The organism is Nocardiopsis ansamitocini (genome assembly GCF_030268225.1).
Classification (GTDB): domain Bacteria; phylum Actinomycetota; class Actinomycetes; order Streptosporangiales; family Streptosporangiaceae; genus Nocardiopsis_D; species Nocardiopsis_D ansamitocini.
In genome coordinates this window covers 57,672-114,287 of sequence record NZ_BSQG01000010.1, presented here as the reverse complement: position 1 = coordinate 114,287, position 56,616 = coordinate 57,672, and the positions used below count along the sequence as shown (strand labels likewise).

Genomic DNA, 56,616 nt, shown 5'->3' with positions numbered 1-56,616 from the left:
GCGTTCCGGGCCCGACCGCGCCTGCTCATCCTCGACGAGCCCACCAGCGCCCTGGCCGCCGGCGAGGCCGACATCGTCCTGGCGGCGGTCACCCGCATCGCGGGGCGCGGCGTCGGCGTCATCTACGTCAGCCACCGCCTCGACGAGATCCGCCGCGTGGCCGACACCGTCACCGTCATGCGCGACGGCGCGGTCGTGGAGACCACCGACGTCGCCGGGGCCACCACCGCCCGCATCGTCTCCCTGATGCTGGGCGAGGCCGCCGACGAGGTGCCCGAGCGCACCGAGGCCGACGTGGACCGTTCGGCCACGCCGCTGCTGTCGGTGCGCGGGCTGTCGGTCCCGCCCAAACTGGAGGACGTCTCCTTCGACCTCTACCGGGGCGAGGTCCTGGGGCTGGGCGGCCTCATGGGGTCGGGACGCACCGAACTCCTGCGCGCCATCAGCGGGTTCCTGCCCGCCGGCGCCGGCAGCATCACCGTCGACGGCCAACGCGTCACCCGTCCCACCCCCGCCGTGATGAAGCGCCTCGGCGTGGGCATCACCCCCGAGGACCGCAAGGGGGAAGGGGTCGTCCCGCTCCTGGGCGTCTCGGAGAACATGGTGCTCACCTGGTTCAAGGGCGCGTCCACCGCCGGGACCGTCAGCCCCGCCCGGGTCGACGGCATCGGCCGCGGCCTGATCGAACGGCTGTCCATCAAGACCGCCCGCCCCGACACCCCCATCGTCAACCTCAGCGGCGGCAACCAGCAGAAGGCCGTCATCGGCCGCTGGCTGCACGCGCAGAGCCGCATCCTGCTCCTCGACGAGCCCACCCGCGGCGTCGACGTCGAGGCCAAGGCGCAGATCTACCGCATCGTGCGCGAACTCGCCGCCGAAGGCGCGGCCGTGCTGTTCGTCTCCAGCGAGCTGGAGGAACTGCCCCTGGTCTGCGACCGGGTCCTCACCATGCGAGCCGGTCGGCTCGCGGGCGAGTTCACCGGCGCCGACATCACCCTGGACACCATCATGGCCGCCGCGATGGCGGCGTGACCGGCGAGGAACCAATGACAACCACCACCGCACCCACGCCACCGGCGAACACCGCCTCCTCGGGCTTCCTCGCCCGGTACGGCCACCGCCTCAACGAGATCGGGCTGCTCGCCGCGATCGTCCTGCTCTACATCGTCCTGGGCTCCACCGCCGGTGGCTTCCTCAGCGTCGACAACCAACTCGGCCTGCTGCGCAACGCCGCGATGATCGGCATCGCCGCCTGGGGCGTCACCCTGGTCATCATCTCCGGCGAGATCGACATCAGCATCGGCCCGGCCGTGGCCTTCGCCTCGGTCATCGTGGCCAAGGGATCGGCCGAATGGGGCCTGGGGGTGGGCGGCGCCATCGTCCTCACCCTGGCCCTCGGCTTCGCGTGGGGCGCCCTGGCGGGCTGGCTGCGCGCCCGCTTCAACGTCCCCTCCTTCATCGCCACCCTGGGGCTGTGGAGCGTGCTGGGCGGTCTGGCCCTGTACATGACCGACGCCCTGCCGGTGCCGCTGCCCGAGAGCGCCGTCTTCGACGTCCTGGGCGGCTCGATCCTGGGCATCCCCACCGCGGCGATCGTGATGCTGGTGCTGTTCGGCGTCTTCGCCTACCTCGCCAAGTACACCGCCTACGGCCGCACCGTCTTCGCCATCGGCGGCAACGCCGCGGCCGCCCGCCTGGCCGGGCTCAACGTCAACCGCGTCCGCGTGCTGCTGTTCGCCACCACCGGCCTGCTGGCCGCCATCACCGGCGTGCTCCTGGCCGCCCGCCTGGGCTCGGGCAACGGCGGCGCGGCAGCCGGCCTGGAGTTCGACGTGATCGCCGCCGTCGTCATCGGCGGCACCGCCCTGGCCGGCGGACGGGGCTCGCTGCTGGGCACCCTCCTCGGCGTCGTCTTCATCACCGTGATCAGCAACGGCCTGGTCCTGCTGGGCGTCAACTCGTTCTTCCAGGACGTCGTGCGCGGCCTCATCATCGTCGCCGCCGTCCTGGTCAACGTCATCATCAGCCGCCGCAACGCGGCCACCAGGCTCGTCTAGGGGAAGGGGACGGCGACAATGACCACGACCAGCGGGGACCGACCCCACACCATGCGCGGCGTCTACCTGCCGGGCGACTCCACGGCGGTGGTGCGCGACCTCGACGTACCCGAGCCCGGCCCCGGCCAGCTCCTGCTCAAGGTGGGCGCGTCGGGCATCTGCGGCAGCGACATCGGGTTCATCTACCACGAGCACAAGACCCACCGCGGCATCGACGGCCCCGCCTACCGCGGCGTCGTCGCCGGGCACGAACCCTCGGGCACCGTCGTCCGGTCCGGGCCCGGCTGCCGCAAGTTCGGCACCGGCGACCGCGTCATCGTCTACCACATCGCCGGATGCGGGGTGTGCGACAACTGCCGCCGCGGCTTCATGATCAGCTGCACCGGCGCCCAGCGCGCCGCCTACGGCTGGCAGCGCGACGGCGGCCACGCCCAGTACCTCCTCGCCGACGAGGCCACCTGCGTGCCGCTGCCCGACGCGCTCACCCACGTCGACGGCGCGCTGATCGCCTGCGGCTTCGGCACCGCCTACGAGGGGCTGCGCCGCATCGGCGTCAACGGCGACGGCGACCTGCTCGTCGTGGGCCTGGGCCCCGTGGGGCTGGCGGCCGGGATGATCGGGCGCGGCATGGGCGCGGCCCGCGTCATCGGCGTGGAGCCCTCCGCCCAGCGCCGCGAGTGGGCCGCCGGACTCGACGTCTTCGACACCCTCGCCGGCCCCGACGAGGCCGCCGACGCCATCGCCGCGGCCACCGGCGGGCGCGGCGCGGCCACCGCCATCGACTGCTCGGGCTCGCGCCCCGGCCGCACCACCGTCCTGGACAACGCCGCCGAGTGGGGACGCGTCTCACTGGTCGGCGAGGGCGGCACCCTGGAGACGGAGGTGTCGGACACCCTGCTGCACAAGCAGCTCACCCTCTACGCCTCCTGGGTGACGTCGCTGCCCACCATGGCCGAGCTCGCCACCAACCTGGTGCGCTGGGGCCTCAGCCCGCAGAAGGTCGTCTCCGACCGCTTCGGCCTCGCCGACGCCGACGCCGCCTACCGGCTGGCCGCCGGCGTCAGCCGCGGCAAGGTCGTCCTGGTCGACGAGGACGACCGGTGAGCGGCGCCGTCCGCGTCGAGCACGACACCACCGGACCCTACGAGGTGGTGTACCTGGACAACGGGGTGCTGCGCCTGGGTGTGGTGCCCGCGCTGGGCGGGCGGCTGCTCTCCGCGCTCCACCGGGGAACGGAGTTCCTGTACCGCAACCCCCGTCTGCTGGGCGCCGACCTGCACCCGGTGGACGGGGAGCGGCCCGCGCCGACCAGCGGCCCCATGAGCGCCTGGCGCAACTTCGGGGGCGACAAGACCTGGCCCGCGCCCCAAGGGTGGGACGGCCCCCACGAGTGGGCCGGCCCACCCGACCCGGTGCTGGACTCCGGGGAGTACGACCGCGCCGTCGCGACAGGGGCCGACGGCGCGGTCACCCTCACCCTCACCAGCGGCGACGACCCCAGGACCGGGCTGCGGCTGCGCCGTCGCCTGACCCTGGCCCCCGGCCGCAGCGGCTACCGGCTGGAGCTCACCGCCCACAACACCTCCGACACCCCGCGCCGCTGGGCGCTGTGGAACGTCACCCAGCTCGGCGCCGAACCCGTCGGCCACGCGAGTGCCCAGGGCGTCTACGTGGGCACCGCCGACTCCGCGGACCCCTCGGCGGTCGTCCCGCTCGTGGCGGGCGACGCCAACCCGCGGGTCGAGCAGTCCCACCCCGGCGTCCTGCGCGTGCCCGCCCAGGACGTCATCGGCAAGGCCGGGTTCCCCGCCGCGACCGGCTGGCTGGCCTGCGTGGGAGCCGCGGGGACCATGACCCAGCGCTTCGACGTCGTAGAGGGCGCCCCCTACCCCGACCAGGGGTCGCGGGCCGAGGTGTGGTTGGAGTACCCGCCCGAACACCCCCTGGAGCACCTGGGCGGACTGTTCCCCGCCGACCGGATCGTGGAGTGCGAGGCCCTGGGCCCGCTCACCGACCTCGCCCCCGGAGACTCCACCACCCTGACCATCGACGCCGGATTCGGTTCCGGGACCGCCGCCGTCACCGACGTGACCCCCGACGGCTTCTGGAGCGAGCCGCCGCGCCTGTCCTCCACGCCCGACGGGACCCGCCTGTCGGGAGCCTTCACCGCCTTCACCCGCGGGACGCTGCACTGCCGCCCGGCAGACGGCCGTCCCCGAGTGCGGCTCGGCACCGCCCTGCCCGGACTGCCGCTGCGCTTCGACACCCCGGTCCCACGCGGCACGCCCGACGCCGCCGTGGAATTCACCCCCGCGCCCCAAGGACCCACCGACCAGCGATGACGAGGAAGCCCACCATGCAGGACCAGCAGGACAACGGCGCGGTCGCCGTGGTCACCGGCGCCGCCCAGGGGATCGGCGCGGCCGTCGCGCACCGCTTCGCCGCCGACGGCGCCCCCGTGGTGCTGGCCGACGTCTCCCCGCACGTCGCCGCGACCGCCGAGCGGATCCGCTCGGCGGGGGGCCGCGCGGTCGCGGTGCACGCCGACGTCTCCGACGAGTCCGGGTGGGCGCGCGTCACCGAAGCCGCGCACGCCTTCGGCCCCGTGGGCACCCTGGTCTCCAACGCCTACACCGTCGAGATCGCCCCCGCCCACGAAACGGCCCTGGAGTCCTGGCAGCGCCAGCTCTCCGTCAACCTCACCGGAACGTTCCTGGGCGTGCGCGCCTGCCTGGACGACCTGCTCGACCAGCGCGGCAGCATCGTCATCACCTCCTCCGTGCACGCCTGGTTCGGCCTGCCCGGGCGCCCCGCCTACGCCACCACCAAGGGCGGGCTGACCGCACTGACCCGCCAACTGGCCGTGGAGTACGGGCCCGGCCTGCGGGTCAACTGCGTCCTGCCCGGACCCATCCGCACCGCGGCTTGGGACGGGGTCAGCGAGGAGGACCGGCGCCAAAGCGCGGCCCAGACCGCCGCCGGACGACTGGGCGACCCCGAGGAGGTGGCCGCCGTCGTCGCCTTCCTCGCCTCGGCCGAGGCGTCCTACGTCACCGGGGCGAGCATTCCGGTCGACGGAGGGTGGAGCATCTACAAGGCGTCGTCCTGACGGGGACGGCCGCGACGGGGAGAACGGAGAACACGATGGCGGCCTATGTGGGTCGGGGAGTACACGGCCAGACGGTGCGGCTGCTGGGCACACGTGTCCTGGCGGGCGAGCTTCGGGAAGGCGACACCATCGACCTCGGTGCCCTCAGCACCGAGCTCGACCTGAGCCTGACCGCCATCCGCGAGGCCATCAAGGTCCTGGCGGCCAAGGGACTCGTGGACTCCCGGCAGAAGAAGGGCACGTTCGTGCGGCCCCGCGCGCAGTGGAACCTCCTCGACCCCGACGTGGTCAGCTGGCAGGTCGCGGCGGGCGCCGCCGACACCTTCTTCCGCGACCTGGCCGAACTGCGCGCCGCCATCGAACCCGCCGCCGCCCGCCTGGCCGCCCAGCGCCGCACCGACGAGGACGTGGTGGTGCTGCGCGCCGCCATCGACCGCATCGCCGCGTCGGTGCGGGGCACCGCCGAGGAGGAGACCGCGGCCGACCTCGCCTGGCACCGCGCCATGCTCGCCGCCACCCACAACGAGATGTTCACCCGCACCGACGTCTTCTTCGCCGCGGGGCTGTCCGAACGCGACCGCCTCGTCCACGGAGCCGTCCACGACGACCCGGTGCCCAGCCACAGCGCCGTCACCGAGGCGGTGGCCGCCGGCGACCCCGGCGCCGCCGAAGCGGCGATGCGCGCCCTGCTGGACAAGGCCGAGACCGACCTGCGCCGCGCGACCGCCATGAACCGGCGCGCCCACGACGACCACGAACGAGGGTCCACCGCATGAAGATCACCCGCATCGAGACGTTCCTGGTCGCCCCGCGGTGGCTGTTCTGCCGCGTGGAGACCGACGACGGGATCGTGGGCTGGGGCGAGCCGGTCGTCGAGGGACGCGCCGAGACGGTGCGCACCGCCGTGCACGAACTCGCCGAACTGCTGCTGGGCGAGGACCCCACCCCCATCGAGCACCACTGGCAGCGCCTCACCAAGGGCGGGTTCTACCGGGGCGGGCCCGTGCTCTCCAGCGCGGTCGCCGGCCTGGACCAGGCGCTGTGGGACATCGCGGGCAAGCGCCTGGGCGTGCCCACCCACGAACTGCTCGGCGGCCCCGTCCGCGACAGGGTGCGCGTCTACGGCTGGGTCGGCGGCGACGACCCGTCCCAACTCGCCGACGCCGTCGCCCAACGCGTGGCCTCCGGGCTGACCGCCGTCAAGATGAACGCCTCGGGGATCATGGGCCGCTCGGCGACCCCGCGCGAACTCGACGGCGTCGTGGAGCGCGTGGCCCGGGTCCGCGAGGCCCTGGGCGACGACCGTGACGTCGCCGTGGACTTCCACGGCCGCTTCACCGCGGCCACGGCGCGCCGCGTACTGCCCCTGCTGGAGCCGCTGCACCCGATGTTCGTGGAGGAGCCGCTGCTGCCCGAGCACACCCACCTGCTCGGCAGGCTCGCCGACTCCACGACGGTGCCCGTCGCCACCGGCGAGCGGCTGTTCTCCCGCGCCGACTTCCTCCCCGCGCTCCAGGCCGGGATCGCCGTGGCCCAGCCCGACCTCTCCCACGCCGGCGGCATCTCCGAGGTGCGCCGCATCGCGTCCCTGGCCGAGGTCTACGACGTCCAACTCGCCCCGCACTGCCCCCTGGGACCCATCGCGCTCGCCGCCAGCCTCCAGGTCGCCTTCGCTACCCCCAACTTCCTCATCCAGGAACAGAGCATCGGCATCCACTACAACCGCGACGCCGAACTCCTCGACTACGTCGTGGACGCCCGCCCCTTCGACTTCCCCGACGGCCACATCCACCGCACCACCGCCCCCGGACTGGGCGTGGACGTCGACGAGGCCGCCGTGCGCCGCGCCGACGAACACGGCCACCGCTGGCGCTCCCCAATGTGGAGCCACGCCGACGGTTCATTCGCCGAATGGTAGGAGACCCCCCGATGAACAGCCCCGACGGCTTCGACACCCTCACCGGCCGCGCCCCGGCCCCATGGCACGACGAGCGCCACGAACTGGGGGAGGGGCTGCGCTGGACCGGCCGCGACCTGCTCATGGTCGACATCCTCGCCGGCCGGCTCCTCGCACTGGACCCGGCGCTGCCCGGGCCGCCGCGCACCCTCGTCCGGCTCGACGTCCCCCTGGGCGCAGTCGCCCCCGTCGCGGGCCGGCCCGGCTCCTACATCGCGGCGGCCGGGACCGGCATCGCCCTCGTCGAGGAGGGAGGCGGCCCACCGCGCTGGCTGGCCCGGCCCGAGGAGGGCGCGGCCGTGCCCGCCCGGATGAACGACGGCTGCTGCGACCCCAGGGGCCGCTTCTGGGCCGGCTCCATGGCCTACGACGCCACCCCCGACGCGGGCTCGCTGTACCGCACCGACCCCGACGGCACCGTCACCCGGGTCCTGGACGGCTACACCGTCCCCAACGGCCCGGCCTTCGACGCCGCGGGCACCCGCATGTACCTCGCCGACAGCGCGCACGGGCGCATCGACGCCTACACGCTCGACGACCACGGCGACATCACCGCGCGCGCGGTCTTCGCCCGCGTCGACCACGGCAGCCCCGACGGTATGCAGGTGGACGCCGACGGCTACCTGTGGGTGGCGGTGTGGGGCGCCTCCCGTGTGCACCGCTACGCCCCCGACGGCACCCTCGACCGGGTGGTCGGGGTCCCGGCCGCCCAGCCCGCCAGCGTGTGCGTGGCGGGGGAGCGCGACCCCGTGCTCTTCATCGCCTCCGCCCGCACCGGCCTCACCGACCCCGCACCCCACGACGGCGCGGTCCTCGCCCTCCCGGTGACCACTCCCGCCGCTCCCGTCCGCGCGTTCGAGTCCGCGCTGTGAGCCCCGCACCCTGAGCTGCCCGCGGACTCAGTCGAGGGCGCCGCTGACGTCGCGCCGGGCCGCGGCTTCGGCGGCGTCCGCGCGCGCCGCCACCACCCGGAAGCAACGCAGGGCCAGCAGGGTGGCGACGGTGAAGACCAGCACCCCCAGCAGCGGCGGAAGGCGGAGGTCGACGCGGCCCAACAGGCCGCCCACCAGCGCCCCCACGGGCACGAAACTCAGGCCCAGCATCTGCTTGGCGCTCACGACGCGCCCCATGAGGTGTTCGGGGACGATCTGCTGCACGATCCCCATCGACACGATGGCCGCGACGGTGCCGGCCCCGGCGATCAGGGCCCAGGCGAGAGCCGCGACGAGCGCGTTCGGGGCGAACGCGAAGACCAGGCACATCGCCGCCTGGGCCAGGAAGCCGCCCACGAGCGTCCCGAAGCGCCCGATTCGCACCGTGAGCCTTTCGGCCAGGGCGGCGCCGCCGATCGCCCCGACGGCGGCCACCGCGAGGAACACCCCGAACAGGTTCTCCGGCACCCCGAAATGGTTCTGCACGATCAGCACGAACACCGCGGACAGCGCGCCCGCGGAAAGGTTCACCACCGAGGTGAAGACCACCAGTCCGCGCAGCGGCGGGTCGCCGTACACGTAGCGCAGGCCCGCGCCGATGTCGCAGAAGACCGAGCGGATCGCCCCGGGGGCCGACCCCGCCCGGTCCCGGGCAGGGACCTCCGACGGCGGGGAGGGGCGCCGCGCCGACAGCGGCAGACCGAGAAGGATGAACGCCCCCAGCACGTAGGCGCCGGCGTTGACCGCGAGGGGCAGCGCCGCCGCGACCACGAAGAGGAACCCCGCCAAGGGCGCGCCGAGGAACTCCTGCACGACCTCCCGGCCGCCCACCAGCCGTGCGTTGGCGCGGTCCACGGCGCCCCTGGCCAGCGACGGCAGCACGGCCCTTGCCGCGATGTCGTAGACGATCTCGCAGCTCATCGCGGTGAACATCACGACGTAGAGCAGGACGATGGTGCCGTTTCCGGTGGCGGTGATCACCGCCAGCGCGATGATGGCCGCGCTGCGCAGGAGGTTGGCGACGATCATCGCCCGGACCCGGTCGACCCGGTCCACGAGCACTCCGGCGAGCAATCCGAACAGCAGCCAGGGGAGGTACCGCGCGGCGGTGAGCCCGGCCACCGCCAGCGGATCGCCGGTGAGCGCCGCCGCGAGCATCGGCAGCGCCGTCATCATCACGCCGTCCGCCAGGTTGCTCGACAGGCTGCCGGCCAGAAACCGGTGGAACGCCCCGCTCAGCCTCGGCGGTCCGGTTCCCGGTCGGTGCTGCGGGGACGAGGCGGAGCCGGTCGGCATCGGATTCCTTCTGCGGTTCTGGTATGAGGACATCGGTGGTGCCGGACGCACGAAGCGGTGCCTTCTCGCCCGGCACCGCTTCCCGGTGCCGCCGGGCCTCCCGGCGCGAACGGCCCGACCGTGGAAGGCTCAACCGTGAAAGGCCCACGGCCAGGCGGTTTCTCCGCCGCGAACAGGTCCAAGGCTACGTGTTTCGGGCCGGCGACCGCTGAGGGGCCGGTGGCGTTCGGCGCCGATGACGCCCTTTTCCCGCGCTTTTCTCGGCGTGGTTCCTTTTCTCGCCGGAATTCCTCCGCATTTCCTTAATTATTGTGCTTTTCGGCCCGTGGTAACCGAGTCGTCGTGCAGGGGGCGGGCCTCACCGGGCCACGGCATACGCCTGTTGCCCGCGGGGACTGGCCGCTGCGAGCACCCCGCCGTCGGCGTCGGGCCCCGTCGCGCAGACCTTGCTCAGCGAACCGCTGGCGGCCACCACGATCTCGTGGCCGCGCCGTTGCAGTTCGGCGATGGTCTCCGGGGGGAAATCGTCCTCGACCACGAGCACGCGGGGCTGCGTCCTGCGGGGGGTGAACGACGTCGGGGGATGCTCGGTGTGGAACGTGGGCCGCTCCACGGCCGCCTGCGGCCCCAGGCCGAAGTCGACGTGGTTGACGAAGAAGTTCAGCGTCCACTGGTCCTGCTGGTCGCCCCCCGGAGTGCCAAAGGCCAGGTGGGGGCGTCCGTCCCGCAGGACCAGGGTGGGGCTCAGCGTGGTGCGGGGGCGCTTGCCCGGGGCCAGGGAGTTGTTGTGGTTCTCCACCAGCCAGGCCATCTGCCCCCGCGTGCCCAGGGGAAAGCCCAGTCCCGGAACCACCGGGGAGCTTTTCAGCCAGCCGCCGCTGGGCGTGGCGACCACCATGTTGCCGTCGCTGTCGGTGGCGCTCACGCAGCAGGTGTCGCCCTTCGCCGCGGTGCGCTGCAACACCGTGGGGATGCCGTTGCCCAGCTGCGCCTGCCAGTCCGGGCCCTCGTGGCCGGGGCGCGTCTGGAGCACCGGCGGGATCCACGCGCTGCGGCCGTCGGGGGACCCCGGGCGCAGCACCCCCGACGCCCGGTCGCCGATGAGCGCGCGCCGTTGTTTCGCGTACGCCCGGTCCAGCAGCCCCGCCAAGGGGACGTCGGCCTTGAGCGGGTCGCCGTACCAGGCCTCCCGGTCGGCGAAGGCCAGTTTCGCCGCCTCGGCGACCGTGTGCAGGTGGTCCGCGCTGCCGAAACCCATACCGGCCAGGTCGAAGCCCTCCAGCAGGGCGAGCTGCTGGAGGAAGACCGGCCCCTGCGACCAGGGCCCCGGTTTGTGCACCAGGTACCCCCGGTAGTCCACCGTCGCCGGTGCCTCCACCGACGCCCGCCACCCGGCCATGTCGTCGCCGGTGAGCAGGCCGCCGTTGCGTCGTCCGGTCGAGTCCGCGAACGCGCCGGTGCGCATGAACGTGTCGATCGCCTCCGCGACGAAGCCGTCGTAGAAGGCGGAGATCGCGGCGTCGATCTGGCCCTCGCGGTTGCCGGTCGCGGAGCGGGCCTCGTTGAGCAGCAGCCCGAACGTGCGGGCGAGAGCGGGGTTGCGCATCCGGGCGCCGGCCTTGGGCGCACTGCCGTTGTTCAGGTAGGTGCGTCCGGACTCCGACCACTCGTCGCGAAACAGCGGCGCCATCACCGCGATCATCTCCGCGGCCTTGGGCAGCAGCGGATAACCGTCCTCGGCGTACCCGATGGCCGGCGCCAGGACGTCGTGCAGGCGCAGTTGGCCGTAATCGCGCAGCACCCTCAGCCACGCCCCGAAGGCCCCCGGCACACAGGCCGCCAGCAGCCCCGAACCGGGGACGGCGTCCAGGCCGCGTTCGCGGAAGGCGTCCGGGGTCGCGGCCGCGGGCATGGGGCCCTGGCCGCAGACCACCGACACCTGCTCGGCGGCCGCGTCGTACACCATGATCGGCACGTCCCCACCCGGACCGTTCAGGTGCGGCTCCACCACCTGGATGACGAAAGCGGCCGCGACCGCGGCGTCGAACGCGTTGCCGCCACGGTCGAGCATCGCCATCCCGGTCGCCGAGGCCAGCCAGTGCGTGGAGGAGACGGCGCCTTGAGTACCGCGGAGTTCGGGGCGAGACAGCACGAAAAACCCTTTCAGGGTCGGGGAAGGAGAGGGGGCCGGGCGCAGATGCGGCCCTCCGCGACGGGGAGGACGTTCCCGGTCACGCTGCCCTGCCTGATGTGGTCGGGGCCGGGGGTCACGGAGCAGTCGAGCCGCGCCGGGCGTCCCACCTCGGCCCCTTGCACGACGGTGTACTCGTGGGTGTCCGCCGACGAGGGCAGCCACCCGGCCCCGACCAGCCACGCGCCGAGCGCCATGGCGACCGGCGCGCAGGCCGGATCCTCCGGAATGCCGAAACCCGGGGCGAACAGCCGGGCATGGGCGGTCCGCCGGAGCGGGTCCCAAGCGAACACGCACAGGGCGGGGAGCCCTTCGGCGTCCAGGCGCGAATAGTCCGGCCGGGCCCGCGCGACCGCTGATTCCTGTACCGGCAGGAACGCGAATCCCGTCCCGTATCCCACGGACCGCGGTGCAGCGCCGGCGGCGTCCGCGCCGGTCAGTCCCACGGCGGCGAGCAGCGGTTCCGGTTCGAGGTCGGTCCCCGCGGTCGGGCCGTGCCCGATGAGCGTCGCCCTGCCGCCGCCCACGGTCAGACCGACCAGCCCGCCCGCGCTCTCCTGCACCGTCCCGCCGGGGCCGATCGCGCCGATCCGCTCCAGGGTCGCCGCCGTCCCCACGCTCGAATGCCCGCCGCCGGGGGACTCGCGCTCCGGGGTGAAGACACGGACCCGGTAGGTGGCCTCCGGTGTGGTCGGGGGGAGCACGAAGGCCGTCTCGGTCGCGTTGACCTTCGCGGCGATCGCCTGCATCTCCTCGCCCGACAACCCCTCCGCGCAGGGGACCACGCACAGGGGGCTGCCGGCGAAGAGGCGTTCGGCGAACATGTCGACGAGCTGGTACTCGATCTGGTCGCTCATCGGCGGCCTCCCGTTTTCTCGTTCAGGACGGAGACGGCGATGTCCTCCAGGACATCGGTGCGGCCCTGGTAGGGAAAGCCGCTGCGCGGCCAGTGGACGACCGTGTCGGTGAAGCCGATGCCGCCGAACAGTCCGCACGCGTCCTGGTAGGACGCGACGGAGTCGAGCACGCCGCGGATCATCGCGCCGGTCACCACGAGGCGGCGCAGCGTCGAGGGGTCCCGGCCGGCTTCGGCGCACGCCTCGTCCAGCGCGCGCAGGTGGTCGGCGAGCAGGGGGACCGCCGTGGAGTAGGGGAGCGGTTCGCTCCACCCGGGAGGCCCCGCCGTCACCCAGATGTCGGCGTAGCGCGCCGCCAGGCGCATCCCCCGCGGACCGGTCGCCGCGATCGCGAAGGGGACGCGCGGGGACTGTAGGCACCCCGGGCGCGTGGACGCCCCGCGCGCGGTGAAGTACTTCCCCTCGAAGTCGGTCTCGGGTTGCCGGAGCAGGGCGTCGGTGCAGGCGACGAACTCGGCGAACCGGTCGGCGCGTTCCCCCGGCGACAGCGGCTGCCCGCCCAGGACCTCGTCGTCGTAGCCCCCGGCCCCGGCTCCGAGCCCGCAGATGAGCCGACCGTCCGATATGTCGTCCACCGTCATGAGTTCCTTGGCGAACGGGACCGGGTGACGGAAGCTCGGGCTGGCCACCATGGTCCCCAGCGAGATCCGCGAGGTCGCCGCGGCAGCGGCGGTGAGGGTGGGGATCGTGCCGAACCACGGTTCGTCGCGCAGCCACCGCCACATCAGGTGGTCGTAGGTCCAGGCGTGGTCGAATCCGAGTTCTTCGGCGCGGGTCCACAACAGCCGCGCTCGTGACCAGCGGTGCTCGGGAAGGATGACGACCCCGTGCCGCATCGGACTCATCGGCCCTCCCCGGGCAGGGCGGCGGCGCGTTCGGCGACGTCGAAAAGGATGCCGGTCAGCTCCCGGCCGCACTCCACGACCGCCGGCCGGGTCAGTTCCTCGGGCAGCCGGCCGAGATCGCCCCCGGCCTCGGGGTAGAGGCCGTTGGTGGCCAGGTCGATGGCGGTCGCCTTCAGCCGGCGCATCAGCTGGGTCAGGACCTGTTCGGGAGGGACCGGGGCCCGCACGGTCAGGAAGTAGCAGTCGAAGACGGTGCCCCACCTGCGGGGCTGGTGGGTGTCGGGGGCGTCGATGGACTGCTGGAGCAGGGAACGTCCGCGCTCGACCAGCTTGGAGGACACCCCGAGGTGGATCTGGTTGCTCATCCCGACCTCGCGCATCACCTCCCCGGTCTGCGCACCCAGGACCGCGGGTGCCTTCCGCCCGCGAAAGAGGCTGCGCACCGCCGGGTAGTCGAGGGCCCAGGTACCGCTGAAGGTCGAGTGCAGACGGTACATGCTGGGTCTGATCGTGGCGTTGTAGATGGAAGGGGTGCAGGACCCGGTGTAGAGGAGCATGCCGCAGTAGGCGCGCACGTAGGTCGCGACGGTGCCGGCCAGGGCCTTCCTGCCCTCCTCGTCCTCCGGCGCCTGGGACAGGGCGTCGGCGAGCAGCCGCCAGATGACGAACGAGATGTGGTGTCCGATGATCCACCGGAACCAGAACAGCCGTTCCAGGTCGTCGGCCGAGGCCGGCTTGGTGGCCGGGAACCCCGACCTGCCCTGGGCGATGAGCCGGCGGACGTCCCCTGCGCTGCCGTACACCGAGCCGGGCGCAATGCTCACCGCCACGCCGGGATTGGGCAGGGTCAACGGTTCCAGGCCGTAGGGGTAGTCGCTGAAGTCCCAGTCGCCGGGGCCGGGGGCCGCCATCGCCGATTCGATTGAGACAAGGCTCATCGCGGACCTGCCGGCACGTAGGTGAACTCGAATTCGAGCCCGTTGACGTCGAGGCAGTAGAAACTCTCCACCCCGTCCTTGTCGACGACCGTCTCCGACGGCGGGTCGGCGCGCAGAAAGGCGTAGCGTCCCGACCGGTGAAGCTCCGTCCACTTACGGCGCCATGCGTCGAGTGCGGCCGGGGACTCCACGGCCATGCACAGGTGCTGAAATTCGGTTGCGTTCGCACCGGCCCCATGGGGGGCGGGGGAAATGCGCTCGAAAAGGTGGAACCGGGTGGCCCCGACCACCACCTCCGCCATCCGGGTGATGCCCGGAAGGCGTTCCCGGGTCAACTCGGAGAACTCGTCGGTCGACCAGGTGGCTCGGCATCCGAAGAAATCCTGGTACCACGACGTGCAGTTGGCGAGATCGGTCGTCTGTATTGCGATGTGGTGCAACCTGGGTAGGTTGACAGTCTCGGGCATCGTCGGTCGTCCCCCTCACCGGCATGAGTGCGAGAATTGCTTGCTTTCCCCGTCAGGCGGGTTCGAGCTCGAAAATCACTTCTCCGACGGCAATGTCGATGGAGTGTTTTCTGTGCAGCTTCCACCCGCCCTCGGCAAACACCGATTCCCAGTCGGCGACCGACGGGATAAAGGTCCCCATCATGTCGTGACCGTATTCGAACGCCAAGGTGAAAGGGGGAAGGTCCTGGTCGGCGATCCCGGTTGTCCGGGTGGCGTCGCCGAGCAGGAATCTGCGGGCGTTGGGGAAGAGGGATCGCAGCCGTCGCAGCGTTTCGACGCACTGCGCCCGTGGCCAGAAGTCGTGCCCCATCATGAAGCAGGTGAGGAGGTCGACGTCGTCCAGCTCCGGGCGCGGTTCCATGGCGATCACGTCCGCTTCCACGAACGTCACCCGGTCCGCGAGGCCGGTCGCGGCGGCTTCGGTGCGGGCCACCTCCAGTGCGGGGAGGGCGCGGTCGAATCCGAGCGCACGGGCCCCGGGGCTCCGGTGCAGCAGTTGCATGAGCCGTTCGCCGCTGCCGCAGCCCAGGTCGGCGGCGACGGTGAAGTCGAAGTCGAGGTCGTCCACCGCCGCCCAGAACCACGGGTCGTAGCAGAATGTGCTGATCTCCCGGCAGGCGAAGGCGATCGCCGCGCTGTCCCGTCGGTAGAAATCGCCGGTGCGGTTCTTTGCCCGGGTGATCTCCGGTGTCCGCTGGAAGAGTTCGGCACTGCCGCGCGAGAGCCAGTGGAAGAAGGAACGGGTGCGAAACGACTCGGCGAAGTTGGTCGAGGGGACCACTTTGGTGTCGTCGCGGCGGACGATGTCCACCGCCGCAAGTGCACGGAAGAGCCCCAGGGTCGATGCCGGGTCCAGGTTCTGGCGTTCGGCGAACTCGTGCGCGTCCAGCCACCCGTTCTCGTTCAGCTCGTCGAGTGCGCCCAGTTCCCAGGCCGCACTGAGCGCGGATGCCGCCACCGCCGAGTTGTAGATGAACGCAACCGTCTTCTCGGCGTCGCTGATGGCCATTTGTTCACAACTTTCGTCTGTTGCTTTCCGTGTGGCTTGACAATTGGCCGGCCGGGAATTTGAGAAGAGGCGGCTGGTTATTCCTCCCTCAATGGTTTTCGCTCCGTCCGATTGGCGGACCTCTCTCAAGTGTGCGCCGGAAGGTCGGCGGGGCACGATTTATCGGTAAAATCGCAGGTCGAAGACGTTTCCCATTGCCGGGTTTCAATCCAAGGCGATCTCGGTTTCGGTTGACACTATACAAATGGCAATCGAATAAGTAATGTGATCTCGGTCACACTCATTTTTTGTTGACATGTTTTGCGGCAGAATGGATCGTCTTGGATTGATTGTCGGCGCCTCAAAAGCGATGGGCTGATCCAATGGGGCCGACGTGACCAGGTGCTATATTGAATTTCGCCAGGATGTACCCGTGCTCTCCGGTGGGAGAGAAATTCCCGTCCTTCGGCATGGCCGATTCTGGCCAGTCGATATCTCTGTGTTCCGGTGAAGTGGGAAAGTAATGTGAAGCGGGGTGTCTGAACTGCGGCGAAACGGTCCGAGTCCCGTCCGTTCTTATACGGAATGGGACCCGCTCGAAGAAGTCATCGTGGGAATCGTCGACGGTGCGAGCTTTCCGCAGTGGCACACCGCCTTGGAACCCGTGCTGCCCGAGAACCAGCGCGCCACGTTCCGGCAACAGGCGGGCCGGCCCTTTCCCCCGGAACTGGTCCAGGCGGCGCACGACGAGCTGGAGGGTTTCGTCCAGTTACTGAGATCCGAGGGGGTGACGGTCCGCCGTCCCGAGCCGATCCCCCAACGGCAGCCCTACTCCACCCTGGACTGGACCAGCACCGGCATGTATGCCGCGATGCCCCGTGACGTCCTGCTCGTCGTGGGCGAGGAGATCATCGAGTGCCCGCTGGCCTGGCGCTCACGCTACTTCGAGACCCTCGCCTATCGCCCCCTGCTCAAGGAGTACTTCCACGGGGGAGCCCGATGGAGTTCCGGCCCCAAACCCGAACTAGTGGACGCACAGTACGACCCCGCCTGGACCGACCCCGCCCCGGGGGAGCCGACCCACCTCGTCGTCACGGAGTTCGAGCCCACCTTCGACGCTGCCGACTTCACCCGCTGCGGCCGCGACATCATCGCCCAGAAGAGCCACGTCACCAACGCGTTCGGGATCGAATGGCTGCGCCGCCACCTCGGCGACCGCTACCGCATCCACGTGCTCGAATTCGACGACCCCCACCCGATGCACATCGACGCCACCCTCGTACCGATGGCCCCCGGAAAACTGCTGATCAACCCCGAACGGGTGCGGAAGGTACCGGAGATCTTCCGCGGCTGGGACGTGTTCCACGCCCCCACCCCGATCATCCCCGACTCGCATCCGCTCTACCTGACCAGCAAGTGGATCACCATGAACATCCTCATGCTCGACGAACACCGCGTGGTCGTCGAGCGGCAGGACGCACCCATGATCGACGCACTGAAGAAGTGGGGATTCACCCCCATCCCCTGCGACTTCCGTCATTTCAACAGCTTCGGCGGATCGTTCCACTGCGCCACCCTCGACGTGCGCAGGCGGGGCGCGCTCGATTCCTACCTGGACTAGCCGCTTCCCGCCACGCCCACCGACCCCGGTTCCCCCCACCCCTGCCCCGCGTCCCGCAAAGCGGCGGGGCCACCGGCACAGAAGAGACGAGAGCCCATGAGCAACCCGTTCGACGACGAGGACGGACGTTTCCTCGTCCTGGTCAACGCCGAAGGCCAGCACTCGTTGTGGCCGGTGTTCGCCGAGATCCCCTCCGGATGGGAGCCGGTGTTCGGCGACGACACCCGGGCCGCCTGCCTGGGCTATATCGATGAGAACTGGACCGATATGCGGCCGCGCAGCCTGACCGACGCGATGGAGCCCTGACACCGATCCCGCGACCCCGGTCGGCCCGGTCCCCCGTGGGGGGCGGGACCCGAGGCGCACGGACGGCACACCTGCTCGACGGCACGACCTGGATCGGGAGAAACGAGAAACATGGCGGCCCGCGATTTCGACCCCATCGACCTCACCGCCGGGCAGCGAGGACTGTGGCACGCCCAGCAGGCCGCCCCGGACAGCCCGATACTCAACGTGGGCGAATACCTCGACATCGCGGGACCGGTGGACACCGGGGTGTTCGCCGAGGCACTGCGCTTGGCGGTGCGCGAGACCCAGTCGGTCCACCTCGAACTGTTCGAGGAGGACGGGGACCCCGCGCAGCGGCTCCTCGCCGAAGTCGACGCCCCCCTGCGGTTCCACGACCTCACCGCCGAGGACGCCCCCCACGACCGTGCCCTGGAACTGATGCGCGGCGACCTGCACCGCCTCCGCGACCTCCACCGCGCCCCGCTGGCCACCTACCTCCTGCTCAAGCTCGCCGCCGACCGTTTCTACTGGTACCAGGGCTACCACCACATCATCAACGACGGCGTCAGCCTGCCATTGGTGGCCAACCGCCTCGCCCACCTCTACGGCGCGCTGCACACGGGAGGCGACAAGGGGGAGCCTTTCGGTCCGATCCGCACCCTGCTCGACGCCGACGCCGCCTACCGCGCCTCCGCCGAGCACGACGCGGACCGCCGGTACTGGAGCAGCGTCCTCGACGCCTACCCCGGACCGGTCAGCCTCAGCACCCGGCCCGCGCGCGGAGCAGCCGACGGGGCCCGACGCCTCTCGTGTCGCATCGAACCCGCCGACGCGGACCGGTTGAGAGAAGCCGCCCGCGACCTCGGCACGTCGCTCGCCGGCCTGATGGCCACGGCCGCCGGCCTGGCGGTGGGGTGCGCCACCGGCAGGGCCGACGTCGTGCTCGGCTTCGCCGTCCACGGCCGCGGTCGCGGCGCCCAGCGCGCGGTCCCCGGAATGATGGCCAACATCGTTCCGCTGCGCCTCCGGATGCCACCGGGGACCTCTGTGCGCGACCTCGTGGCCCACGGCGCCGGCCGCGTGCGCGAGGCGGCCCGCCACCAGCGCTACCGCTACGAGGACATCCGCCGCGACCTGGGCCTGCGCCCCGGCGAGACACCGTGGTCGGTCTCGGTGAACGTCATGGCCTTCGACTACCCCGACACCTTCGGCGGCCACCCCGTCACCGCGCACAACCTCTCGGCCGGCCCGTTCGAGGACCTCTCCCTGTACCTGTGGGACATCGACCCCGACCGGAGCCTGCGCCTGGAGGTGGACGCCGACCCCGAGCTCTACGACGCGTCCGCCCACGCCGAGGCCCTGAACCTGATGCGGCGGGCGCTCGACCTGGTGGCCACCGCGCCCGACACCCTCGTCGGGCGCGCCGACCTGCTGCCCGGGTTCCAGCCCGCCGTCGTCGCACCCCCCGAGGAACCCACGGAGTCCGGGACGCACGAACCCGGCGCCGTACCCACCGCGCTGTCCGATCTGCTCGCCCCCCACGTGCAACAGCGCCCCGACGCGCAGGCGGTCGTCTTCGCGGAGACCTCCCTGACCTACGCCGAGCTCGACGCGCGCGCCGACGCCCTCGCCGCGGTGCTCACCGGGCGGGGAGCGGCCCCCGAGACCTGTGTCGCCCTGCTGCTCCCGCGGTCACCGGAATCCGTGGTGGCGATGCTGGCGGTCCTCAAGTCGGGGGCCACCCTGATGGCGCTGGACCTGGACCATCCCGACGAGCGGCTCTCGTTCATGCTCGGCGACGCCCGCCCCGTCCTGCTCGTGAGCTCCGTCGACCTCGCCGACCGGGCCGACCGGGTGGGGCCCGACGTCCGTCCGCTCTTCCTGGAGGAGACGGCCGCCGGAGCCGCCCCGCTGTCCGCGGGTCCCGCACCCGACCGCAAGCCGGGAACCGCGGCGTCCGCCCAGGCGGCGTACGTCATCTACACCTCCGGATCGACCGGGCGGCCCAAAGGAGTGGTGGTCCAACGCGGCGAGCTGGCGCACTTCCTGCGCCACTCCGTCGCCGACTACGGGATACGCCCCGAGGACCGGGTCCTGGCCGCCTCCGCCTTCACCTTCGACGCCTCGGTGCTCGACGTCTTCGCCTCCCTAGCCGCCGGCGCCACGATGGTGCTCGCCAGTGACGACGACCGTCACGACGCGGACGCCCTCCACGGCCTGATGGTCCGGCAGCGGGTGACGATGGCCCACCTCTCGCCCGGTGTGGCACAACTGCTCCCCGCCCACCGGCTCCCCGGCCTGCGGGTGATGTCCGTGGGCGGCGACGCGGTGTCCGCCGACCTGGTGGACACCTGGACGGCCGACCACGTCTTCTGGAACGGCTACGGCCCGACCGAGACCACTGTCGAGGTCACCCGCAAGCGTTTCACCCGCTCCTCGGGCGGACGGGTCCCGCTGATCGGGAGCCCCGTGGCGGGGGCCCGGGCCTACGTGCTCGACGGTGCGTTGCGGCGCCTTCCCGCAGGCGTCGTCGGTGAACTCCACATCGCCGGCCCGGTCCTGGCGCGCGGCTACCTCGGCCGCCCCGACCTCACCGCACTGCGGTTCGTGGCCGACCCCTTCGGCCCCCCGGGAGAGCGGATGTACCGCACGGGGGACCTCGTCCGCTGGACCCCCGACGGGGAACTGGACTTCATCGGACGGATCGACGACCAGGTCAAGGTCCGGGGCTTTCGGGTCGAGCCGGGGGAGGTCCAGGCGGTACTGGCCCACTGCGCGGGCGTAGGCCGGGCGCTCGTGGTGGCGCGCGCCGACGCCAGGGGCGACAAGATGCTCGTCGGCTACCTCGTGCCCGAACCCGGGGGAGCGGTCGACGAGGAGGCCGTCCGGCGCGACCTCGCCGCCCGGCTCCCGCACTACATGGTCCCCGCGGCGCTCGTCGTCATCGACGCACTGCCGTTGACCCAGTCGGGGATGATCGACCAGCGCGCACTGCCGGCGCCCGCCCCGGCGCACGCCCCCAGCGGACGCGCCTTCGGAACCCCCGTGGAGGAGGCGCTGCGCGCGGTCTTCGCCGACGTCCTCGGGCTGCCGGCGGGGATCGACGACGACTTCTTCGCCCTGGGCGGGCACTCCCTCCTGGCGACCCGGCTGGTCAGCAGAATCCGTACGGTCCTGGACAGGGAGACCGACATCCGCTCGGTGTACGACGCACCCACCCCCGCGGGCCTGGCCCGGCTGATCGGCGACGGTGCCCCGGCCCGCCCCGCCCTGCGGCGGTCCGACCGTTCCGGGCGCACACCGCTGTCGTTCGCCCAGTCGAGGCTGTGGTTCCAACGCCAGCTGGAGGGGACGGGATCGGCCTACAACCATCCGATGGCGCTGCGGCTCTCGGGCCCCGTGGACACCGCCGCCCTCGCAACGGCGCTGCGCGACGTCGTCCTGCGCCACGAAGCGCTGCGCACGGTCTTCCCCCCGACGGAGAACGACCCCTACCAGCAGGTGCTGGACCCGGACGCTTTGCACGTCGACCTGCCCGTGGTGCCCACCGACCCCGACCGGTTGCCCGCCCGGTTGGTGGCCGAGGCGCGGCGCCGGTTCGGGCTGGAGTCCGAACCACCCCTGCGGGCCGTGCTGTTCGCGCTGGGCCCCCAGGAGCACGTGCTGCTGCTGGTGATCCACCACATCGCCGGCGACGGATGGTCGGTGCATCCGCTGCTGCGCGACCTTTCGGCCGCCTACCTCGCCCGGCACGACGGGCGGGCCCCCTCCTTCGGACCGCTCCCGGTGCGCTACACCGACTACGCGCTGTGGCAGCGGGACCTCCTGGGCCGGCGGGAGGACCCCTTGAGCCTGCTGGCCGCGCAGCTCGCCCACTGGCGGGGCGCGCTCGCCGGCCTCCCCTCGGAGATCGCGCTGCCCACCGACCGGCCCCGCCCGCCCGCGGCCTCCTACCGGGGCGCCACGGTCCCACTCACCATCCCCGGAACCGTGCAGCGCCGCCTGGGCGCCCTCGCAGAGGAGCACGGCGCGAGCACCTTCATGGTGCTCCAGGCGGCACTGGCCGTCCTGCTGTCCCGGCTCGGCGCCGGGGACGACATCCCCATCGGCTCGCCGGTGGCCGGGCGCACCGACGAAGCACTGGGCGACCTGGTCGGCTTCTTCGCCAACATGCTCGTCATCCGAACGGACCTCTCCGGCGACCCGACCTTCTCCGACGTCCTCGAACGGGTGCGCACGGCCTGTCTCGACGCCTACGCCAACCAGGAGATCCCCTTCGAGGTACTGGTCGACGAACTCGCCTCGGAGCGGTCGCCGGCCCGCCACCCCCTGTTCCAGGTCGTGCTGGCCCTGCGCAACACCCGGGCGGGCGTACTGGAGCTCCCCGGCGTCGAGGTCCGTGCCGAGACCGTGGAGACGGGGTACGTCCCCTTCGATCTCGCCATCGAGATCGACAACGAGACGACCCGGACCGGACCGGCCGCGGCACTGACCGGAACCGTCCAGTACAGCACGGACCTCTTCGACCGGGACACCGTCGTCTCCCTGGTCGACCGGCTCGTCGCCCTGATCGAGGACGCCGTCGCCGATCCCGGCCGCCGCGTCAGCCGGTTCGAGCTCTGGCACCCGGGCGAACGCGAACGCGTCCTGCGGCGGTGGAACGACACGGCGCGGCCGGTCCCCGACACGACCCTGCCCGAACTCCTCCAGGCCAGGGCCGCCGAGGCCCCGCAACGCGACGCTGTCCTCGCCCCGGGGGAACGGGTGTCCTACGGTGCGTTCAACACTCGGGTGAACCGGCTGGCCCGGCTGCTGGTCGAACACGGGGCGGGGCCCGAGAGCGTGGTCGCCGTCGCGGTGCCGCGTTCGGCCGACCAGGCGGTCGCGGTGTGGGCGGTCCTCAAGGCCGGGGCGGCGTACATGCCCGTGGACCCCGACTACCCAGCCGAACGGATCGCGTTCCTGTTCGACGACATCACCCCCCTCGCCGTCCTGGCCACCGCCGAGACCGCACCCGGCCTCCCCGGCGCCACCCCCCGCATCCTCCTGGACCACCCCGACACGGCCGACCGCCTGGCCCGACAACCCGGACACGACCTCTCCGACGCCGACCGCACCGCCCCCCTGCGGCCCGGCACACCCGTGTACGTCATCCACACCTCCGGCTCCACCGGAACCCCCAAAGGCGTGGTGATGACCTCCGGCCCCCTGGTCAACCTGGTGATCGCCCACACCGAATGGATCAACAGCGGCACGGCCGGCTCCCCGCACGGGCCGGTGGCACAGTTCTCCGCGTTCAGCTTCGACGTCTCGGCCTGGGAGTTCATCGAAACCCTCACCGCGGGCAAACCGCTCGCCGTTCCCGACGCCCAGGTGCGGCGCGACCCCGAACACCTGGTGCGCTGGCTCGACGAGAACCGGGTCGAGGAGATCTGCGTCCCCAACGTGATGCTGGAGGCCATCTGCGAGGCCGCACACGTCCAGGGGCGCCGGCTACCGGCACTGACCGACCTCAGCCAGGGCGGGGAGGCGCTGCGCCTCACCCCCGGCGTCCGCGCCTTCCTCGCCGCACTCCCGGGCCGGCGCCTGCACAACCTCTACGGACCCACCGAGACCCACCTGGTCACCGCGTTCACCCTGCCCCCCGACCTGACCCGGTGGCGCTCGACGACCGCACCCGTGGGGGCACCGATCCCCAACACCCGCATGTACGTCCTGGACGCCGGACTCCGGCCCGTACTCCCCGGCGTCACCGGCGAGCTGTATATCGCGGGCACGGCACTGGCACGCGGGTACTGGGCCCGCCCGGGCATGACCGCCCAACGGTTCGTCGCCAACCCCTTCGACGGCCCCGGGGAACGGATGTACCGCACCGGCGACCTCGTGCGCTGGTCCTTTGACGGGGAACTGCTCTACGTCGGCCGCGTCGACGACCAGGCGAAGATCCGCGGTTTCCGGGTCGAGCCGGGTGAAGTCGAATTCGTCCTCGGCCGGCACGCGGACGTCGCCCAGGCCGCGGTCGTCGTGCGCTCCGACACCTCCGGGGGGAAACGGCTGGTGGCCTACGTGGTCCCCAGGCCCGGGGCCGACGCCGACGAGGGAGCGCTGAGGGCCTTCGTCGCCGGCTCCCTGCCGGAGTTCATGGTTCCCTCCCTCGTGGTGTTCCTGGACCGGATGCCGCTGACCACGAGCGGCAAGATCCACCGCACGGAACTGCCCGACCCCGACTTCTCCGTCCTCGCCACGTCGCGCGCCCCGCGGACCGAGAACGAGAAGGTGCTCTGCGACCTCTTCGCCGAAGTCCTGCGCATCGAACGGCTCGGAATCGACGACTCCTTCTTCGACCTGGGCGGCCACTCCATATCGGCGACCAGGCTCGCCAGCCGCCTCCGGAGCGTGCTGGGCCTGGAAGTGGAGATCCGCACGATCTTCGAGGCGCCGACGGTGGCAACGCTGGCAGCCCGCCTCGCGAACGCGGAGCGGACCAGCAGGCCGACGTTGCGGCGCATGCCCCGACCGCAGGAGCAGCCGTGATCCCGCTGTCGTTCGCACAGTCCCGGATCTGGTTCCTCGACCAGGTGGACCACGGGGCCGGGTACCGGATCCCGCTCATCTACCGCCTCCAGGGGGACCTCGACGTCGCCGCCCTGAACGCCGCCCTGGGCGACCTGGTCGACCGGCACGAGAGCCTGCGCACCGTCTTCCCCGAGGTGAACGGGGCACCGCGGCAGAAGATCCTCGCCTCCGCCGACACCCGACCGGACCTGGACGCCACCGACGTCGACGAACCCGGCCTGGCCGACGCCCTCCGCGAGGAGGTGGGCCACGTCTTCGACCTCGCCGCGCAACCGCCTTTGCACACCCGGCTGATCGCCCTCGGCGGCGACCGGTACGTGCTGCTCCTCCTGCTCCACCACATCGCCGCCGACGGCTGGTCGCTCACCCCGCTGCTGCGCGACCTGGCCGACGCCTACACCGCACGGCGCGCCGGCGGCCCCCCGCAGTGGCAACCACTGGCGGTGCAGTACCCGGACTACACCCTCTGGCAGCGCGAACTGCTCGGCGACATCCGCGACCCCGCCGGCCTGGGGGGCCGGCAACTGGCGTATTGGCGCGACGCCCTGAAGGGCGTCCCCGAGACGCTGCCGCTGCCCACCGACCGGCCCCGCCCGCCCGTCGCCTCCCACCGGGGGGCGACGGTACCGGTGCACATCGGCCCCGAAACCCACAAGGGCCTGCTCGCGCTCGCCCGGGACGAGCACGCGAGCCTGTACATGGTGCTCCAGACCGCGTTCGCAGCCCTGCTCACCCGCCTCGGGGCGGGCACCGACATCCCGATCGGGTCCCCGGTGGCCGGCCGCATGGACGAGGGGCTCAACGACCTCATCGGCATGTTCGTCAACACCCTGGTCCTGCGCACCGACACCGCAGGGGACCCGACGTTTCGCACCCTGCTCGGGCGCGTCCGCGCGACCGACCTCAACGCCTACTCCCACCAAGACCTGCCGTTCGAACGGCTCGTGGAGGAACTCCGTCCGAACCGCTCGGCGGCCTGGAACCCCCTCTTCCAGGTGATGCTGGTCCTGGAGGACCAGACCGAACGGGTCCCCGACCTTCCCGGCCTGCGCGTCACCGAAGAGCGCATCGACTACAGCAACGCCAAGTTCGACCTCGCCCTCCACCTGCGCCAGCACGCCTCCCCCGACGCCGAGGGCCACTACGGCCTCGACGGGGTGCTGGAGTACGCCCAGGACCTGTTCACGCAGGAGACCGCAACCGGCATCGTGGAGCGGCTGCTGCTCCTCGTGGCCGACATGCTCGCCGACCCCGACCGCCCGATCAGCCGGGCCACCGTCCTGACCCCCGCCGAACACACGGCGCTGACCGGTGGCCGGGCCGGGGCGTCCGCGCCCGGCGACGGGCCGCTGCTCCCCGCGCTCGTCGAGGAGCAGGCCGCGGCCACCCCCGACGCCCCCGCCGTCGCCTCCGGCGCGCTCGAACTGGACTACCGGGAGCTGAACGCCCGCGCCAACCGGCTGGCCCACCGGCTGGCCGGGCAGGGGATCGGCCCGGAGGCGATCGTCGCGCTGCTGCTGCCGCGCGGCACCGACGCGATCGTGGCGATGCTGGCCGTCCTCAAGGCCGGCGCCGCCTACCTGCCCATCGACCCCGACTACCCGGATCAGCGCATCGCCCTCATGCTCACCGACGCCGCCCCCCGGTTGCTCATCACCGACGGCGCCCTCGGGCGGCGCGCAACCACCTCCTCCGTCCCCCTCCTGGACATCGACACCTGGGCCGACCACGCCGCCGGCCTCCCCGACCACGACCCAACGGACGCCGACCGCGTACAGCCCCTGCTCCCCGCCCACCCGGCCTACGTCATCTACACGTCGGGTTCCACCGGGCGACCCAAAGGCGTGGTGGTCGAGCACCGCTCGGTGAGCCTGTTCGTGCGCCAGGCCCGCGCCGAGTACCCCGGAACGGCCGGCACCGCGGTGGTGACCTCCTCGCTCTCCTTCGACCAGGCACTGAACCCCGTGTACCTGCCGTTGACCAGCGGCGGCACGGTCCGGCTCGGCGCATCCGTGTGGGACGAGGCCCAGGCGGGGGACCGGCCCGCACTGCTGTGCGTCACCCCCAGCCACCTCGACCTGCTGGCGGAGCTGCCCGACGGCGCGTCGCCGAGCGCGTGCCTGACGGTGGGGGGCGAGGCCCTGACGGGCGACGTCCTGGCCTCCTGGCGCCGGCGGTTCCCCGACGTCGTCGTCTACAACTGCTACGGCCCCACCGAGGCCACCGTCGACAGCGCCCGGTACCGGTTGGCGCCCGGCCGTCGACCCGGGCCGGGGCCGGTGCCCATCGGCACCCCCAATCCCGGCGAGTGGATCCACGTCCTCGACGAACGGCTCGCCCCGGTGCCCCCCGGGGTGGTGGGGGAGCTCTACATCTCGGGCGGCGGACTCGCACGGGGATACCTCAACCGCCCGGGGCTCACGGCACAGCGGTTCGTCGCCGACCCCTACGGTCCCCCGGGAACCCGCATGTACCGCACCGGCGACCTCGGGCGCAGGCGCCCGGACCACGTGCTGGAGTTCGTCGGCCGCAACGACGACCAGGTGAAGATCCGCGGGCACCGGATCGAACTCGGCGAGGTCCGGGCCGCACTGCGCGCCCGTCCCGAAGTGGCCCGGGCCGCCGTGGTGGTGCGCGAGTACGCCCCCGCCGACGAGCGGCTCGTGGGGTACGTGGTGCCCGCCGCTGCCCACGACGGTGCCGACCCCGCCGCGATCCGCACCGCCGTGGCGGAGGTACTGCCCGCCGCCGCCGTCCCCTCCGCGGTGGTCGTCGTCGACCACCTGCCGTTGACCCCCAGCGGGAAACTCGACCGGGACGCCCTTCCCGCGCCCGGGTACGCTGCTCCGGCGGCCCACCGGCGCGGCCCCGGCACCAGGGAGGAAGCGGTGCTGTGCGCGATCTTCGCCGACGTGCTCGGGGTTGACGAGGTCGGGGCGGACGATGGTTTCTTCGAGCTGGGCGGTCACTCCCTCCTGGCGATCCCGGTCGTGCACCGCATCCGTCAGGAGTGCGCCGTGGACCTGCCGATCGCCGTGCTGTTGGAGGCGCCCACTGTCGCGGAGCTCGCCGTGCGGGTGCGGGAGAGGCGGGCGGGGCCCGTCGAGCCCCGCAGGCACGAGCCGGTGCCGAGCGCCTTCCTGCCCCGCTTGTCCACGCGTTCGGCCGACGCGGAGTTCACGCTGTTCTGCCTCCCCTACGCGGGGGGTGGCGCGTCGGCGTACCGGGAATGGCCGCAGGCGTTCTCAGCGGGCGTCGACGTCCAGCCGGTGCAGCTCCCCGGGCGGGAGGGGCTCGCCCTGCATCCCCCCGTCGAGCGGTTCGACCGGATGGTCGCCCTGCTCGACGAGGTGCTGCGGCCGGTCCTCGACCGGCCGTTCGGCCTGTTCGGGCACAGCATGGGCGCCATGCTCGCCACCGAACTCGCCGCCTACTGGGAGGCCGGGGGACACCCGGGCCCCGAACTGGTGGTGGTGTCGGCCTGGACGGGGCGGCCCCGAACCGGACCGGTGCACGGGGGCGGTCACCTCACCGACGACGAGCTCGTCGAACGGGTCTTGAAACTGGGCGCCACCGACCCCACGGTCTTCCAGGAGCGTGAGCTCCGCGCGATGGTGCTCGACGTGTTCCGCGGCGACCTCGCGTTGAGCGCGGACCACCGTTGCGGGTTCGACCGGCTCTCCGTTCCGGTCCTGGCGGTCGGCGGCTCAGATGACGAGGCGCTGACCAGGGAGGACCTCGAAGCCTGGCGGCAGCGCACCACCGGCCGCTGCACGGTGACCGTGTTCCCCGGGGACCACTTCTTCCTGCGGGACCAACGAGCGTCCCTCGTGGACGCGATCGAGGCGGAGATCGGGAAGGCGTCGGGGCGTGGCACGCGCCCCCGATGATCGCGCCGTAAATCGTGAATCCCGCGCAGAGAGCGTCTGGAAGGGCAGTCTGTAGTCCATTGGGGTCGGTTTTGTTGACGGGGTCGCATTGTGCGTAGGTGTAGGCCGCGTCGGCATCGGTGGCGGTTGAATTCTCTGTGGTGAGGACCAGCACGGTGTTGTGGTGGTCGGTGGTGGAGTGGAATCGTTCGTTGTCCGCGCCGTGGATCATCGAGATGAGTGTGCCGTCGGTGTCGCGCACGAAATGCGTGCGCACGCCTTGGGATGCGATGGTGCTGACTCCCAGGGCGGTGGTGGTGACCTGGCGGTCGACGCGGTTGCCCTCGAAGACGTCGGTGATTGCGCGCACCTGGGTCTGATCGGCGGTGTCGTAACTGATCAGCGTCGCCAGCGCGCCGTCGGCGTCGGTCTGCCGGGTCTGGTTGATGGGGGTGTAGGCGGTGGAGCGCTCGCCCTTGGCGGTCAGGTTGCCCTCGTCGTCGTGGCCGAGCTCCACGCCGCGCGCGGTGGTGGCCTGGTCGGCGTCGTTGTAGGTGAAGGTGTCGCTGCCCTCGCTGAGCAGGTTGCCCGCGTCGTCGTAGGCGCAGTCCAGGGTGCCGTTGGAGGTGAGGCGGTCCAGGGCGTCGTAGGCGTAGTCCTCGGTGGTGCCGTTGACGGTCTTGGACTGCAACTGGTCGGAGTCCGCGGTGGTGGTGCTGCGTGGTTCCGGGCCGCTCCCACAACGGCGATCCGCAACGGTTGGCTGGTGGGCGCCCCGGTCAAGCGGTCGTCGACCGTCTGCGTCCACTGGCGAGGACGCCCTTGCCCGTCAACGATCCAGGAGCCGTTCGACGACGTCGTCGACGTCCGAGACGATTCGGTCTTCAGAGGCCCGCCGGTCCGAGGTGAGGTGGTCCAGGAGGTCCGCGCGGACCATGGACAGAAGAACGTGCGCCGTCCAGCTGGGATCGAGCGACGTCGAGGTCTCGGCGATGGTTTCCGCGAGCACGGCGTGGACCCAGCGGTACGGCTCGGTGTCGACCAGGGCCCCGCTGTCTCCAGACGTCGCGCTCTCGAGCACGCGCATTAGGGGACTGTTCTCCAGTTTGACCCGGACGACGGCCGCCATGACGGCCCGGACCCGCTGCCGAGGGGGAGAGCCGGGCCCCAAAGGGGCAGGGCCGGTGGCGATCGCCTCGCGAAGGCGTTCGGTGCGCGCCTCGTAGACGGCGCGGATCAATCCGGAGCGATCGCCGAACCCGCGGAACAGCGTGCCCTTGCCGACGCCCGCGGCAGTGGCGATGGCGTCCATGGACACGGCGGTTCCTTCGGGCGACTCGGTGAACAGTCGGTCCGCTGCTGCCAGGACGGCGGCACGGTTGCGAACCGCGTCGGCGCGCGCCTTCCGTGGAGACATGGTCCCTCCTCTTGAAAAACGGACCGCAGGTCCGTATAGTGATTCGGACTGCTGGTCCGTAATCTACTGGAGGTTTTGACATGGCCGACGAACCGCACCCGCGTACACCCGAAGAGGTCTTCCGTGAAGGACTCGCGCGTCTATGGCGGGATGATCTGGCCGGATACTTGGACCTGCTCGACGACGAGGTCGTCTTCGAGTTTCCCTTCGCGCCGCAGGGCCGTCCCCGACGGCTGGAGGGCAAGTCCGACGTCGCCGCCTACATGGCGCATCTGCCCGGCACGCTCGACGTCGACAAGGCGCCCAGTGTCCGCATTCACGGGACGACCGACCCCGGGGCCCTGATCGCCGAGATGAGCATTGAAGGACGTATCAAGGCGACGGCCGCGCCGTTCTCGCAGCAGTACGTCGTGTTCCTCGACGTGGTCGACGGGCGGATCACGTCCTACCGCGACTACTGGAACCCGTTGGCCGTCCTTGATATGGCGGCGGGCTCATGACCAGGCCGCTTCGCGTCCTGGTGACCGGTGCGACCGGCACCACGGCGACCGCGCTCCTGCCCGAACTGCGTCGCCGTGAGGTGGAGGTGACCGCGGCCAGCCGGAACCCGCCAGCGACAGCCGGGATCCGCTCGGCGCGATTCGACTGGTACGACCCGGCCACGCATGACGCCGCCCTCGATGACGTGGACCACGCCTACCTGGTGCCACCGCCGCTCGACCCCGATCCCGCCGCGGCCATGGTCCCGTTCCTCGAGCGCGCTCGTCGGCGCGGCGTACGCCGCGCCGTACTCCTCAGCGCGTCGATCGTCCCAGCCGGCGGGCCGGCGGTCGGCCGGGTGCACCAGGCCCTTCCCCGTGTCTTCGACGAGTGGGCCGTGGTGCGGCCCTCGTGGTTCATGCAGAACTTCACCGGCGACCATCCCCACGCGCGTGAGATGCGAGCGGAGGGGACCGTGACGACGGCCACCGGAGACGGCCGTATCGGTTTCGTCGATGCCGGCGACATCGCGGCCGTGGCAGCGCGTGCGTTGACCGATGACGAGGTGCCCGGAGAAGATCTCGTCCTCACCGGACCCGAAGCGCTGAGCTACGGCGACGTCGCCGAGGCGTACTCGGCGGTCACCGGACGACCCGTCGCACATCGGGCGATCAGCCAGCAGGCACTCGAAAAGCGGTTCAGCGCGGTGATGGACCCTTCTGCGGCTGCCATGCTGGCCCGCGTGGACGGCCTCGTCGCCTCGGGGATCGAGGATCGGGTGACCGACACCGTCGAGCGCGTCACCGGACGCCCCCCGCGTTCCCTGGACGACGTGTTGCGGCGAGTATCCGGTTCGGCCGCGCGATGAGAGCCAAGCGGCTGGGCTCCGCCGGATCCCCACGTGCCGGCCCGGGAGCGGGCGGGCACCGGAGCGGTCCTCGTCCATCAGTCTGCGGTGGGTCGGCGTCCACGCCGCGCGAGTGACCGGTCCGCCGGGATTCGCCTGTTCCGAAGCTGCCAACGCAGTCGAGACGATGGGGGTTGCCAAACGGCCGGGAGCCGTTCGGGACGGCCTTTGCGGGCCCAGCACGTCGGCCGGTGGGACGGATGCCCAGGGGGCCGAACCCGTCGGAGGCGAAGCCCTGGTCAGAGAAACGAGTGGTGTCGTGGGTGGTGAGCAGGCGGGGACGGTCTCCCGCCCGGTTGGGGGACAGACCGTCCGGGCCGATGTCGCTGAAGGGGGCCGACCTCGCGCACGGTGTCCTCATCGGCGTGGATCGGGCGGGCGATCGCGGGGACCGTGTTGCCGCTGGACGAGGCCGACGATCGTCGCCCGTCGGTAGCGCGCCGTGGTTGGTGCTGCCCCGGCGGACGGTGCACCGGAGTTGTTCGGCCTTCGGGCGCGGCGAGTCCGCGGACCCGGACGGGTCGGGCCACCGGGTGCCTTCCGACAAGGGCGGCAAGCGCTATGGCATCCGCCCTGTCAGGAGCCGCGGACCCGGCGAACGTTTCCGGTCAACCCACTAGGTGTGCGAGATCCGCACGACCGCGTGGTCGTCGTCGGTGCCAAGGACCGTCACCTGGACGTCGTTGAGGTTGCCCGACGACTCCCCGCCGCCCGTCGTCATGCTCGTGGACAACGAGACCCCCGGAGCGGTTCCGTCGACGGTCACGTAGTCCGGGGTCACCTCCCGCATGACCAGCTCGTCCACCCCGTACTCCCCGTCCATCGGGATCGTGTCGCCCTGCTTCACCTCGACCTCGCAGTCGGCGTCCTGGCAGGCGCCCAGGTCCGTGCCGTCGGCGGTTTTGGGCAGGTCCATGCTGGGCGACGCCGGGGCGGCGGGAGCGGAGTGGGCCGCGGGCGTCCCTGAGCCGCTCTCCTGCTCCGGTCGCATGGTTTCCCCGCCGCCGCAGCCGCACAGGAGAACGGACAGGGCTCCCACGGTGAAAAGTAGGGCCGAACCGCGCGCGTCCTTGGTCATGCTTCCTCATTACCCTCGATGTGGCCGGGGCCCGGACCTGGCCCGGGGCCTCGGTGGTCAGCAGTACCGCCGTACATCTTTCCAAGCGGCGCCCCGACCATGCATCGCGAGCCGGACCTGTTCCACGTGCCCCAGGGGGCGCGGAAGCCGCGGCGCGTGCCGGGAACACGGGTGCTCCCGGCGGTAGGCGGCGCGCGAAGAAGGCGGACGGCCTTCCCCTCGGCGGTCCGCCTCGCTCTTCGGGCCCTGCCTGTCCGGCGTCGGAAGGGGCGGCCGACGTCCTCCGGCGGGCGCCCAACGGCCCTCCGCGTCACAGGCCCCGAACCGAGCGTCGGGGTGAAGCCGTGATCGATGTCCACGCACTCCTGCCCCGCAGTCCCCGCGCAACCGCTCGGCGATGAGCGCCGGCCGTTCCACGCGCTGTCGGCGGCAGCCCGACCGAGGCGAGACATCCCAGGGGCGGGGCGATGCACACCAGATCGGGTGCGACAAGTCCTCCGAAGCGGTCTGCTGGCGGGGGGCTCCGACGGCGGACCCTCCGATGCCCACGCGCCGTTGACGCCGCCGAGTAACAGCCACGAGAGCGCATGCCCCGACGAGGCCAGGGACGCCCGGCCCCCGCCGGACGTTTTTCCACCGCTTTCCACAGCGAAAGGCCCGGGACGTGATCGGACTGCCGCGACCGCCGCGGACATCACCGCACGACGGGAATGAAACAGGACTGCTTCATTGATGAGCAAGAAAGTGTTCATTCCTCGTCATGGTGTTCTCGTGGCGCCCTTGCCAGAATTGGGCCCGTTGATCGCAGCCCCCGATTCCCGGGTTCGGCCTGCGACTTCTAGACATGTATAAGGCCCCGTCTGATTCGAACATTGCTACGGGTAATTGGAAACAGCAAGGAAAATATTTTCGTGACTACGGTGAAAAGAATTATGGCGGTGGCCGCACTGGCATCGGTATGCGCGGTTGGCTCGGCCGGTGCGGCGAGTGCCGACACCACCGTCGCACCCATGGCCAACCCGAGCGAATGCCGCTACGAAACGATGGGCGATTGGGGGGGACGCGCCCTGTGCAAGAAGTCGAACGGAGGATCGTTCCGGGCCATCGTCGCGTGCAAGAGCGCGACCACCGGCAAGATCCAATATTTCTATGGGCCATGGGCGAAAACCGGTACTTCCACCGCGTATTGCAGCGGTGACACGAGGGCTCTCTTCGCGGGTGTGGGCCTGTCCCCGACGGTCAGGACCTGAGGCGTTCGGTAAGGAAGCAGGAGGGGGAGAAAATATGAGGAAGTCGTTGTTCTCGCTGGTGGCCGGGGCCGCACTGGTGGCAGGAACCTTCGCGGGCCCTTCGTCCGCGGCCGCTGCTGACGAGGTGGGGGCGGCCGCGACGTGGCCGCAGAACTGTACTTATAAGCAGCACAAGAACCAGTACGGGTCGGTGGGGACCAGAGCCAACTGCAAATCGGGGGGCGGACAGTACCGAGCCGCGGTGATCTGCACCCCCATCAAGGGCGGGGTCGGCGTCACCCGACTCGCTCCCGTGTGGAGAAAACCCGGTAGCGGATACTCGTACGTGTACTGCCCACCGGAGACCGTCTATTCCAGCTCCGGAGTCGAGAAGCGGGCGGGCTGATTCCGGCCGGGCCCCTCGCGTCGATCCCGGTGCGACCGTGGCCGTCCTCCATCCGAAGGAGGACGGCCACGGCCCAGCGGCGAGGTCGAGAGGCGTTCACGGGTGGTTGTATCACTACGATCGCCACCGGTTCCGCACCGCGAGCAGCGGCCCTCCCACCACTCGCGCACCAGACCGCCCAGGCCGCTACGCCTGGAGTAGAACCGGCCAGTAGCTCCCGAACGCCTGCCCGACGGCCGCCGCGATGGCCAGGCCCCACACGGTGAGCACGACCGTGTGGTTGCGCGCCAGCACACCCGCGACGCCCGCCAACCGGCGCGGAACCGTGATCGCGCCGGTGCGCAGGTTGTGCAGCGTGGTGTACCAGAAGACCGGGATCGTCACCGCCCACACCACCACGCAGTACGGGCACAGCGCACCGATGCGGTACAGGCTCTGGAAGACGAGCCAGTGCACGAAGACGACCCCGAGGACTGTCCCCGCCTGAAGACCCAGCCAGAACCAGCGCCCGAACGACGCCCCGGCCAGCAGGGCCGCGCCCACCGTCACCACGACCGCGAAGCCGGCGATGCCGACCACCGGGTTGGGGACGCCGAACGCCGACGCCTGCGGGGTGCCCATCACCGCTCCGCAGGACAGCACCGGGTTGATGCTGCACGTGGGAACGTAGTCGGCGTTCTCCAGGACGCGGACCTTCTCCACCATCAGCGCCGCGGCGGCCGTGAGCCCGATCATGCCGCCGAGGGTCAGCAGCCAGGGCAGCGCCCGGCTCAGGACGGGCACGTCCGCGCCGGGCGGTGGGCGCAGGGCGGCACCGGGACCCGTCACGACCCCAGCTCCGTGTCGATCATCGACGACAACGCCTGGTAGCCGGGCATCGGCTGGGTCTGGCGGCCGTTGACGTAGATGGTGGGCGTGCCCCGCACCCCCAGGGCGACACCGTCGTCGAAGTCGGCCTGCACGCGTGCCAGGGTGGCGGGGGAGCCCATGGTCGCGGTGAACCGCGGCACGTCCAGGCCCAGTTCCTCGGCGAAGCCCGCGAACACGTCGTCCTTGGCGTCCCGGGACTCCCCCCACTCGCCCTGGGTCTCGTACATCTTGATGTACATCTCCTCCAGCGCGTCCTGCTCGGCGGCGGCCTCCACCGCGGCGGCCGCGGGCACCGCGTTGGTGTGCCCGGGCATCGGGAAGTAGCGGATGACCAGGTTGATCCGGCCCTCGTAGTCGGCGCGCAGCCGTTCCATGACGGGGAACTGGGCGCGGCACGCCTCGCATTCGAAGTCGAGGAATTCCACCACCGTGACCTCGGCGTCGGCGGAGCGGGTCAGGTAGTGGCTGTCGTCGCGCACGAGGAGGTCCTCGGGGGCGGGCGCAGCGGAGGATTCGCCGTCGCCGGTGGGGGCGTCGGCGGGGGTGTCGACGGTGGCGGCGAACAGCCCCAGGGAGACGACCGCTCCGAGGAGCAGCACGAACGTGATGGCGAGATTTCGGGTCATTGGCACATCCAGGTCGGATACGGCCTGCGCATGGGCGGCCGGAAGGGCATCCGCGACCCGGCACGGTGCGCGGGGGCGGCTGCCCTTGGGGAAAAGGGGGCGACGTCGGCGGATCGGGTGGAACCGGTCCGCGCGGGGGCGGCCTAGACCCGCAGCACGCCCAGGGCGATGAACGGTAGGAGCGGACGCGGTGCCGCACCGGGGAGGACCCGCCGCCGGGACCGGCGCAGCCGGGGCGCGGCGAGCCACACCACCGTGACCACGGCCAGGCCCAGCAACAGCAGCAGTGGGGACGGGCCGGTGCGCTGGTCCACCCCGGCCGCGCTTGGGCACAGGGTGTGTGCGTCGACGTCGACGGGGGCGGCGACAGAGGCGGCGACCGCGACGTCGGCCGGCACGGGAGCCGGCTGGACGGCGGCGTGCGCGGCGGAGGTCAGGCACAGCGCGCACAGCAGGTGCAGCAGGACCAGCAACGACAACAACGCCGCCCGGCCACCGAGCCGGGAGGAGGGCGTCGAGCCGGTGATCCTCACTCAACGAATGTTAGGCACCGCCGCGCGCGACCGTGCGGCGCCCCGGGGTTACCGGGCGGTCGTCGCCGGTGGACCGTGGTGGGATCGCGGTGATCGCGCCCGGGGCTTCGGAGTCTTGGCTTTTTGGCGAACGGGAGTACTGATTGGGGCTTTTGGTGGCTCGTGTTCGTTTCTCGACAAGTGAATGAAAGCAGGGTTACTCGCTGGTAGAGTCCCTGGTCGGCAAGAGTGCTCCCCGCGTATGCGGGGATGGTCCCCCTGGCGATATTGGCCAGTGACTCGACCGCGTGTGCTCCCCGCGCACGCGGGGATGGTCCCCCGGTTGTCCGGCGGCGGGGCGCCTTTCGGGGAGAAAACGGGCTGCCCCGTGTAATGGGGTCTCGAAACACGTTTCTTTGCCCCTCAGGCCCCAGATGGCTTGAATGTCAGGGGCGTTGCCGTGTGGGGGAGTGGTCCCGATTTATGCTCCTGACCAGCAAAGAAGGACACTCTCATCTGAAGAAAGGGGCGTGTTCTTCACCCTTTGCTGTTCTTCCACGGTTCAGGATGGGACCGAGCGCCACGCCGAACCGATCGGAGAGGATGACGGCGATGTACAGCCTCACCCCAACCGAAGAGCTGAATCGGGCGCGGGCGGAGTTCGACGACTACGAGGTGTTCGAGTTGCACGAGACGTCGGGCATTCCAAAGGTGGTCGCGGTGGTCAAGGACGCCTGTCAACGGCCGGGGCTCTCGCCCCTGGTCTGCGCCGCCACCGTCGAGGAATTGTGTGCGCGCCTGCGCGCGCAGGAGACACCGGAGCGGGTGCCCCTCCCTAAGCGCGACCGCACGCGCGCCTACTGGGAGCCCAATCTCCCGGACGAGCATCCACCGGGTAGTTGAGGGCAGAAGGCCGCCCGTTCTCGAAAGCCTTCGGTTATTCGTCGGTTGGCGGTGCGGCCTTCGTTTCCAATCCGACCCGCGAGGATGCCGATTCGAGAGAGTTTTCATCCCGCTTGAGGGAAATGTTCGTTTCTCGACGAGTGAATGAAAAGACGGTTACCCACTGGTAGAGTCCCAGGTCAGTAAGAGTGCTCCCCGCGCACGCGGGGATGGTCCTCCCGGGTCCGATGCGTCACCACTGCCGGACGTGTGCTCCCCGCGTACGCGGGGATGGTCCCGCCTCCCGAGCCCGCTCCCACCGCGTGGCATAGTGCTCCCCGCGCACGCGGGGATGGTCCCCCTTTGGCACCTTGACTGTAAGGCGCTCACCAGTGCTCCCCGCGCACGCGGGGATGGTCCCGCCTGCCGGACGGTCGCTTCACCGTTGTGCAGGTGCTCCCCGCGCACGCGGGGATGGTCCCGGCGGCGGGATGACGCAGCCCTGGGTGGATGTGTGCTCCCCGCGCACGCGGGGATGGTCCCTACGAAGCATTCGCCGTCCCCGGCCTTCTCCAGTGCTCCCCGCGTACGCGGGGATGACCACCCCTCCTATCGCGGGTGCTCTCTGGTCTTTTAGTAGCTCAGGGCAGCTACGAGCCGTGTGGGATGTACTTCAGGTAAGTACAGAGAAGCCCCGCCGGCAACGGCGGGGCTTCGTCTTCGGGGGTTACAACTCGCCTCGGCGCATGGCGTTCAGGAAAGCTGTGGTCTCTCGTGCGGGAAAGGCGATGTGACCGCCTTGCGGATGCTGGGAGTCGCTTATGGCCGCGCCGGAGGGCAGGTTAGCCACCTCGACGCAGTTCTGCGTTATGGAGCCGCTGTAAGAACTCTCGCGAAATCTCGGATGGGATGTCGTCTCAGGCATAAAGCCTCTTCTCCTACGTCAGCAGGTCACGGATCAAGTCCCGGGACTCGTCCACCGGTAGCGCCTCGGTCTGTACATGGTCGTATGCCTGCTGATAGCGCCGGATCTGCTCCGGCTTCTCTAAGTAGACCTCTTCGGACATGACTTCCAAGTACACGACTGGGTGATCGGGCTGTGGAAAGTCCATGATGATGAACCGCCCGGTCGCGGTCGGCACCGATCCGTTAGGCGCGGGTGGTGCAGCGGATCCCCGACTCCCCGCGTTTCGCGGAGGTGGCCTATCGTCACAGCGGGCCTGCCTGCTACGTCGCGCGGAACCGGGTCACCGCCCACGTCGTGGCCGTGTCCGACGTGGAACTGCTCGACCACTGACTGCACGTGTACGAGCCGCCCTCCCCGTTGCGCGGCTACACCCGGAGCCGGAGCCTGCCGGGCGAGTGCCCGGCCGAGTCCCGATGAGGGCCGTGGACACCTCCGTTGAGATCGCCGCCGCACTGGCACGGGTGCGCTGGGACTTCCCGGACTGGGCCGTCACCCAGGACGACCGGTCCGACACGACCTGGAGTGCGCACCGCACAGTACCCCTGACCAGGGCTGAACATCGGGCCGGACGCAGCCGCCGTCTCTGTGCGGAGACCTCGGACGGACTCCTCGTCCGCCTGGGCCGCGAACAACGGGCGCTCGACGAGCATCACATTCACCACCGGGGCCGGTAACCCGCCGGTCCATCCCTACCGGGGCCGCCTTCCGCTGATCGGCACGCGGCCCCTTTCCTCCAGACCCCTACGGGCACGCTGCGTGTGAGTGGTGCGCCCGCCGTGTGTGAACGGATTCTTCCCATGACCTTCGTTTCGACCGGTACCGCCTCCGCTCCGACCCCGCCGCCCGAGACCGGCGCGGATACTCCGCTGACAGAAGTCAACGGCGGCTTGTTGATGAACGCTCAGGTAGCGGCCCTGTTCGGGGTGGACGCCTCCACCGTGGCGCGCTGGGGCAGTCGAGGGCTCATCGCCTATGTGCGCACGCCCGGCGGGGCGCGGCGCTATCCGGCCGAACAGTTCCTGCGTCTCCTGGACCCCGCCCCGGCCGGTTCGCCCGCCCCGGCGGGTGAGGGCGGGCCGTCGTGAGTATCGATGTGTCGCGTGCGCTGTTGGAGCAGCAACGCAACCTGGCCCTGGACGAACCGCACGGCGAGATCCGGGCGTTCTCGCCCTCGGTGGTGCCCGCGCCCATGCAGACCGTCTCCTACGCGCGCCGGGTGCTCGCCTCGTCGGGGCTGCTGCGCGGTGAGCACGTCGAGGAGGCCGTGCGGGTCCGCATGCAGCGCCAGCACCTGTTGCGTGCGGCGGAGCACCCGCGCACCTACGTGGTCACCGAGTCCGCGCTGCGTCGGATGATCGGCGAGGTGGAGGTCATGGCCGAACAGCGTGTGCTGCTGCTGGCGCTGTCCGAACTCGCCCACGTCACGCTGCGCGTGCTGCCCGAGCAGCAGAAGCGGCCGGTCGTGTGGTCGTGCGGGTTCACCATCACCGAGAACGCGACGACGGTGGAGGGAATCCCCTTCCCCATCGCGCTGCCCATCAAGGAGACCCGCCACTACCTCGCCCACTTCCAGGACCTCTTCCACGCGGCGCGGCCCTACGAGCTGTGACGGTGGAGGCGGATGGGTGGCGCGAGCTTGCTGCCGAGGGGAAACCGTCGAGGAGTGCCGGCTGGACACTGTGCCGGTCTGCTTCGTCCTGAGAGGTCACCGCCCTCCCCGGCGATAGGTGGTGAGGGCAATGCGGACGGTTTCTTTCCGCAAGCTCTTCCTTCGTGCTTCTGCGCGCTCTGGTTTCTGGTCTGATAGAACGTGTTGCGCTGGACTGGTTTTCTGTCATGCCCCGTCGAACTCAGGGCTTTTTACCTGGTGGGGCGGTGATCGGTGCCCTTTCGGGGGCGAGTGATCGAGTTGACGAGTACCGTGTTCGACATCGCCAGCAAAAATCTCATAACGGTAACGGCTTGCAAAGTCGCAGGTCATTAACTGTGAGCCCCGCGCACGCGGGGATGGACCGGAGCTCCGCCGCCGGTAGCTGGCAACCGTTCCGTGAGCCCCGCGCACGCGGGGATGGACCTTCCTTTGCAGCAGGGATTGGGGTACCTGATGCGTGAGCCCCGCGCACGCGGGGATGGACCGGGGACCCGCTGGCCGGGGCGCGGTATGAGGTTGTGAGCCCCGCGCACGCGGGGATGGACCGGTGGTTCCGGGTACGGACAGGGATGCGGCGGCGTGAGCCCCGCGCACGCGGGGATGGACCGTACGGGCCCAGTGCTGAGTCGATCCGGGTCCAGTGAGCCCCGCGCACGCGGGGATGGACCGATCAGACGTTGGGTGACCCACCCGTTGGACTTGTGAGCCCCGCGCACGCGGGGATGGACCGTTGCCCGCGGCCAACGGCCCCGGCCTGAACAGGTGAGCCCCGCGCACGCGGGGATGGACCGTCCGAGGAGGTCGGGCTGCACGTCGGGTCCGAGTGAGCCCCGCGCACGCGGGGATGGACCGCAGTTTGGAGCGGAAATTCTGGAGCCGCTGCGGTGAGCCCCGCGCACGCGGGGATGGACCGATCCAGCCGCCAGCGGTGCACGTCGCGGCGCCGTGAGCCCCGCGCACGCGGGGATGGACCGGTCGCGCGACAGATCTTGGCGGCCGCGTCCGGGTGAGCCCCGCGCACGCGGGGATGGACCGTCGGCTTGACCGCAGGCGAGGTCATGGGCCTCGTGAGCCCCGCGCACGCGGGGATGGACCTCCCGCGATCATTTTTTCGCGTTCGGCTGCGCTGTGAGCCCCGCGCACGCGGGGATGACCGGCACGATCCGGCTACGTGACCGCCGAGGCCAGCGGGATCATCCTCGTGTCCCGCTACGACGCCTACCGCGTACATCACCCGATAGCCGAGTGGGGGTGGCCAAATCCGGCCACCCCACTGGCTTTCCCGAGTAAGCATTGAGCACCTGGACTGACGAAACTGGGGTGCGGCTGAACTGGCGATATAGCACGCCTGGGCCTCGGACAACAGCAAAGCCCCTGGTAGGAGCGACGTCGCGATGCGTCACCCTCAGAGCTAGAAGTAGCCGGCTGTTTCAGGGGCTGCATGACATCGCGGAGAACGCGAACTCACTGCTCACGATCATCTTCAGGGCACAGAATCGGGTGTGTCCGGCCCCTGAAGTGTCAGAGCCATCATCCGGGCCGCGCTGCTTCTGCTCCAACCCGAACACGGTCACCCCACCTGGATACTTAACTATCAGGGATTGAATCCGCGGGAAATTTCGCGAATCCGGCTCTTTGTGCTGGGGAGAGAAAAAGTCGGCGCAAGAAGCCTTTCAAGGAAAAATATCAAGGGGGAAGCTGGCTCGGCTGAATAGGTTGCTCCGGCTCCAACGTGGAGCGAAGATGCTGAGGTTCCGGACACGGTTCCCCTCACTTTTCTTTCCCCCGGGCCATCGTCTTTGACGGCAGCGAGCACAGCGACCCCTCCGTCGGGAAAGACAGGCCCCCTGTCGACCCTTAATTTTAAAAAGGACCCCCGATGGCCGTTGTCGGCTCTGGAATCAGGATCGCCTCCGGCGGCGGTCTCCATGCCTCAATAGTCCTCATGACTCCGTTCAGTATTTCCTCTAGCGTCCCGTCGGGGCGTGCTTTTATCACACTCTTCTCGATGTATATCGTCTTGTTGGTGATCACCACCCTTCCCGGAATGCTTGCTTTTCGTATTGAAAACAGGAGCTCGACTGACGCTAGTGCCCCTTCCTTGAAAGCTGCAAAGCGCACCTCATCGGCTATTGTCGGCTTGTCCTATTTTATCCTCCCTGCCACGCTCATGATAACGGAAGGCTTTCAATTTGAAATTGCCAGTTTTTCTGTTTTCTTTTTTCTTCTCGGATTTTCTCTGCATCGGGCCTTTCTTGCGATAACTTTCTCGAAATACATGTGGTCAATATTTTCTCCAATCGCACTACTGCTTCCCGTCGCTTTGATTCTGGTTCGTGTCCAAATTTAATGAAGACAATGAACTCGGAAAAAGTGGGCGGAGGATCACTGCACGGGGCGTAGTGGGTGAGTCCCGCTCAACTCCGATCCGTTGGAGAAAGCAGTGATGGCGTGCCCGGTCCTCATCGGAAGGGACCGGGCACGCCATCACTGGACGGGAACGCTGACCCGTCAGGCGGGGCGCTGTCCGGGGACTGTGCCCGGGGTGTGCGCGGTGCCGGTTCCCGCGCCGAAGTACTGCTTGGCGCCGGTGGAGAACATCAGCCCGGCGACCACCAGCGCGAAGACGATCGCGATGATGTTCATGAAGCCGGGCACGCTGCCGAGCAGCAGGGCCAGCACGACGGTGAGGACGACGTAGGCCACCTGGACGGCGATCGTCGCGTTCCGCGCGACCGGCGCGCCCTTGCCGACCAGGACGGCCAGAACCGCCGAGGCGATTCCGTAGACCACGGCGAGCCCGGCCCCTGCCGCCAGCAGCGCTATCGAAATTCCGGTGCTCTGTTCCGTGAGTTCGCGACTCTGCGGGATCGCGAGTCCGAGGAACGCCAAGCCGCCCGCCACGAGTTGATAGATCGCGATCAGGACCAGCAGGACGAGCGCGGCGGTGACGACCCCGGGCCTGGAACGGCGTTCCATGAGAAGTCCTCTCGATATCAGGGGATGTGTGCAGGGGGACACTTGCCGGGAGACACCGCTCCACACGCCCTGGATAGGGTTTTCCTGAAAGAGGGACGACCACTTTCCGTCACCACAGGTCACCCGCAGTGCTCCCGGAAAAAGTGGCCGGGAGCGGACATTTGCGTTTACCCCGTGTGGTGCACGCCCCGGTTCGCCGTCCGGCGCGGTCGCCCGGTCCACGCCCCCGCTGAACGGAACCTTCTTTTCTAGCGGCCGATCCCGTCCAGTTCGGCGAGATCCTTCGCGGAGAGCCGCAGCTGATACCGGGGAGAAAAAGCGCCGGCTTCCCCCACCTGCGCCCCGCCGGGCGGAGGACGGACCGACGCCGTCGGCCGCCGGAACCCGGGGCCGACGCGTCCGACGTCCGGGGCGCTGTCCACTGTCCCCGGCGTGTGCGAGGATCCCCGGTCATGATCCCCACTGCCGACGTGGTCGGCCGCACCGGCGGGGACGGCGCCATGCCGTTGCTGACCCTCGACGCGTTCTTCGCCGGCGACGACGACGAGGAATACATCGCGCCGAACCGGTGGGGCCACGGCCGCCCACCGTCGGCGGTCCCGGCCGAGCGTTTCCGCGCGATCGAGCGGTGCGCCGACGTCGCGTGGGTGCGGGTCCAGCCGCACCCCGAAACGCTCGCAAGGGGGGAGCTCGCCGGGGAGGCCGTCGCGGTCTGCACGGCGCGGACCGGGGGCGTCGAGCCGGACGGCGTCGTCCGAGGGCTGGTCGACGACTACCGCGACGTCCCGCGGGTGCCCGACGGTGCAACCGTGTGGTCCGTGGTGTGGGACTAGGCAGCCGCGGCGGACGTGCCGCCGGACCGTGCGCAGGGGGCGACCGGCGTCCGCCTTCCAGGCCGCCGGGCCCCTCGCGCCCGCCCCGGCCGGGAGGCCCGCCGCGCCGCGCGTTCCCGGCCGTGGCTGGACCGCCGCCCCGCTCCGCACGGACCCCACGGCCGGGGTTCGCTGCGGTGACGGCCCCTAAGCCCGGTCGGAGCCGTCCGAAGCCGTTCCGAGGAGGCCGGGACCGCTGAACACGCTCCCGCCGGGGGACGGGGACGTGCCGTTCAGGGCGGCGTGCACGGCCACGGCCACCAGTTCGATGCTCTCCACGCCGTGCGCCATCCCGGGGTTCTGGTCGGTGAGGACCGCGATCCGGTACGACCCGGCAGCGGGGCTCTCGAACGCGCCGATGCTGTTGACCCGCCAGACGTCGGTGCCGTCGTAGGGCAGCCACCCGTTCTTCAGGTGGACCCGCGCGTCCTCGGGTGCCCCGGCCGGCACGCCCCAGCGCTGGGATTCGACGACGCCGCCCATGAGGGAACGCGCGTAGGCCCGCTGCTCCTCGCCGAGAACGTCGTTGTCGGAGACGACCAGGTCGAGCAGGCGCAGCTGGTCGGTGGCGGTGATCTTCATCAGGCCGATGAAGTCGTCCGGGTGCAGCACGGTGCCGGACATCCCCGCCAGGTCCAGGAACTCCTGCATCCGCTCCCGGCCGAGCTGGAGGCGCAGCTCCACGGTGGCGTCGTTGTCGGAGACGGTGATCATCTCGGTGGCCAGCGCGTCCTCGCGCGGGGTGAGCGCGCGCCCCTCCTCCTGCGCGGTGCGCAACAGGGTGGCGAGCACGAGGACCTTGCCGACGCTCGCGGCGTCGAAGCCCTTCTGTGCCTGGTAGTCGCAGGTGAGGTCGCCCCCGTAGGCGGTGACCCCGACCGCGAGGTCCCCCGCGCGTTCCTTCGCCACGGCCTCGACCACGGCCGAGAGCAGCGCCGCGGCCTCGGGACGGGTCTCCGACACGCACACCGTGCCCGGTCCCGTCCCCGCCTCGTCGTCGGCGTGCGCCGCGGGTGCGGCGGCCCCGGCCAGCAGGACCGCGCCGGCGCCCGCGCAGGCGGCCTTCCAGGCGATGCGCCCGTCTGGTCGGGAGGTCGTCGTGTCGGTGCGTGTCGTGCCGAAAAGCATTTTCCTTCTTCCCTGTCCGGTTTCCCCGCGCATTCCTCGAACGCGGTTCGCCGATTTCCGTCCACCGTCGGGGCATTTCGAACGGTGACGGGAACGGCAGGGGAATTGCATCATCGCGTCCTTGCGAAACGCTTACGGAATGCTGAAAACGCACGTCGGAGGATGGGAAAGGCGCGTTGCGGTGGCTTGGGGCCGGGTGAGGAAAAGCGCTCCGCTGCCCGGGGGGGGAGTTCCCCCGGCAGGGAAGGCGCGGTGAGCGGCAGGGAGCCGGGAGGGGCAGGGCCGCTCCCCGTCGGAGGCGGCAGTGGGCCCCGATCCCTTGCAGGCAAGGCGATGTGGTGCCCTAGGGTTGTCCCCGCGCGCCGCGCCCCGGTTCCTCGGCCGTTGCCGAACACCCGAGGACGTGACCGGCCGCTTCGCCGGATCCTGAGGAGAGAAAAGCCGTGCCGGAAATCCGATCGGATCGCAGGGCGGGAAGAATCGGTGTGCTGTTCTTCGCCGTCGCATTGGCGGCCCTGCTGGTCGTCCCGCTGTATTCCATGACGATCATCCAGCCGACGCTTTCGGCGGCGGGGGCCGGAAGCGGTTTCCCGGAATACACGGTCTACGTCACCCTGGCCATGCAGCCGGCGATCCCGGTGGGAATGGCCGCGGTCCTCTTCGGCCAGGGAATTCCCGTCGCGGCGGCAGTACTGCTCCTCGTCCCGGTGACCGCGGTCGCGACCGCCGCCCTCCTCGCGATGGGGCTCCGCTGCGCGGCGGGCCTGCGGTGGGCGCGTGCGCTCGGTGCCGCACTCGCAGCCGCCGTCCTCCTCGGGCTCGACCAGGTAATGGTCCCCGCCCTGGTCGACCACGCAGGAGGCACGACGCGGATCGTCTTCACCGCCGACACCCTCACGCTGGTCACCGCCCAGCCCGTCGCCGGGTTCTGGGCCGTCCTCGCCCTGGTGCTGCTGGCCGCCGCCCACAGTGCGGTGCGGATGCTCCGGCGGGGTGGGGAGACGCCCGGAACGCGTCCGGAGACGGCGCGGCCCGCGTGAGCGCGCCGGGGAACGCGAACGGCCCGGCGGCCCCGGCGAACCAGGGACAACCGGGCCGTTCACCGGGGGAGACCCAGTGGTGCGGCGGCTACTTCTTGAGCGCGTCCGCGAACAGCGAGACGGAGTTGTCCAGGAGGTACTCGGTGCCCAGCGTCGAGCCGCTGGAGAACGCGTTGATCAGGTCGGGGTCGTCCATGATGACGAGGCGGCCGTCCTCGGCGGCGGGCAGCGCCTGAAGGATCGGGTCCTCCTTCAGCGTGTCGGCGTCCTCGCCGATGGGGAACATGACCGTCAGGTCGGCGTCGAGCATCTCGACCTGTTCGCCGCTCAGCTCCACGTAGAAGACGCCGTCGGCCAGGTCCGCGACCTCCTGCTTGTACTCGAAGCCCAGCTCCTCCATGAAGTCGGCGCGGCTGTCGCCGGGCACGGAGGCGCCGTACTTGCCGTCGAAGTAGGAGCCGACGACCACGGTCGAGCCCGCGAAGTCGGGGTTGTCCGCGACGACCTGCGCGAACTTCTCCTCCAGCGCGGCGATGATCTCGTCGCCGCGCTCCTTCTCGCCCAGGGCCTGCGAGACCTGGTTCATCTGCTGGCGCCAGGTCGTGCCGTAGGTGACCTCGACGTCGGCCGGCGGGCCGACGACCGGGGCGATCTCCGACATCACCTCGAACTTCTTCTCCTCGTGGTCGGAGCGGGTGTTGAGGATGACGTCGGGGCCGAGGTTGGCCACCGCCTCGGGGCTGACGTCCATGGTGCCCAGCATCTCGGGCTGCTCGTCGAGGAGGTCGGCCGCCCAGGGGCCCACGCCCTTGCCGCCGTACGCCTGCCAGTCGCTGACGCCGACGGGCTGCACGCCCAGGGCGAGCGCGGTCTCCGCGTCGGACCAGCCCAGGGCCACGACGGTGGAGGGCTTGTCGGGGATCTCGACCTCACCGAAGCGGGTGTCGACGGTGACGGGGAAGCCGCTCGCGGCGTCGCCGCCGGCGCTGTCCCCGTCGGTTTCGGCGGGGGAGCCGCAGGCGCTCATCAGGGTCAGGGAGAGCAGTCCGGCCAACAGGACGGGACCGCGCGGGCGAGTGCCCCGGTTCATGGACGACCTCATTCAGCGAAGTTAGCTTAGGTTTACCTAATCGTCAGGATAGTAGCGCATACGTGCGGATAAGCCGCAGGGTGGTGCCGTGTTCCCGGTGTCTCTGGGTGGTCTTCTCGGCGTGGCCCGTGAGGAGGCATGTGGGAGGCTGATCCTGTCGGGTCGGCTTCTCCGGTGGTGCGGGTCGCATGGGGAAATGTGGGGGTTCGCGTGCTTTGTTGTGAAAGGTTCTTTTCTCGACAAGTGAATGAAAGCAGGGTTACTCGCTGGTAGAGTCCCTGGTCGGCAAGAGTGCTCCCCGCGCACGCGGGGATGGTCTAGCGCGCCAGCAGATGGCGCGGTTCATGAGCGAGTGCTCCCCGCGCACGCGGGGATGGTCTCCCCCGCGCCGCACGCGGGGATGGTCCCAGGTACGGAGCGCACCCGTTTGGATGCGCTCCGTGCTCCCCGCGCACGCGGGGATGGTCCCTCGACCGGGCCCACGAACTCGACCAGGGCGCGGTGCTCCCCGCGCACGCGGGGATGGTCCCTCGACCGGGCCCACGAACTCGACCAGGGCGCGGTGCTCCCCGCGCACGCGGGGATGGTCCTAATCCATGACGCCGCGCGTGAGCTTCGAGTTGGTGCTCCCCGCGCACGCGGGGGTGGTCCCTGCAAGGCCCAGCGATCGGGCCGGGGCTCGACGTGCTCCCCGCGCGCGGGGATGATCCCGGGATCGCCTACGGGGCAAGGGAAACGGGGTGGTGCCCCCGTGCGCGCGGGGATGGTCCCCGGTAGCGTGCGGCCGAGAATTTTCCGGTATTGCGCTTCCCGCGCGCGCGAAGACGGCCCCACCTCCTCGAACTCGGCGTGCGGGTGTACGCGATGTTCCCCCGTGCACGCGGGGATGGTCTCGACGGGGCGAGGTATTCGATAGCGTCGGCGGGTGCTCCCCGCGGGCAGTGGGGATGGTCCTTCCGCGACCTCGTCAATCAGCCGTTCCTTCGTGATGCTCCCCGCGCACGCGGGGATAGGCTCCGGGCCGCTGACCAGCCCGGGAAGGACCGGGAGCATCCCCGCGCACACGGGGATGCCCCCGGTCCCGATCAGAAAGCGTCGGCGCATGTCCTCACCCGATCGCCGTGTATCCGGTTTCTCCTCTGTCGGGCTTCCCCGGAGCGGGCGTACGGAGCGGAGCAGGGCGAATACTCCTCGTGCAACCGGTGATCGGTTGTCAAGAGCCACCCGCTTCCTCTGGCCGCATGAGGCCAAGGCGGATTCAGGTGTTTCGGCACGCTTGGCCGTCCCCTGCCACTTGAATGCCTGCATGACCTCCGACGGCTCCTCCTCACCCTGGGGTTACGGGCTTTCCGAAGCGGCCCGTTCCGTGTGGGCCAAACACGAGCGCGACAGCGATGGCTGGCTCCCGCTGTGGCGCCACATGGGCGACAGCGCCGCCGTGGCCGAGCGCCTGTGGGACGAGTGGGTGCCCCGCCGGGTGCGGGAGCTGGTCGCCGACGCGCTGCCCGGAGGCGCCGACGACGCCCGGGCGCTAGCGGTGTGGCTGAGTGCCACCCACGACATCGGCAAGGCCACCCCGGCGTTCGCGTGCCAGGTGGAGGGCCTCGCCGAGCACATGCGCGCCAACGGCCTCGACATGCCGTTGCAGAAACAAATGGCCGACCGCTCGCTCGCCCCGCACGGCCTCGCTGGTCAGCGGCTCCTCCAGCAGTGGCTGATGGAACGCCACGGCTGGCCCAGGGGCGCGACCGCCCAGTTCACGATCGTCGCCGGCGGCCACCACGGGGTGCCGCCCAGTGACGGCGACATCCACGCGCTGAAGACGCACTCCTCCCTGCTGCGCGACCGCGGGACCGCCGACGCCTGGCGCGCGGCGCAGGACGAGCTCCTCGACCGCGCGGCGGACCTCTGCGGAATCCGCGAACGCCTGGCCGGCTGGCAGGGCGCGAAACTACCCCAGCCGGTGCAGGTCCTGCTGACGGCGCTGGTCATCGTCGCCGACTGGATCGCCAGCAACCCCGACCTCTTCCCCTACTTCCCCGACGGGGTCGCGGGGGACCCCGAGCGGGTGGACGCCGCCTGGCACCAGCTGGACCTGCCCCGCCCGTGGGCGCCGCGGGAACCCGTCGAGGACACCGCGGCCCTGTTCGCCGCGCGCTTCGACCTGCCCGCCGGCGCCGCCGTCCGACCGGTGCAGGCGGCTGCCGTGGACTTGGCGCGCTCCATGGCGACGCCCGGCCTGATGATCATCGAGGCGCCCATGGGGGAAGGCAAGACCGAGGCAGCCCTCGCCGTCGCCGAGATCTTCGCCGCCCGCTCCGGGGCGGGCGGCTGCTTCTTCGCCCTGCCCACCATGGCCACCGGCAACGCCATGTTCCCGCGCCTGCTCGACTGGCTGGGCCGTCTGCCCGACGAGCGTGCGGGCACCGGCGCGTACTCGGTGTTCCTCGCGCACTCCAAGGCCGGCCTCAACAAGGACTTCGCCGGCCTGGCCCCCAGGAACCGGTCGCGGGCGCGCACGGCCGACGTGGACCGCGACGGCCCCGACAGCGGTTGGCGGCACCGCGACGACAGCGGCAGGGCCTCGACGGAGCTGGTGGCGCACCACTGGCTGAGCGGACGCAAGAAGGGGATGCTGTCGTCGTTCGTGGCCGGCACCATCGACCAGCTGCTGTTCGCGGGGCTGAAGAGCCGGCACCTGGCGCTGCGGCACCTCGCGGTCGCGGGCAAGGTCGTGGTCATCGACGAGGCGCACGCCTACGACACCTACATGAACTCCTACCTCGACCTGGTGCTGTCGTGGCTGGGCGCCTACGGCGTGCCGGTGGTGGTGCTGTCGGCGACCCTGCCCGCCGCGCGGCGCCGCGAACTGGCGCGGTCCTACGCGGGGGCGAAGAACGGCGCCCAGGGGTTCGCCGAGGTCGAGGCGGCGGGCGAGTACCCGCTGCTGACCGCGGTCGCTCCCGGGCAGGCCCCCCGGCTCGCCCGGCCCGAGGCGTCCGGGCGCGGTACCGAGGTGGTCGTCGAACCCCTCGCGGACGACCTCGACGTGCTGGCCGACCGGCTGGAGCGCGACCTCGCCGACGGCGGCTGCGCGCTGGTCGTGCGCAACACCGTCGCCCGGGTGCACGAGACCGCCGCCCACCTGCGGGCGCGGCTGGGCGAGGACCGGGTGACGGTCATGCACGCCCAGTTCCTGGACCCCGACCGCGCCGAGAACGACGCCGCGCTCCTGGCGGACTTCGGGCCGCCCGGCAAATCCGACGGCACCGCGCGGTCGCACCCGGGGGGCGGGCGCGTCGTGGTGGCCAGCCAGGTCGTCGAGCAGTCCCTGGACGTCGACTTCGACCTCCTCGTCACCGACCTGGCCCCCGTGGACCTCCTGCTACAGCGCATGGGGCGCCTGCACCGCCACCCGCGCGGCGCGGGCCAGAGCGAGCGGCCCGAACGGCTGCGCACCGCCCGCTGCCTGGTCGCGGGCGCGGACTGGACGGCCCAACCCCCCGAACCCGTGCGCGGGTCGGCCACGGTGTACGGACGGCACTCCCTGCTGCGCTGTGCCGCCGTCCTGGAGCCCTTCCTGAGCGGTGCCGGCGACGCCGAGCGCACCGTGGCGCTGCCCGACGCGATCAGCCCGCTGGTGCAGGCCGCCTACGGTCCCGACCCGGTCGGCCCCCCGCAGTGGAAGGACGTGCTCGAACAGGCGCTGAAGTCCCACGACGAGAAACAGGCGGTGCAGCGCGACAAGGCCGAGGCGTTCCTGCTGCGGCCGGTCGGCGCCGACGGCCGCGCCCTTGTGGGCTGGGTCGAGGCGGGCGTCGGCGACGCCGACGACTCCCGCGCGGGCAAGGCCCAGGTCCGCGACACCGGGGAGAGCCTGGAGGTCCTGGTCGTGCAGCGCCGAGCCGACGGCGCGCTTGTCACCGTTCCCTGGCTCGACGGCGACCGCGGCGGGGCGGAGCTGCCCACCGGCGCGGTGCCGCCGCCCGAACTCGCGCGCACCGTCGCCGCCTGCGGGCTGCGGCTGCCCTACCGGCTGACCGTCGACCCCAGAGTCCTCGACACGGCCATCGCCGAACTCGAAGCCGACCGCGTCCAGGCGTGGCAGGCCAAGGAGTCGTACTGGCTGGCCGGCGAACTGGTGCTCGTGCTCGACGAGGACGGCCGTGCCCGCCTGGCCGGCTTCGACCTCCACTACACCCGCTCCGACGGCCTTGAGGTGCGCAGTGCCGACTGAAACCCCCGCCCCCTCCTTCGACCTCGTCCGGATGCCGTGGCTGCCGGTGCAGCGCCTCGACGGATCCGAGACGCAGCTCTCGCTCGCCGACACCCTGGCGCAGGCCCACCGCCTGCGCCGCATCGTCGGCGACGTCCCCACCCAGGAGTTCGCGCTGACGCGCCTCCTGCTGGCGGTCCTGCACGACGCCCTCGACGGGCCGACGGACCCCGACCAGTGGAGCGGGTGGTGGGAGGACGGCTGGCCCGCCGAACAGGTCGACGCCTACCTGGAGCGCTACCGCGACCGCTTCGACCTGCTCCACCCGACGGCGCCGTTCTTCCAGGTCGCGGACCTGAGGACCGCCAAGGGCGAGTACGCGTCGCTGGACCGCATCGTGGCCGACGTCCCCAACGGGGACCGTTTCTTCACCACCCGGGTCCACGGCGCGGTCCGGCTCGGCTTCGCCGAGGCCGCCCGCTGGGTGGTGCACGCGCACGCCTTCGACCCCTCCGGTATCAAGTCCGGCGCGGTCGGCGACCCCCGCGCCAAGGGCGGCAAGGGCTACCCGCTGGGGGTGGGCTGGAGCGGCAACCTCGGCGGCGTCATGGCCGAGGGCGACACCCTGCGCGACACCCTCCTGCTCAACCTGATCGCCGCCGACACCCCCGGCCTGGTCGTCGATGACGACGACGCGCCCGCCTGGGCACGCCCTCCCCTGGAGGCGGGGCCCGCACAGTCCTTCCGGACGCGCCCCACGGGGGTCCGCGCCCTCTACACGTGGCAGACGCGCAGGCTGCGCCTGCACCACGACGCCGAGGGCGTGTACGGGGTCCTGCTCGCCTACGGCGACCCCCTCGTCGCGCGCAACCGGCACAACCGCGAGCCCATGACCGCGTGGCGGCGCAGCCCCGCCCAGGAGAAGAAGCTGGGGGAGGCGCAGGTCTACCTGCCGCGCGAGCACGACCCCGCCCGCAGCGCCTGGCGCGGCCTCGGCGCGCTGGTCGCGGGGCGTGTCCACGGTGCCGCGCAGCGCCAGGAGGCCGCCTCGGTGGTGCGCCCGCGCATCCTGGACTGGATCGCCCGGCTCGTCAACGAGGACCACCTGCCCGAGGACCACCTCATCCGGGCCCGGCTGATCGGCGCGGTCTACGGCACCCAGCAGGCCGTCATCGACGAGATCGTCGACGACGCCGTGGCCATGCCGGTCGTCCTGCTGCACGAGGGCCGGGCCGACCTGGGGGAGGCCGCGATCGGTGCCGTCGTCGACGCGGAGAAGGCCGTCACCGCCCTGGGGGACCTCGCCACCGGCCTGGCCGAGGCCGCCGGAGCGGACACCGAGGGGCCCCGCGACACCGCCCGCGACCTCGGCTTCGGTGCCCTCGACGGTCCTTTCCGCGACTGGCTGCGCACCCTGGCACCCGGCGGCGACCCCGACGAACGGCGGGCCCGATGGCAGCGCGAGGCCCGGCGCGTCGTCACCCGCATCGGAGCCGACCTGGTCGCCCAGGCCGGGGAGGCCGCCTGGACCGGACGGGTCGTCCAAGGAAGGAACGGCGCCGTCTGGCTCACCGCCGCCAGCGCGGACCTGCGTTTCCGCGCCGAACTGAAGAAGCAGCTCTCCTTGTCCGCCGCCGAGCCCACCCTTGAGGCACGCCCATGACCACGACCAGCACGCCCGACCGCACGCCCGCTCTCGGCCCGACCGGGACCTTCGTCGAAGCCCGGATCAAACCGCTCCAGTACGGCTACCTCCAGGACCATCCCGACGCCGTGCGGACCCTGGCCCAGCTGCGCCGGGGCGCCGGCAGGCTCGCCCACGAGGTCCCCGAGCTGTGGGGGGTCGCCTTCGACGACGGCCTCTACACCCGGGGCCTCTCCGGTGAGGAGGAGACCGGCTACGCCGAGAACGCCGCGCACGCCGCCCTCACCCTGTACGCCACCCACCAGCAGTCGCGCCGCGACACGCGCATGCACCTCCCGGGGCGCGGACTCGGTGGCGCCGTGCGCCGCCTCATGCCGCCCGGCGACATCGACGAGCCCCTGCGCCGGCGCTTCGTCCAGGCCGGCAGCGCCACCACCATGAGCACCCGCCTCTACCGCCTGCGCGAGATCGTCACCCTGCTGCGCCGCGAGTCCGTTCCGCTGGACTACGCGCTGCTGGCCGACCAGCTCCACCGGGCGCAGCGGCCCGGCGGGATGGCGAAGGTCCGCGCCGAGTGGGGCCGCGGCTTCCACGCCCACCGCACCAGGACCGCCCCCGGCACCGAGCCCGCCCCGACCACCGACACGACCACCGACAAGGACGACCAGTGACCCGCACCATCCTCGACATCCACGTCCTGCAGACCGTTCCGCCCAGCAACATCAACCGCGACGACACCGGCGCGCCCAAGACCGCCGTGTACGGCGGGGTGCGCCGGGCCCGGGTGTCCAGCCAGGCGTGGAAGCGCGCCACGCGCCGCGCCTTCGAGTCCATCCTCGACCCCCAGGACCTGGGCGTGCGCACCAAGAAGGTCGCCGAGGTCCTGGCCGAGCGCATCACCCGGCTCGACCCCTCCATCGAGCAGCGCGCCGCCTGGAACCTGGCCGCCGAGACCGTGAACGTGGCCACCGGGACCAAGGTCGAGCCGCCCAAACGCAAGGTGGAGGCCGCGAAGAAGAGCGGAGAGGACGCGCCCGCACCCGAATCCGCCTACCTGGTGTTCCTCAGTTCCCGCCAGCTCGACGGCCTCGCCGGGCTCGCCGTCGAGGGCCGCGACGACATCAAGGCGTTCTTGAAGGACAAGGACAACAAGGCGCGCGCCAAGAGCATCGCCGACACCCGCCACTCCGTGGACATCGCCCTGTTCGGGCGCATGGTCGCCGACGGCGCCGACATCAACGTCGACGCGGCCGCCCAGGTGGCCCACGCCATCAGCGTGCACGCCGTCGAGAACGAGTCCGACTACTACACGGCCGTCGACGACCGCAACACCGACGCCGAACCGGGCGCCGGCATGATCGGCACCGTGGAGTTCAACTCCTCGACCCTCTACCGCTACGCCGCGCTCGACGTCGACCTGCTGGGCCGCAACCTCGGCGAGGGACTGCGCGAGGACGAACCCGTAGCCGAGCCGCTGCGCCGCGCCGTCGAGGCGTTCGTGCGCGGCTTCGTGGAGTCGCTGCCCACCGGCAAGCTCAACACGTTCGGCAACCACACCCTGCCCGACGCGGTCATCGTCAAGCTGCGCGCCTCCCGCCCCATCAGCTTCGTCGGCGCCTTCGAGAGGCCGGTCGTCGCCGAGGGGCAACACGGGCAGGTGCGCCTGGCCAGCGAGTGCCTCGCCGAGTACGTCCCCGACGTCGAGCGCGTCTACGGCGCCGACGACTCCGACACCTGGGTGCTGCGGGTCGGGGAGGCCACCAAGAAACTGGCCGGCCTGGGCACCGAGGTGTCGCTGAGCGGCATGGTCGAGGCCGTCGGCGCGGCCGTGGCCCAGCGGCACGCCTCCGCCCGATGAGCGGCGTCCTCGCCCTGCGGTTGGCCGGCCCCCTCCAGTCGTGGGGGGCCGCCTCCCGGTTCGCCCGGCGCTTCACCGAGCACGCGCCCACCAAGAGCGGCGTCCTCGGGCTGTTGGCCGCAGCCCAGGGCCGCGACCGTGCCGCCGACCTCTCCGACCTGACGGCGCTGCGCTTCGGCGTGCGCGTGGACCAGCGCGGCACCCGCATCCGCGACTACCAGACCGCCACCCACTTCGTCACCGGCAAGTCCATGCCGGTGTCGGAGCGCTTCTACCTCGCCGACGCGGTGTTCGTCGCGGCCGTCGAGGGCGACGCGGCCCTCGTCGAGGACCTGCACCGCGCGGTCCGCGCCCCGGTCTACCTGCCCTACCTCGGGCGCCGCTCCTGCCCGCCCTCGCGTCCCCTGGACATCGGCCTCTACCCCGACAGCACGGTCGAGCGGGTGCTGGGCGACGTGGAGTGGCAGGCCGCCGAGTGGCACCGAAGGAGCAGCCGTAAGGAACAGAGCATCCCCTTGGACACCCTCGTGGACGCCGCACCCGGCGACGAACGGGTGGACAGCCTGCGCGACCTCCCCCTCAGCTTCGACCCGCTGCACCGCCGCTACGCGCTGCGCGGTGTGCGCCCCGGGACGGTCGAGCTGCCCAACCCTGAGGCCCGGGCCGCGACCGTCCCCGACCACAATCCGACCGCTGTCTTTCCCGGAGGCGACTGATGCACCTCACCCGCTTTCGCCTCAACACCCTCCGCCAGGGCGCGCGCCGGCTGCTGTCCTCCCCCCAAGCCATGCATGCCGCCGTCATGGGGTCCTTCGCCGCGATACTGCCCAGCGACACCGACGCGCCCCGCGTGCTGTGGCGCGTCGACCGCAACGCCAGGGCCGAGGTGTTCCTCTACGTCGTCGGCCCCGACCGGCCCGACCTCACCCACCTGGTCGAACAGGCCGGCTGGCCGACCTCCTCCGAACCGGGGTGGGACACCCACGACTACGCGCCGTTCCTGTCCCGGCTGGCCAAGGGCGACACCTGGGCCTTCCGGCTCACCGCCAACCCCGTGCACAGCATCCGCCGCGCCGACGGCGAACCCACCAAGCGCACCGCGCACGTCACCCCCCGCCACCAGATGGGCTGGCTGCTGCAACGCCAGGACACGTCGGGTTTCCGGGTGGTGGAGAAGCCGGCGCACGCGCGCCGGCTGCCCGAGGGCGACGAGTATGAGCTGATCGTGCACGACCGGCGCAGCGCGGCCTTCGGCAAGACCGAGCGGCAGACGGGGCGCAGGAACCGCGTCCCCCTGACCACCGCCACCTTCGACGGACGCCTGGAGGTCACCGACCCCGACGCGCTGCGCACCGTCCTCACCACCGGGCTCGGGCGCGCCAAGGCGTACGGGTGCGGGCTGATGACCCTGGCGCCGGTTGCCTGAACTGTCGACCGTCGGCAAGAGCCGGGCCTCCACCCTCCGTGAACTCACCCGGGTGGGGGACCGGGCCTCGTTCGTCTGGTCAGCGAGGGTGCCCCCGCGCACGCGGGGATGGGCCCTTTTTCACCCCAGCAGGGCCGCCACGGTGATCAGTACCGGGACCGACAGCATCGTGGACAGCAGGATCGATTCCCGGGCCAGCCGTTCGGCGACGCCGTAGCGCGACGCGTAGGTGAAGAGGTTCTGCGCGGCGGGCAGCGCCGAGGTGATCACGACACCGAGCAGGGCCGCGCCGCTCAGGCCGAACACCCAGCTCGCCAGCGCCCAGGCGAGGAGGGGCTGGCCCGCGGACTTCAGCGCCACGGACAGCAGCACCGGCCCGCGGTCGGGCCCGCGTCCCGGCAGGGCGCTGCCGTGTAGGGAGATCCCGAACGCCAGCAGCACCGCGGGCACCGACATGTTGCCGATCAGCACCAGCGGCTCCAGCACCAGCTCCGGCACCGTCCAGCCCACCGACGACACCATCACCCCGCACAGCGAGCCGACCGCCACCGGGTTGCGCAGCGGGATGGTCAGGCGCTGCCACACCGTGCGCTTCTCGCCCGACCCCGACAGGTCGAGCACCGTGAGGGCGATCGGCGTGATCACGATCTGCTGGAGCAGCAGCACCGGCGCCACGAGCGAGGCGTCGCCCAACACGTACACGGCGATGGGGATGCCGAGGTTGCCCGCGTTGACGTAGCCCGAGCACAGCGCCCCGATCGTGGTGCGCCCCACGCCCCAGCGGCGCAGCGCGCCCACCGCCACGAACACCCCCGCGACGACGGCCGTGCTGATCGCGGTCACCAGCAGTCGGCTGGAGAGGATCACCGACAGGTCGGTCCGCGCGAGCGTCGTGAACAGCAGCGCGGGCGTCGCCACGTAGAAGGCGAGCTTGGTGAGGACCTCGCGGCCGTTCTCGCCGAGATACTTCAGCCGCCCGATCACATAGCCGACGCCGATGATGGCCGCGATGACGGTGAAGCCGGTCAGCACTCCCTGCATGGCCCGGCCAGGTCGCACGCGGAAGCGGGCCGCCGGAGCGGCGTGCACGTGGTGATCATGGGGCCAATCCTCCTGACGCGCGTCGCCCGAGGTCAACGTGATCTTCGACCGGGTGCGGCGGGGAAGGGGCGGGTCAGTCCCGTCCGAGCACCTGCCGGACGAGCCCGGGCGTCCACTCCACGTACTCCACCTCGGCGCCGCCC

At 71.2% G+C, this 56,616-nt stretch carries 50 protein-coding genes and 3 CRISPR repeat arrays (2 of these 53 running past the window's edge); of the genes, 31 read left to right on the top strand and 19 right to left on the bottom strand.

The features are described from left to right. The 8 genes in view from QSJ59_RS21385 to QSJ59_RS21350 are tightly spaced (at most 35 nt apart) and all read left to right on the top strand, a layout consistent with a single transcriptional unit that may run on beyond the window. A protein-coding gene (locus tag QSJ59_RS21385; protein ID WP_285761523.1) for a sugar ABC transporter ATP-binding protein crosses the window boundary here: on the top strand, window positions 1-1,032 show its 3' portion. Its footprint begins 471 nt before the window's first position; 1,032 of the gene's 1,503 nt are visible here — the last part of the coding sequence; the start codon falls outside the window, past its left edge; its stop codon occupies window positions 1,030-1,032. A 14-nt stretch (window positions 1,033-1,046) separates the two neighbouring features. Next, on the top strand, window positions 1,047-2,057 hold the full coding sequence (locus QSJ59_RS21380; protein WP_285761522.1) for an ABC transporter permease: 1,011 nt from the start codon (window positions 1,047-1,049) through the stop codon (window positions 2,055-2,057). A gap of 18 nt (window positions 2,058-2,075) precedes the next feature. Next, window positions 2,076-3,161 (top strand): zinc-dependent alcohol dehydrogenase family protein, encoded by a 1,086-nt coding sequence (locus QSJ59_RS21375; protein WP_285761521.1) that lies wholly within the window; start codon window positions 2,076-2,078, stop codon window positions 3,159-3,161. After that, window positions 3,158-4,399, top strand: a complete 1,242-nt coding sequence (locus tag QSJ59_RS21370) for a DUF4380 domain-containing protein (RefSeq protein WP_285761520.1) — start codon at window positions 3,158-3,160, stop codon at window positions 4,397-4,399. Before QSJ59_RS21375 ends, QSJ59_RS21370 begins: the two co-directional genes overlap by 4 nt. A gap of 14 nt (window positions 4,400-4,413) precedes the next feature. Beyond that, window positions 4,414-5,166 carry an SDR family NAD(P)-dependent oxidoreductase gene (locus QSJ59_RS21365; protein WP_285761519.1) on the top strand — a complete coding sequence of 251 codons (753 nt, stop codon included), beginning with the start codon at window positions 4,414-4,416 and terminating at the stop codon, window positions 5,164-5,166. Between the two features lie 35 nt (window positions 5,167-5,201). Further along, window positions 5,202-5,942, top strand: a complete 741-nt coding sequence (locus QSJ59_RS21360) for a FadR/GntR family transcriptional regulator (RefSeq protein WP_285761518.1) — start codon at window positions 5,202-5,204, stop codon at window positions 5,940-5,942. After that, the gene (dgoD, locus tag QSJ59_RS21355; RefSeq protein WP_285761517.1) at window positions 5,939-7,084 is read left to right on the top strand and encodes a galactonate dehydratase; all 1,146 of its coding nucleotides are present in this window, start codon (window positions 5,939-5,941) and stop codon (window positions 7,082-7,084) included. Before QSJ59_RS21360 ends, dgoD begins: the two co-directional genes overlap by 4 nt. Window positions 7,085-7,095: 11 nt before the next feature. Beyond that, on the top strand, window positions 7,096-7,995 hold the full coding sequence (locus QSJ59_RS21350; protein ID WP_285761516.1) for an SMP-30/gluconolactonase/LRE family protein: 900 nt from the start codon (window positions 7,096-7,098) through the stop codon (window positions 7,993-7,995). A gap of 27 nt (window positions 7,996-8,022) precedes the next feature. Here QSJ59_RS21350 and QSJ59_RS21345 read toward each other — a convergent pair whose 3' ends face one another. The 7 genes from QSJ59_RS21345 to QSJ59_RS21315 form a co-directional block, all read right to left on the bottom strand. Next, window positions 8,023-9,351 carry an MFS transporter gene (locus tag QSJ59_RS21345; RefSeq protein WP_285761515.1) on the bottom strand — a complete coding sequence of 443 codons (1,329 nt, stop codon included), beginning with the start codon at window positions 9,349-9,351 and terminating at the stop codon, window positions 8,023-8,025. Between the two features lie 358 nt (window positions 9,352-9,709). After that, entirely contained in the window at window positions 9,710-11,503 is a 1,794-nt protein-coding gene (locus QSJ59_RS21340) for a gamma-glutamyltransferase family protein (protein WP_285761514.1), read from the bottom strand. 11 nt (window positions 11,504-11,514) lie between these two features. Further along, complete coding sequence (locus tag QSJ59_RS21335; RefSeq protein ID WP_285761513.1) at window positions 11,515-12,399, bottom strand: PhzF family phenazine biosynthesis protein; 885 nt, start codon at window positions 12,397-12,399, stop codon at window positions 11,515-11,517. Next, the gene (locus QSJ59_RS21330) at window positions 12,396-13,304 is read right to left on the bottom strand and encodes an LLM class flavin-dependent oxidoreductase (protein ID WP_285761512.1); all 909 of its coding nucleotides are present in this window, start codon (window positions 13,302-13,304) and stop codon (window positions 12,396-12,398) included. The genes QSJ59_RS21335 and QSJ59_RS21330 overlap by 4 nt, the downstream gene beginning before the upstream one ends. After that, window positions 13,301-14,242, bottom strand: a complete 942-nt coding sequence (locus tag QSJ59_RS21325; protein ID WP_285761511.1) for a hypothetical protein — start codon at window positions 14,240-14,242, stop codon at window positions 13,301-13,303. Before QSJ59_RS21325 ends, QSJ59_RS21330 begins: the two co-directional genes overlap by 4 nt. Next, window positions 14,239-14,682 carry a VOC family protein gene (locus QSJ59_RS21320; protein WP_285761510.1) on the bottom strand — a complete coding sequence of 148 codons (444 nt, stop codon included), beginning with the start codon at window positions 14,680-14,682 and terminating at the stop codon, window positions 14,239-14,241. Before QSJ59_RS21320 ends, QSJ59_RS21325 begins: the two co-directional genes overlap by 4 nt. A gap of 79 nt (window positions 14,683-14,761) precedes the next feature. Further along, complete coding sequence (locus QSJ59_RS21315) at window positions 14,762-15,760, bottom strand: class I SAM-dependent methyltransferase (protein WP_285761509.1); 999 nt, start codon at window positions 15,758-15,760, stop codon at window positions 14,762-14,764. A 514-nt stretch (window positions 15,761-16,274) separates the two neighbouring features. Here QSJ59_RS21315 and QSJ59_RS21310 point away from each other — a divergent pair. The 5 genes from QSJ59_RS21310 (at window position 16,275) to QSJ59_RS21290 (ending at window position 28,473) form a co-directional block, all read left to right on the top strand. After that, window positions 16,275-17,360, top strand: a complete 1,086-nt coding sequence (locus tag QSJ59_RS21310) for a hypothetical protein (RefSeq protein WP_285761508.1) — start codon at window positions 16,275-16,277, stop codon at window positions 17,358-17,360. A 96-nt stretch (window positions 17,361-17,456) separates the two neighbouring features. Further along, the gene (locus QSJ59_RS21305; protein WP_285761507.1) at window positions 17,457-17,666 is read left to right on the top strand and encodes an MbtH family protein; all 210 of its coding nucleotides are present in this window, start codon (window positions 17,457-17,459) and stop codon (window positions 17,664-17,666) included. Between the two features lie 111 nt (window positions 17,667-17,777). Further along, window positions 17,778-24,182: a non-ribosomal peptide synthetase gene (locus tag QSJ59_RS21300; RefSeq protein ID WP_285761506.1), complete on the top strand. Its 6,405-nt coding sequence runs from the start codon at window positions 17,778-17,780 to the stop codon at window positions 24,180-24,182. After that, window positions 24,179-28,114 carry an amino acid adenylation domain-containing protein gene (locus QSJ59_RS21295; RefSeq protein ID WP_285761505.1) on the top strand — a complete coding sequence of 1,312 codons (3,936 nt, stop codon included), beginning with the start codon at window positions 24,179-24,181 and terminating at the stop codon, window positions 28,112-28,114. The genes QSJ59_RS21300 and QSJ59_RS21295 overlap by 4 nt, the downstream gene beginning before the upstream one ends. Window positions 28,115-28,254: 140 nt before the next feature. Then, window positions 28,255-28,473: a hypothetical protein gene (locus QSJ59_RS21290; RefSeq protein ID WP_285761504.1), complete on the top strand. Its 219-nt coding sequence runs from the start codon at window positions 28,255-28,257 to the stop codon at window positions 28,471-28,473. Between the two features lie 449 nt (window positions 28,474-28,922). Here the strand turns inward: QSJ59_RS21290 and QSJ59_RS21285 are convergent, their stop codons facing one another. Continuing rightward, on the bottom strand, window positions 28,923-29,510 hold the full coding sequence (locus tag QSJ59_RS21285; RefSeq protein ID WP_285761503.1) for a TetR/AcrR family transcriptional regulator: 588 nt from the start codon (window positions 29,508-29,510) through the stop codon (window positions 28,923-28,925). An 80-nt stretch (window positions 29,511-29,590) separates the two neighbouring features. On the opposite strand from QSJ59_RS21285, the gene QSJ59_RS21280 reads away from it, so the two are divergent. After that, window positions 29,591-30,010: a nuclear transport factor 2 family protein gene (locus QSJ59_RS21280; RefSeq protein ID WP_285761502.1), complete on the top strand. Its 420-nt coding sequence runs from the start codon at window positions 29,591-29,593 to the stop codon at window positions 30,008-30,010. Beyond that, window positions 30,007-30,858, top strand: a complete 852-nt coding sequence (locus QSJ59_RS21275; protein WP_285761501.1) for an NmrA family NAD(P)-binding protein — start codon at window positions 30,007-30,009, stop codon at window positions 30,856-30,858. The genes QSJ59_RS21280 and QSJ59_RS21275 overlap by 4 nt, the downstream gene beginning before the upstream one ends. A 655-nt stretch (window positions 30,859-31,513) precedes the next feature. Here QSJ59_RS21275 and QSJ59_RS21270 read toward each other — a convergent pair. Continuing rightward, complete coding sequence (locus QSJ59_RS21270) at window positions 31,514-31,975, bottom strand: hypothetical protein (RefSeq protein WP_285761500.1); 462 nt, start codon at window positions 31,973-31,975, stop codon at window positions 31,514-31,516. 911 nt (window positions 31,976-32,886) lie between these two features. On the opposite strand from QSJ59_RS21270, the gene QSJ59_RS21265 reads away from it, so the two are divergent. Both QSJ59_RS21265 and QSJ59_RS21260 read left to right on the top strand, forming a co-directional pair. Then, window positions 32,887-33,225, top strand: a complete 339-nt coding sequence (locus QSJ59_RS21265) for a hypothetical protein (protein WP_285761499.1) — start codon at window positions 32,887-32,889, stop codon at window positions 33,223-33,225. Between the two features lie 34 nt (window positions 33,226-33,259). Continuing rightward, the gene (locus QSJ59_RS21260; RefSeq protein WP_285761498.1) at window positions 33,260-33,610 is read left to right on the top strand and encodes a hypothetical protein; all 351 of its coding nucleotides are present in this window, start codon (window positions 33,260-33,262) and stop codon (window positions 33,608-33,610) included. 186 nt (window positions 33,611-33,796) lie between these two features. Here the strand turns inward: QSJ59_RS21260 and QSJ59_RS21255 are convergent, their stop codons facing one another. The 3 genes from QSJ59_RS21255 to QSJ59_RS21245 all read right to left on the bottom strand — a co-directional run bounded on the left by QSJ59_RS21255 (window position 33,797) and on the right by QSJ59_RS21245 (window position 35,639). Continuing rightward, window positions 33,797-34,438: a vitamin K epoxide reductase family protein gene (locus QSJ59_RS21255; protein WP_285761497.1), complete on the bottom strand. Its 642-nt coding sequence runs from the start codon at window positions 34,436-34,438 to the stop codon at window positions 33,797-33,799. After that, the gene (locus QSJ59_RS21250; RefSeq protein ID WP_285761496.1) at window positions 34,435-35,106 is read right to left on the bottom strand and encodes a DsbA family protein; all 672 of its coding nucleotides are present in this window, start codon (window positions 35,104-35,106) and stop codon (window positions 34,435-34,437) included. The genes QSJ59_RS21255 and QSJ59_RS21250 overlap by 4 nt, the downstream gene beginning before the upstream one ends. A 143-nt stretch (window positions 35,107-35,249) precedes the next feature. Next, a complete protein-coding gene (locus QSJ59_RS21245) occupies window positions 35,250-35,639 on the bottom strand; it encodes a hypothetical protein (protein ID WP_285761495.1) in 390 nt (129 codons plus the stop codon). A gap of 591 nt (window positions 35,640-36,230) precedes the next feature. Here QSJ59_RS21245 and QSJ59_RS21240 point away from each other — a divergent pair. Then, a complete protein-coding gene (locus QSJ59_RS21240) occupies window positions 36,231-36,521 on the top strand; it encodes a hypothetical protein (RefSeq protein ID WP_285761494.1) in 291 nt (96 codons plus the stop codon). A gap of 188 nt (window positions 36,522-36,709) precedes the next feature. Further along, window positions 36,710-37,104: a CRISPR direct-repeat array (repeat unit 29 nt; unit sequence GTGCTCCCCGCGCACGCGGGGATGGTCCC). Between the two features lie 123 nt (window positions 37,105-37,227). Here the strand turns inward: QSJ59_RS21240 and QSJ59_RS21235 are convergent. Next, window positions 37,228-37,425, bottom strand: coding sequence for a DUF397 domain-containing protein (locus QSJ59_RS21235; protein WP_285761493.1), 198 nt, complete (start codon window positions 37,423-37,425; stop codon window positions 37,228-37,230). Between the two features lie 13 nt (window positions 37,426-37,438). Then, window positions 37,439-37,642, bottom strand: coding sequence for a Scr1 family TA system antitoxin-like transcriptional regulator (locus QSJ59_RS21230; RefSeq protein WP_285761492.1), 204 nt, complete (start codon window positions 37,640-37,642; stop codon window positions 37,439-37,441). 20 nt (window positions 37,643-37,662) lie between these two features. On the opposite strand from QSJ59_RS21230, the gene QSJ59_RS21225 reads away from it, so the two are divergent. The 5 genes from QSJ59_RS21225 to QSJ59_RS21205 all read left to right on the top strand — a co-directional run bounded on the left by QSJ59_RS21225 (window position 37,663) and on the right by QSJ59_RS21205 (window position 41,468). Beyond that, window positions 37,663-37,797, top strand: coding sequence for a hypothetical protein (locus QSJ59_RS21225; RefSeq protein ID WP_285761491.1), 135 nt, complete (start codon window positions 37,663-37,665; stop codon window positions 37,795-37,797). A 92-nt stretch (window positions 37,798-37,889) separates the two neighbouring features. Further along, window positions 37,890-38,141 carry a hypothetical protein gene (locus tag QSJ59_RS21220; protein ID WP_285761490.1) on the top strand — a complete coding sequence of 84 codons (252 nt, stop codon included), beginning with the start codon at window positions 37,890-37,892 and terminating at the stop codon, window positions 38,139-38,141. 123 nt (window positions 38,142-38,264) lie between these two features. Next, window positions 38,265-38,552: a MerR family DNA-binding transcriptional regulator gene (locus QSJ59_RS21215; protein WP_349497227.1), complete on the top strand. Its 288-nt coding sequence runs from the start codon at window positions 38,265-38,267 to the stop codon at window positions 38,550-38,552. Then, window positions 38,549-39,076, top strand: coding sequence for a DUF5753 domain-containing protein (locus QSJ59_RS21210; protein WP_285761489.1), 528 nt, complete (start codon window positions 38,549-38,551; stop codon window positions 39,074-39,076). Before QSJ59_RS21215 ends, QSJ59_RS21210 begins: the two co-directional genes overlap by 4 nt. 377 nt (window positions 39,077-39,453) lie before the next feature. Beyond that, window positions 39,454-40,275: direct repeats of the CRISPR family, unit length 29 nt; unit sequence GTGAGCCCCGCGCACGCGGGGATGGACCG. Between the two features lie 722 nt (window positions 40,276-40,997). Further along, window positions 40,998-41,468: a hypothetical protein gene (locus tag QSJ59_RS21205; RefSeq protein ID WP_285761488.1), complete on the top strand. Its 471-nt coding sequence runs from the start codon at window positions 40,998-41,000 to the stop codon at window positions 41,466-41,468. Between the two features lie 161 nt (window positions 41,469-41,629). On the opposite strand, the gene QSJ59_RS21200 is transcribed toward QSJ59_RS21205, so the two are convergent. Continuing rightward, window positions 41,630-42,097 carry a hypothetical protein gene (locus QSJ59_RS21200; RefSeq protein WP_285761487.1) on the bottom strand — a complete coding sequence of 156 codons (468 nt, stop codon included), beginning with the start codon at window positions 42,095-42,097 and terminating at the stop codon, window positions 41,630-41,632. Window positions 42,098-42,549: 452 nt separating this feature from the next. Between QSJ59_RS21200 and QSJ59_RS21195 the strand changes: the two genes are divergently transcribed. After that, entirely contained in the window at window positions 42,550-42,930 is a 381-nt protein-coding gene (locus QSJ59_RS21195; RefSeq protein WP_285761486.1) for a hypothetical protein, read from the top strand. 186 nt (window positions 42,931-43,116) lie between these two features. Here the strand turns inward: QSJ59_RS21195 and QSJ59_RS21190 are convergent, their stop codons facing one another. Beyond that, window positions 43,117-44,097 (bottom strand): serine hydrolase, encoded by a 981-nt coding sequence (locus tag QSJ59_RS21190; protein WP_285761485.1) that lies wholly within the window; start codon window positions 44,095-44,097, stop codon window positions 43,117-43,119. A 443-nt stretch (window positions 44,098-44,540) separates the two neighbouring features. Here QSJ59_RS21190 and QSJ59_RS21185 point away from each other — a divergent pair, with 443 nt between their 5' ends. Next, on the top strand, window positions 44,541-45,137 hold the full coding sequence (locus QSJ59_RS21185) for a hypothetical protein (RefSeq protein ID WP_285761484.1): 597 nt from the start codon (window positions 44,541-44,543) through the stop codon (window positions 45,135-45,137). Between the two features lie 88 nt (window positions 45,138-45,225). Here the strand turns inward: QSJ59_RS21185 and QSJ59_RS21180 are convergent, their stop codons facing one another. After that, window positions 45,226-46,227, bottom strand: a complete 1,002-nt coding sequence (locus QSJ59_RS21180) for an ABC transporter substrate-binding protein (protein WP_285761483.1) — start codon at window positions 46,225-46,227, stop codon at window positions 45,226-45,228. Between the two features lie 289 nt (window positions 46,228-46,516). Beyond that, a CRISPR array of direct repeats spans window positions 46,517-46,878; the repeat unit is 30 nt; unit sequence GAGTGCTCCCCGCGCACGCGGGGATGGTCT. Between the two features lie 655 nt (window positions 46,879-47,533). Here QSJ59_RS21180 and cas3 point away from each other — a divergent pair. The 6 genes from cas3 to cas6e are packed head-to-tail and all read left to right on the top strand — an operon-like array spanning window position 47,534 to window position 55,372. Continuing rightward, complete coding sequence (gene cas3 / locus QSJ59_RS21175) at window positions 47,534-50,464, top strand: CRISPR-associated helicase Cas3' (RefSeq protein WP_285761482.1); 2,931 nt, start codon at window positions 47,534-47,536, stop codon at window positions 50,462-50,464. 31 nt (window positions 50,465-50,495) lie between these two features. Further along, a complete protein-coding gene (gene casA / locus QSJ59_RS21170) occupies window positions 50,496-52,106 on the top strand; it encodes a type I-E CRISPR-associated protein Cse1/CasA (RefSeq protein WP_285761556.1) in 1,611 nt (536 codons plus the stop codon). Then, window positions 52,103-52,759: a type I-E CRISPR-associated protein Cse2/CasB gene (gene casB, locus QSJ59_RS21165; RefSeq protein WP_285761481.1), complete on the top strand. Its 657-nt coding sequence runs from the start codon at window positions 52,103-52,105 to the stop codon at window positions 52,757-52,759. Before casA ends, casB begins: the two co-directional genes overlap by 4 nt. Continuing rightward, a complete protein-coding gene (cas7e, locus tag QSJ59_RS21160) occupies window positions 52,756-53,946 on the top strand; it encodes a type I-E CRISPR-associated protein Cas7/Cse4/CasC (protein ID WP_285761480.1) in 1,191 nt (396 codons plus the stop codon). Before casB ends, cas7e begins: the two co-directional genes overlap by 4 nt. Continuing rightward, window positions 53,943-54,662, top strand: a complete 720-nt coding sequence (gene cas5e / locus QSJ59_RS21155) for a type I-E CRISPR-associated protein Cas5/CasD (RefSeq protein ID WP_285761479.1) — start codon at window positions 53,943-53,945, stop codon at window positions 54,660-54,662. The genes cas7e and cas5e overlap by 4 nt, the downstream gene beginning before the upstream one ends. Next, window positions 54,662-55,372 (top strand): type I-E CRISPR-associated protein Cas6/Cse3/CasE, encoded by a 711-nt coding sequence (gene cas6e / locus QSJ59_RS21150; RefSeq protein WP_285761478.1) that lies wholly within the window; start codon window positions 54,662-54,664, stop codon window positions 55,370-55,372. Before cas5e ends, cas6e begins: the two co-directional genes overlap by 1 nt. A 120-nt stretch (window positions 55,373-55,492) precedes the next feature. Here cas6e and QSJ59_RS21145 read toward each other — a convergent pair whose 3' ends face one another. After that, on the bottom strand, window positions 55,493-56,413 hold the full coding sequence (locus tag QSJ59_RS21145) for an AEC family transporter (protein WP_285761555.1): 921 nt from the start codon (window positions 56,411-56,413) through the stop codon (window positions 55,493-55,495). A gap of 133 nt (window positions 56,414-56,546) precedes the next feature. After that, window positions 56,547-56,616: the 3' portion of a VOC family protein gene (locus QSJ59_RS21140; RefSeq protein WP_285761477.1), read on the bottom strand. It continues 314 nt past the right edge of the window; the window shows 70 of its 384 coding nt (coding positions 315-384); its start codon lies off the right edge, out of view — the gene reads right to left on this strand; the stop codon is at window positions 56,547-56,549.

What these genes read in the sequence shown, in the direction of transcription:
- QSJ59_RS21380 (WP_285761522.1), top strand. Translation starts at nt 1,047, where the DNA reads ATGACAACCACCACCGCACCCACGCCACCGGCGAACACCGCCTCCTCG.
- QSJ59_RS21375 (WP_285761521.1), top strand. Translation starts at nt 2,076, where the DNA reads ATGACCACGACCAGCGGGGACCGACCCCACACCATGCGCGGCGTCTAC.
- QSJ59_RS21365 (WP_285761519.1), top strand. Translation starts at nt 4,414, where the DNA reads ATGCAGGACCAGCAGGACAACGGCGCGGTCGCCGTGGTCACCGGCGCC.
- QSJ59_RS21360 (WP_285761518.1), top strand. Translation starts at nt 5,202, where the DNA reads ATGGCGGCCTATGTGGGTCGGGGAGTACACGGCCAGACGGTGCGGCTG.
- dgoD (WP_285761517.1), top strand. Translation starts at nt 5,939, where the DNA reads ATGAAGATCACCCGCATCGAGACGTTCCTGGTCGCCCCGCGGTGGCTG.
- QSJ59_RS21350 (WP_285761516.1), top strand. Translation starts at nt 7,096, where the DNA reads ATGAACAGCCCCGACGGCTTCGACACCCTCACCGGCCGCGCCCCGGCC.
- QSJ59_RS21345 (WP_285761515.1), bottom strand. Translation starts at nt 9,351, where the DNA reads ATGCCGACCGGCTCCGCCTCGTCCCCGCAGCACCGACCGGGAACCGGA.
- QSJ59_RS21335 (WP_285761513.1), bottom strand. Translation starts at nt 12,399, where the DNA reads ATGAGCGACCAGATCGAGTACCAGCTCGTCGACATGTTCGCCGAACGC.
- QSJ59_RS21330 (WP_285761512.1), bottom strand. Translation starts at nt 13,304, where the DNA reads ATGAGTCCGATGCGGCACGGGGTCGTCATCCTTCCCGAGCACCGCTGG.
- QSJ59_RS21325 (WP_285761511.1), bottom strand. Translation starts at nt 14,242, where the DNA reads ATGAGCCTTGTCTCAATCGAATCGGCGATGGCGGCCCCCGGCCCCGGC.
- QSJ59_RS21315 (WP_285761509.1), bottom strand. Translation starts at nt 15,760, where the DNA reads ATGGCCATCAGCGACGCCGAGAAGACGGTTGCGTTCATCTACAACTCG.
- QSJ59_RS21305 (WP_285761507.1), top strand. Translation starts at nt 17,457, where the DNA reads ATGAGCAACCCGTTCGACGACGAGGACGGACGTTTCCTCGTCCTGGTC.
- QSJ59_RS21300 (WP_285761506.1), top strand. Translation starts at nt 17,778, where the DNA reads ATGGCGGCCCGCGATTTCGACCCCATCGACCTCACCGCCGGGCAGCGA.
- QSJ59_RS21285 (WP_285761503.1), bottom strand. Translation starts at nt 29,510, where the DNA reads ATGTCTCCACGGAAGGCGCGCGCCGACGCGGTTCGCAACCGTGCCGCC.
- QSJ59_RS21280 (WP_285761502.1), top strand. Translation starts at nt 29,591, where the DNA reads ATGGCCGACGAACCGCACCCGCGTACACCCGAAGAGGTCTTCCGTGAA.
- QSJ59_RS21275 (WP_285761501.1), top strand. Translation starts at nt 30,007, where the DNA reads ATGACCAGGCCGCTTCGCGTCCTGGTGACCGGTGCGACCGGCACCACG.
- QSJ59_RS21270 (WP_285761500.1), bottom strand. Translation starts at nt 31,975, where the DNA reads ATGACCAAGGACGCGCGCGGTTCGGCCCTACTTTTCACCGTGGGAGCC.
- QSJ59_RS21260 (WP_285761498.1), top strand. Translation starts at nt 33,260, where the DNA reads ATGAGGAAGTCGTTGTTCTCGCTGGTGGCCGGGGCCGCACTGGTGGCA.
- QSJ59_RS21250 (WP_285761496.1), bottom strand. Translation starts at nt 35,106, where the DNA reads ATGACCCGAAATCTCGCCATCACGTTCGTGCTGCTCCTCGGAGCGGTC.
- QSJ59_RS21240 (WP_285761494.1), top strand. Translation starts at nt 36,231, where the DNA reads ATGTACAGCCTCACCCCAACCGAAGAGCTGAATCGGGCGCGGGCGGAG.
- QSJ59_RS21235 (WP_285761493.1), bottom strand. Translation starts at nt 37,425, where the DNA reads ATGCCTGAGACGACATCCCATCCGAGATTTCGCGAGAGTTCTTACAGC.
- QSJ59_RS21215 (WP_349497227.1), top strand. Translation starts at nt 38,265, where the DNA reads ATGACCTTCGTTTCGACCGGTACCGCCTCCGCTCCGACCCCGCCGCCC.
- QSJ59_RS21205 (WP_285761488.1), top strand. Translation starts at nt 40,998, where the DNA reads ATGGCCGTTGTCGGCTCTGGAATCAGGATCGCCTCCGGCGGCGGTCTC.
- QSJ59_RS21200 (WP_285761487.1), bottom strand. Translation starts at nt 42,097, where the DNA reads ATGGAACGCCGTTCCAGGCCCGGGGTCGTCACCGCCGCGCTCGTCCTG.
- QSJ59_RS21195 (WP_285761486.1), top strand. Translation starts at nt 42,550, where the DNA reads ATGATCCCCACTGCCGACGTGGTCGGCCGCACCGGCGGGGACGGCGCC.
- QSJ59_RS21190 (WP_285761485.1), bottom strand. Translation starts at nt 44,097, where the DNA reads ATGCTTTTCGGCACGACACGCACCGACACGACGACCTCCCGACCAGAC.
- QSJ59_RS21180 (WP_285761483.1), bottom strand. Translation starts at nt 46,227, where the DNA reads ATGAACCGGGGCACTCGCCCGCGCGGTCCCGTCCTGTTGGCCGGACTG.
- cas3 (WP_285761482.1), top strand. Translation starts at nt 47,534, where the DNA reads ATGACCTCCGACGGCTCCTCCTCACCCTGGGGTTACGGGCTTTCCGAA.
- casA (WP_285761556.1), top strand. Translation starts at nt 50,496, where the DNA reads ATGCCGTGGCTGCCGGTGCAGCGCCTCGACGGATCCGAGACGCAGCTC.
- casB (WP_285761481.1), top strand. Translation starts at nt 52,103, where the DNA reads ATGACCACGACCAGCACGCCCGACCGCACGCCCGCTCTCGGCCCGACC.
- cas5e (WP_285761479.1), top strand. Translation starts at nt 53,943, where the DNA reads ATGAGCGGCGTCCTCGCCCTGCGGTTGGCCGGCCCCCTCCAGTCGTGG.
- cas6e (WP_285761478.1), top strand. Translation starts at nt 54,662, where the DNA reads ATGCACCTCACCCGCTTTCGCCTCAACACCCTCCGCCAGGGCGCGCGC.
- QSJ59_RS21145 (WP_285761555.1), bottom strand. Translation starts at nt 56,413, where the DNA reads ATGCAGGGAGTGCTGACCGGCTTCACCGTCATCGCGGCCATCATCGGC.